We start from the raw sequence: 57034 nt of genomic DNA, 5'->3' as shown, positions 1-57034 counted from the left end.
GAGGGCACATCGAGCATGCTCACGCCCTTCGACGCGACGGCCCTCAAGGTACAGGTCTCGGTCCTCAATGTGAGCTCGACAGGCACCGCAACCGTCGCGTGGTCCTATGGCTACCACACCGCCGCCCTGTCCAAGGGTGCGGCCTCGCCCGTCGCCATTCCCGCGACGATCGCGGAGAGCGGCGTGCAGATGGTCGTGACCGTTGTCGACTACAACCTCACCACCGTCTTCACGTCCTTGCTTTCCAAGGTCACCGGGCTCGAAAGTTACCATCTCGGCAGCACGGCGCTGTCCCGACCGCGCGTCGGAAACGCTGTCGAACTTCTCTAGGGTGCCACATCTGCGCAGGGTCGGCGCTTCGGACTCCGCCATCTGAGGAGCAGCGTCGGTCAGGCCTTCTTTTCCCAGCGGCCCTCGTTGTTTTGCTGCCAATAGGTGAGCTTGTGTCCAGCCACCTTCAACGTCTTCCAGTGACCGCGTGCGCTTTCGAGCTGCGGCTGGTCGTGGCCATCGAAGACGAAGACGACGCGATCGTAGTCCAGTGTTTCCGGCGGCTCGGCACCGTCGACGAGGAAGCGGACGCTCGCGCCGTTCAGATTGTCCGGTCCGGTGGTCAGAAGAACAGGCTGACTCTCAGCCCCTTCCGACGCATCGGTAGCGTGCGGCAGGAAGCTCTCTTCCCGGAAAGTCCACAGATGGGCGTCGAGCGCGTCGCGGCGGCTGGCTTCGGGCGTTTGCACCGCCACCCTCCAGCCCCGCTCGACGCTCTTTTCCAGGAGCGGAGGCAAGGCATCCTCAAGCTTGGATTCCGTCAGATGATAAAAGAGGATCTCGGCCAAAGTCCCTGCCCTGCCTGTCGTCACGCTTCGTAGTTGGTGCGAACCAGCTCATCGAGGAGCCGGACGCCGTAGCCCGATCCCCAGGACTGGTTGATCTCGTCGGCGCGCGAATCCATCGCAGTGCCGGCAATATCGAGATGAGCCCATGGGGTATCCTTGACGAAACGCTTGAGGAACTGTGCAGCGGTGATCGAACCCGCGTGGCGGCCGCTTGAGTTCTTCATGTCGGCGAACTTCGAGTCGATCATCTTGTCGTAGTCCTTGCCCATCGGCATCCGCCACAGGCGTTCGTTGGTGACGAGCCCTGCAGCCAACAGCTTATCGGCCAGCGCATCGTCGTTCGAGAAGAGGCCGGCATGCAGATTGCCGAGTGCCACCAGGATCGCCCCGGTGAGCGTCGCGAGATTGACCATGAAAGCCGGCTTGAAACGGTCGTTGCAGTACCAGAGCGCATCGGCCAGCACGAGGCGGCCTTCGGCGTCGGTGTTGATGACCTCGATCGTTTGGCCGGACATCGAGGTGACGATGTCACCCGGACGCTGGGCATTGCCGTCCGGCATGTTTTCCACCAGACCGATAATGCCCACGACATTGGCCTTCGCCTTGCGGGCTGCGAGCGCATGCATCAGGCCGGTCACGGCGGCCGCTCCGCCCATGTCGCCCTTCATCTCCTCCATGCCGGCGGCCGGCTTGATCGAGATGCCGCCGGTATCGAAGACGACGCCCTTGCCGACGAAGGCGACCGGCTTCTCCTTGGCCTTGCCGCCTTTCCACTGCATGACGACGAGGCGCGGGGGGCGGACCGAGCCCTGGGCGACGCCGAGAAGAGCGCCCATGCCGAGTTTCTTCATGTCCTTTTCGGTGAGAACCTCGACCTCGACGCCAAGAGACTCCAGCTTCTTCGCCGTCGCCGCGAACTCTTCCGGCCCGAGCACGTTTGCCGGCTCGTTGACCAGATTGCGGGCGAGGATAACACCGTCGGCCACCGCCTCGGCATCAGCGAAGGCCTTCTTGGCTGCCGCAGCTTCGGCCGTGACGATCGTGACCTTGACGGCCTTGTCATTTGACTTGGCGTCATCGTCCTCGCCATTTTTCTTGGTCTTATAGATGTCGAACTTGTAGGAGCGCAGCAACAAGCCAAGCGCAAAGTCGGCCGCTGCCTTCGAAGACACGTCGAGGCCGGCGACATCGAGGAAGATCGTCGCCTTTTCCACACCCTTCAACGCGGCGGCAGCCTTGCCGCCCGCCTTCAGCCAGTCGTGGCCGGAGACGGCGGCCGTCTTGCCGAGGCCGATTGCCAGGATGCGGTCAGCTTCCGAGCCGTGCGGAGCAACGATGTCGAGGGTGGACATGGACTTGCCCGTGAAGCCGCCGATCTTCGCCGCCCGGGTAAACACGCCCGCCGGATCAGCTTCGGCAGCACCAGACGGCGCCTCGGCCTCTGCGGTCTTCAGCAGCACAGCGAGGCCGCCGGTGATACGCTGGGACTTGGAAAAGGCGATTTCGATCTTGCTGGACATGGCTACTCCATAGGGCAAAGAAAATACAGGAATGGACCGCGATCATGTCCTTTTCCGACCGGAAGGCAAGGAAAACCACGGCGATCGGCTCGACAATCCCCGCCTCACGCGGCAGTGATCGCGGGCCTCTTGTCAGGTCAAGCGATGTGCGGGTAGTTTCCGGCCGCCCTCAGCCCGGTGGGCCGACGCATTCCACACTTGCAAACGGGAAAGCCCTTGCCGAAGCAGACACACACCACCCTCATCGAGGCGGTCCATCGCGACCGGGATGCCCGGCGGGCGGTGATCCTGGCGCTCGTGCTTCTTTCCGTGTGGCTGCTCCTGCTGGCCGCATTCCATTTCCTGCCTGCGTTGGATGTTGCAATGAGCGCCGCCTTCTTCGAGGCGACGGCTTGCGCAGAAGGAGCGGCGGACGGCATTGTCTGTGGAGACTTTCCCTATCAGCGCGACACTTTGTTCGTGTTCCTGAGGCAGGTGCTCTTCTACATTCCTTCATTTGCGGCAGTGATCGTGATCGTGGCCCTCATCAGGGCGTTGCAGCATCACGGCGCGACCTTCCAGCCGAAGAAGGTGCGCGACCATTCGATCGCACTGCTTACTCTGTTCCTCGGTCCCTACGTGCTCGTCAACCTGCTGCTCAAGAGCTTTTCCGGACGGCCGCGGCCGCACCAGACCGACGTCTTCGGCGGTGAACTGCCCTTCATGCCCGCCGGCTCCTTTGCGGGCGGCTGCGAGAACAACTGCTCCTTCATCTCCGGGGAGGCAGCGGGGGCCGGATGGCTGATCTGCCTCATCCCCCTCCTGCCGGTAAAGATGCGCCCGGTCTTTGGTCCCGCCTTGATCGCGGTATCGCTGGTGACACCGGCGTTCCGCGTCTCCTTCGGCGGTCACTATCTTTCCGATGTCGTGCTCGGCTGGCTTTCATCACCCGCCGTCTTCGCGGTGCTGCTTGCCGTGTTCGAAATAGCGCGCGTCCGAAAAAACACCCTCTGACGATGGTGAAATCCCGTCACGGCCTGTCGCCAAATTGCTTCAAGCGTCGTAGAGAGAGCCTGTCCTTATTCGCGGACATGCGTCGGAAACGCAGTCTTCAGGGAACCGAATGAAGCTTCTCGAACTCTACATCCTGCGGCGTGTCGGCCAGATGTTCCTCACCGCGCTCCTGCCGGTGCTGGCGATCATCTGGACAACGCAGGTGTTGGCACGAATCAACCTGGTGACGGACAGCGGACAATCGGTCGGTTCGTTCATGAAGCTTGCGACCCTCATCCTGCCGACCCTCGTTCCGGCCGTGCTGCCTTTCGCGGTGGTGATCGGCATCACCCAGACGCTGACGGCAATGAACAACGATTCGGAACTGGCCGTGATCGACGCGGCCGGTGCGCCGCGCAGCATCATCAACCGCCCGCTCGTCGTCTTCGCAATCGTGCTCAGCGTGTTCTCTTTTTTGATGGCGAACTTCGCCGAGCCGAAGCTGCGTGTCGGCGCACGCCAGATGATCGCGGCGGCCTATGCCGACCTCCTGTCGACCGTCATCGAGGAGAAGAATTTCCGCAAGATCGAGGACGGACTTTACGTGCAGATCTCGGAGCGCCTTTCGGGCCGCATCCTGCGCGGCCTGTTCGTCGCCGATTCGCGCGATCCGGCCTATTCGCTCATCTACTATGCGCGCGAAGGCGCCGTCGACACGAACGGCACGGCGCTGATCATGAAAGACGGCGAAGTGCACCGGAAGTCACTGACCGGCGAAGTCTCGGTGGTGCGCTTCGATTCCTATTCCTTCGACCTTTCGGACCTGTCCCAGACACGCGGGCAGGCGCGACTCAACGCTATCGACCGCGACCTCTCCTTCCTGCTCAATCCCGACATGAGCGATCCTGACGTCGCGAGAAAGATCGGCGATTATCGCAGCGAACTGCACCGCCGCATGAGCAACTGGATGCTGCCGCTCGTCTTTGCCCTGATTTCGCTCGTTCTGTGCGGCAACGCACGCTCGCATCGCGAGGCGCGTGTACACCCCATGGCAACGGCGCTGACGCTGTCGCTCGGCATCTACTGGATCTCGAACTACACCGTGAAGCTGGTTGAAGGGTCGGCCAATTTCGTGCCGCTGGTCTATGCCGTTCCGATCGTCACCGGCGGATATGCCGCCTACCTGCTCTATCGGGGCAAGTCGTTGCGGATGCCGCGCTGGCTCAATGCAGTTTTCACGCGACTGTGGAATATGGCGACCGCGCCGTTCCTAAACCGCCGATCCTCCACTAAGGGCTCGGCGTGATGATTACGACGCTCGGCCGCTACTTCTTCAGGCGCTATGCACTGACAATGCTCTGGTTTCTGACCGGGGTGGTCGCCATCATCTTCCTCATCGACTTCAGCGAGAACTCCGGCCGGCTGGCCGGGCGCGGATTCTTTTCGGTCTGGGGCCTTCTCTGGCTGACGGCGTTGCGCCTGCCCCTCATCCTGCAGCAGACGATCCCCTTCATCACGCTTTTCGTCGGGATGACGACGCTGATTGCACTCAACCGAAAGTCGGAACTGGTCGTGGCGCGCGCTGCCGGCATATCGGTCTGGCAGTTCATGACGCCCTTCCTGTTCGGCGCCTTGCTGGTCGGACTTGCCACCACCCTGCTGGTCAATCCACTCGCGGCCTGGGGACAGAGGCAGGCCCTGTTCATCGAGGCGAGTTCCCGCGACAGCGACAGCCCGAAATCCGCGAATGCCGTGCCGTGGCTCAGGCAGATCAGCGGCAATACCGACGTGGTGATCGGTGCGCAGACCGTTCTCGAGGACGGAACCTTCCTTGTCGACGCAACCCTCATTCATTTCGACAGCGACGGTCGCATCATTCTGAGACAGGATGCCCAGTCGGCAAAGTTGGAACATGGTTACTGGTTGCTTACCGAAGTTACGGAAACGCGGCCGGGCGAAATACCCACAAGGCTCGCCACAGCCAAAGTCAGTACCAATCTGAAACAGGAATTCGTCCAGGAGCGTCTCGCGCAGCCGGAGACCGTTGCTTTTTATGACCTTTCGGAAAAAATCGCAGTGGCAAAATCCTTCGGCGTATCGACAAAGGCACTCGAAACGCAGTTCCATTCACTGCTCTCGCTACCCTTCCTTCTGGTCGCAATGACGTTGATCGCCGCAACCGTTTCGCTCAAATTCAGCAGGTTCAACCAATCGCGTTCGGCGATTCTGGGTGGAATCCTGTCAGGCTTCGTGCTTTATGTAGTAACCGTGCTTGTTAAGGCATTCGGAAGCAGCGGTGTCGTGCCTCCGTTCGTTGCGGCCTGGGTCCCAGTCGTCGTGGCTTTGGCGGTGGGAGCGACAATTCTGCTTCATCAGGAGGATGGTTAGTGGCGGTAAGTGACCGCAAGAATATCAGAAGGCTAGCAATAGCCCTGCTGACGGGTGCCGCCGTGTGTGCGTTGATGTCTTCCGCCGTGGTCGTCCACGCGCAGGAGGACACTCAGCTGCGTTCCCTCGAGCCGAATCTTCCCGCAGAAACAAAGCTCCTTCTGGCCGCAAACGAACTTGTCTACGACAAGGATTCGCAACGCATCACCGCGACTGGCGCTGTGCAGATTAATTACGGGGGCTACCAGATGGTGGCCCGGCAGGTCGTCTATGACCAGGCAACCGGTCGCGTGACCGCATCGGGCAATATCGAACTGGTCGAGCCGACCGGAAACCGCATCTATGCCGATACGCTCGATGTCACCGACAATTTCGCCGAGGGCTTCGTCAAGACCCTGAGAATCGAGACGAGCGACAACACCCGTCTCGCCGCTGAAAGCGGCGAACGGGTGAACGACACGGACATGATTCTCCACAAGGGCGTCTACACGGCCTGCCTGCCGTGCGCGGACAATCCGGACCGTCCGCCGCTCTGGCAAGTCAAGGCCGAGCGCGTCATCCAGAACGGCAAGAAGCATACGGTCCGCCTCGAGAAAGCGCGATTCGAGCTCTTCGGGCATACGCTCGCCGTGCTGCCGTTCATTGAAGTCCCGGACCATACCGTAAAACGGAAGTCGGGTTTCCTGTTTCCGCAGATGCGGTTCTCGGAGAATCTCGGCTTCGGCCTGACCGTTCCCTACTATTTCGCGATCTCGAACCAGCGTGACGCGACCGTGAAGGCGACCGGCTTCACCAGTCAGGGCGTGCTGCTCGAGGCCGAGATCCGCCAGCGTTTCGAAAAGGGCCAGGCATCGCTGCACTTCGCCGGCATCGACCAGATGAACAGCGACAAGTTCTCGGCAGGCACGAGCGACTCGAATCGCGACCTGCGCGGCATGGTCGGCTCGAAGGGAGCCTTCCAGATCAATCCGCGCTGGTCGTTCGGCTGGGATGTCATGTTCCAGAGCGACAACAATTTCGCGAAGACCTACAAGCTGGAAGGCTTCGGCGAGGACACGCACACCAATCAGGTCTACCTGACCGGCCGCGGCAAGCGTAACTCGTTCGATATGCGCGGTTACTATTTCGACGTCCAGGACGCCGACACCGAAAACACCGCCGAGAAGAAACAGCCGACCGTCATTCCCACGGTCGATTATGCCTATTATGCGCCCGAGCCGATCGCCGGCGGACAGCTGTCTGGCAACATGAACTTCACGTCGCTGGCCCGCTTCAAGTCCGACTTTGTGGATGTCGACACGAATGGCGACGGCGTCACCGACCTCGTCCGCTACCGTGGCCTCGAAGGCGCTTCCACCCGCCTCAGCGGTGAACTCGAATGGAAGAGAACCTTCAGTGTGCCAGGGGGCTTGCAGCTGACGCCGCTCCTTGCTGCGCGCGGCGATGCCTACGGCCTCGACATGGATTCGCCGACCGGCTATGCGGGCGACTATACGTCCGAGTCCTTCGAGACGCGCCACATGATGACGGCCGGGCTTGAAGCCCGCTATCCTATCCTGTTCTCGACGACCAACAGCAGCCATATCGTCGAACCGATCGCGCAGATCTACGCGCGCAATGATGAGCAGCTGGCAGGCATGCTGCCGAACGAAGACGCCCAGAGCTTTGTCTTCGATGCGACAAACCTGTTCGAGCGTGACAAGTTCTCGGGATATGACCGCGTTGAAGGCGGCACCCGCGCCAATGTCGGCATCCGCTACACCGGCAGCTTCGACAACGGCATCGGCCTGCGCGGCATCTTCGGCCAGTCCTACCACATTGCTGGCCTGAACTCCTTCGCGACCAAGGACCTCGTCAATGCCGGCGCGAATTCGGGCCTCGAAACCGATGTCTCGGATTATGTCGCCATGGCCGGCATCGACCTGCCGAACGGCATATCTTTGACGACCAATGCTCGGTTTGACGAAGAATCTTGGGATCTGCAGCGTACGGACGCAAGCATGTCGTATTCCAACGACCGCTTTCAGACCTCGCTCATCTATTCGCAGATCGCCGCCCAGCCCGAATACGGGTTCACCGAAGCCAATGACGAGCTCAGCACGTCAAGCTCGATCAAGGTCAGCGAGTACTGGACTGCCTTCGGCTCGCTTGCCTGGGACCTCGATGAGAGCGCGCTCAACAGCAGAAGCGTCGGTATATCCTATGCCGACGAATGCATGGTCTTCACGTTTGCCTATACAGACGAGTTCGACCCGGAAAACGAGACTGCGAGCGACTGGTCGATCGGGGCTCGCCTGACCTTCCGCACGCTTGGCGACATCAATCTCGGCACGGATCAGCTTTGACGGCCTGAGCCGGGTGGTCGAGGCATCTTCTGCACATGGCTGCGGCGTCATTGTTTCGCCGCAGGAATTGTGCAATGGGTCCGGCACGATATACTTTTACTCGACTATGCGTATGCGGGCGCGTGCCGTTATGCGGCGCTCCGCGGGAAAGGAAGACCGATGGCCATTGCAAACAAGGGAAAGCAGATGGTGCTCGCCTGTGCGATCGCGCTGGCGCTGGTGGCAGGAGACCTGTCGGTCGCCCCAGTGGCTCAGGCCGCAAGCCAGGTTGTCGCCGTCGTGAACAAGACTGCGATCACGAATGGTGATGTCGCACGCCGCACCGCGTTCCTCCGCCTGCAGCGCCGCAAGGGCAACATTGCCAAGATCGCCAAAGAAGAGCTGGTCGACGAAGTCCTGAAGCGCCAGGAGATCGCCCGCGTCGGCATGTCGGTGAGCACCGCCGATGTCGATGCCGCCTTCGCGCGCTTTGCATCCTCCAACAAGATGACGCCGCAGCAGTTGACGGGCATCCTTGGACAGGCCGGTGTCGGCGCCGACCATTTCAAGGCCTATATCGCCGTCTCGATGAGCTGGCCGCGGTTGGTCAACGCCCGCTACGGCTCGAAGGGCAAGCTCTCCAACCAGGAACTCGTCACGCGCCTCCTGGAAAACAAGCAGAAGCCGGTCACGACCGAATACTTCCTCAAGCAGGTCATCTTCGTCGTGCCCGCATCCAAGAAGGGCAGCATCGGCAAGCGCAAGGCGGAAGCTGAACGGTCGCGCGCCGATTTCCCCGGATGCGACGGTGCGATGGAGTTCGCGAAGAACTATCTCGACGTCTCGATCCGCAATCTCGGTCGCGTTCTCGAGCCCGAACTGCCGGCCGATTGGAAGCCGCTGATCGAAAAGGCAAAGAACGGCACGACCGGAACGCGCGTCACCGAGCGTGGCGTCGAATATCTCGCGATCTGCAACGAGCGTGAGGTCTCCGACGACGTCGCGGCAGAGGTTGTCTTCCGCGCCGAGGATCTCGGCAAGGACAAGAAGGAAGACAACCCGAACGCCACGAAGTATCTCGAAGATCTGCGCTCCAAGGCCCAGATCATATACAATTGAGCCGTAACGAATGACATTTTCCGATAACCTTCCGCTTGCACTCAGCCAGGGCGACCCGGCGGGTATCGGGCCAGACATCGCGCTGACCGCCTGGGCAAACCGGGCGGAGCTTCAGCTGCCTCCCTTCGTCTTCGTCGGCGATCCGGCCGTTCTGAAGGTTCGGGCGCGCGAACTCGACCTCGAGGTTCCACTCAAGGAAACCGATGCCGAAGGTGCTGTCTCTGCGTTCGGCTCGGCGATGCCGGTCCTGCCAGTCGCCCTCGGCGTCGACGTTGTTGCAGGGGAACCGCATGTGGCGAACGCCAAGGGCACCATCGCCGCTATCGAGACCGCGGTCGACCTCTGCTTTGCCGGCAAGGCGCGGGCGATGGTCACCAATCCGATCGCCAAGTCGGTGCTTTACGAGGCGGGTTTCGGTTTCCCTGGCCATACGGAGTTTCTCGCCGAGCTCGCGCGACGTCACACCGGCGAAACCTATCGTCCGGTGATGATGCTGGCTGGCCCGAAAGTACGGGCGGTGCCGGTGACGATCCACATCCCCATCAAGGACGTGCCCGCGGCCCTCACCGAAGAGGCGATCATCGCAACCTGCCGAATCATCGCGGGCGATCTCAAGGCACGCTTCGGTCTTGCCCATCCGCGGCTCGCCGTGGCCGGTCTGAACCCGCATGCCGGTGAATCCGGCGCAATCGGTCATGAGGACGAGGATGTCATTCATCCGGCCATCATCAAGCTTCGTGACGAGGGCATCGACGCATTCGGCCCCCTGCCCGCGGACACGATGTTCCATGACGATGCCCGACGCCGCTACGACGTTGCCGTCTGCATGTATCACGACCAGGCCCTCATTCCAGTCAAGGCGCTCGGCTTCGACGATTCCGTCAATGTTACGCTCGGCCTGCCCTTCATCCGCACGTCGCCGGATCACGGCACCGCCTTCGGCATCGCCGGCAAGGGCATCGCCCGTGCGGACAGCCTCGTGGCCGCGCTGAAGCTTGCCGACGAGATCAGCCGGAAAACCGAAGCGAAGTCCTGATGGCCGCGATCGACGGACTGCCGCCGCTACGCGAAGTGATTGCCCGCCACGGGCTCGACGCACGCAAGGCGCTCGGCCAGAACTTCCTGCTCGACCTCAACCTCACCCAGAAGATCGCCCGCACGGCCGGTCCGCTCGAGGGCGTAACCGTGTTCGAGGTCGGCCCGGGCCCAGGCGGCCTCACGCGGGCCATCCTGTCGCTCGGCGCGAAGAAGGTGATTGCCGTCGAACGTGACGCCCGTTGTCTGCCCGCGCTGGCGGAGATCGCCGATCACTATCCCGGGCGGCTCGAGGTGATCGAAGGCGATGCCCTGAAGACCGATTTCGAGGGCATGGCACCGGAAGGTCCCGTCAGGATCATCGCCAACCTGCCCTACAATGTCGGCACGCAGTTGCTGATCAACTGGCTTCTGCCGAAGGCCTGGCCTCCGTTCTGGGAGTCGTTGACTCTGATGTTCCAGAAGGAAGTGGGCCTGCGCATCGTCGCTCGCGAGGATGACGACCACTACGGCCGCCTGGGCGTCCTCTGCGGCTGGCGGACGCAGGCGCAGATGGCCTTCGACGTCCCGCCGCAGGCGTTCACGCCACCGCCGAAGGTGACCTCATCGGTGGTTCACCTGATCCCGCGCGCGGAACCCCTGCCCTGCGATGTCGGCAAACTCGAGCGTGTAACCCTTGCCGCCTTCGGTCAGCGGCGCAAGATGCTTCGGCAAAGCCTCAAGCCGCTCGGTGGCGAGGCACTGCTCGCTAAGGCCGGCATCGATCCGGCACGGCGGGCCGAGACACTCTCCGTCGCCGAATTCGTGGCGTTGGCCAACAATCTCTGATCTTATAACATCATGCCGCGCGCGCCGGCCTCTGGCCGCGCGTGGAGAGGTTGAACAGGCCCACCTGACCATTCAGGCGGTCTGCTTCCGTCGCCAATCCGTGCGTCGATGCATTGGTTTCCTCGACCATCGCCGCATTCTGCTGGGTCACCTGGTCCATCTGATTGATCGCGGCCGTGATTTCCTTGAGAGACGCGGACTGCTCGCGCGCGGCGCGGACGATGGCGGCGACTTCCTCGTTGATCAGCGAGACATGCCCCTCGATGCCCCTCAGTGCATTTCCGGTTTCGCCGACCAGGGTGACACCAGCCTTGACCTCCAGAGCCGAACGCTCGATCAGCTGCTTGATCTCGCGCGCGGCATCCGCCGATCGCTGCGCCAACTCGCGCACTTCCTGCGCCACCACGGCAAAGCCCTTGCCCGCCTCGCCCGCACGCGCGGCTTCCACGCCGGCGTTGAGGGCAAGCAGGTTCGTCTGGAAGGCAATCTGATCGATGACACCGATGATCTGGCTGATCTGCACGGAGGACTGTTCGATCCGGTTGATCGCATCAACGGCATTCACGACGACGTCCTCCGAACGCTTGGCATCGACCGTTGCACGGCCGACCAGCATACCGACTTCCTCCGCGCGCTTCGCGGAGACGGCGAGCGTGTTCGTCACCTCGCCCAATGAGGCCGATGCTTCCTCGAGCGCCGCAGCCTGACGCTCGGTGCGCTGCGCGAGGTTGTCCGCCGCCCGCTGCAGTTCTACCGCGCCGCTGTGGATGGTACCCGTGCTGACCCCGATCGTCGACATTACGGTAAGCAATCTGTCCATCGAGCTGTTGAAGTTGCTTCGCAGGCGATCGAGATCTGCAGAGAAGGGATTCTCTACGCGATAGCCCAGATCCCCCGCCGCGAGCGCATCGAGCCCGACAGCCAGTTGTTCGACCGCAAAGGCGATCTCGGCGGCGCGTTGGGCGCGTTCGCGTTCGGCCTGCTGTTCCAAGGCGTTCCTGGCTTCCAGGGATCGCATTTCCTCCTCATGCTTGCGCGCCGCCTCCTCCTGGGAGTTGGCGATGCAGCGGCGAATGGCCTGCCCCATGGAACCGATCTCGTCCTTGCCCTCCGAGTGGATGAGGTGAACGTCGATCTCGCCGTCGGCGAGCTTCTGGACCGCACCGGTCAGCATGGTCAGGGGCCGCAGAACCGTGAAGGCGATCGAACCGGCGAGCGCGATGGCGAGCAGCAGGGCCCCGGCGCCGATTGCGACGACGACCATCAGGTGGCGCTGTTCCGCGTCGGCGATACCCACCGCCTCGGCGATGATACCGGCAAGCGTCTGATTCTCGGCCTCCTTGAGCTGCTCGATGCGTGCCGTCGCGGCGGAAAACCACTCCTTGGCGTCGAGCGTTGTGAGGTCCTGCGCGGCACCGCCCTCCAGCATCTTGATGCGGAAGTCCTGAAGTCGGGCTGCGTCCGGCGTTTCCAGCGCCCCCTTGAACTGGTTGCGGAGATCTTCCGGCAGGAGCTCAAGATACTGGCCGAGCAGCGCATTCTGAGCACCGTACATTCCCAGGAACGTCATGTAGCGCTGGCGATCAAAACTGCCGGTGAGGAGGAAACCATTGCCCATTCCCCGCTCCTGTCCAGCCACCTCCTTGGCATTCATCAGGAGGTTGTAGGCAACCAGCTTGCTGGTAATCCCCTTGGAGGTCGAGGCGAGGGAGAACTCGCGGGACATGTTCATCAGGTGGCCGATTGTCCCAGTGTAAAAGGTGAAGGCCTCCGCGCCCTTGACCTCCAGCCGGTCGACCCGGCCACGCATATCGTCCAGTCGGGCAATCTCTTCAGCAATTGCGTCAGCATGCCGCGTCATGTCCGGATCGGCCTCCGCCACGATGTCCGCATGCACCTTGGACATCGCCTGCCGGAGAGGATCGGTGATGATGCGTGCCTCGGCAAGCTCCTCGCTGCGCTGAAGTCCCTTCGATCCGATGAAACCGGCGGTCATTCCACGCTCTGCCTGTAGCGCATGCACGAGGTCGCCTATCATCCGCATGTCGTCGCCGACATCCACGAGATGCCTGGCGGACCGGTAATTCTCAAGCGTCGCCCGGACCTGCAGGGCGGAAAGCATAACCATCGCCACGACCGGCACTGCCAATGCAGCAGCCAAACGCCACTTTACCGAAACATCGATCAACCGCACTGCTTATCTCCTTACGGACCGACAACCTGACCGCGAGATTTGAATGCGCTTCGATTTAGTTTTAGTTAAATTACGATACGAGGATAAACAAATAATATCTGATACTTAAAACTACCCCTACATTTCGAGGGGCTTACTTGACCAAAGTCTCGACGAAATCGAAGATGCCGTGACGGCGGTCGCGGCGCAGGCGCTCGGCCTTGACGATAGACTGCACGGCGTCGAAGGCGGACTGCAAGTCATCATTGACGATCACGTAGTCGTATTCGCGCCAGTGGGCGATTTCGGCACGGGAATTGGCGAGCCGCGTCTGGATGACCTCCTCGGTATCCTCGGCGCGCCGGTGCAGGCGCGATTGCAGCTCGGCCATGGTCGGCGGAAGGATGAAAATCGACACGACATCGGCCTTCATCTTCTCCTGCAATTGCTGCGCACCCTGCCAATCGATATCGAAAAGCATGTCGCGGCCCTCGGACATGGCGAGTTCGACAGGCCCACGCGGCGTTCCGTAGAAATTGCCGTGGACCTCGGCCCATTCCAGCAGGGAATCGGAATCCCGCATGCGCTCGAACTCACGTTGCGAGACGAAGTGGTAGTGCACCCCTTCTATCTCGCTCTGGCGGCGCTGGCGCGTGGTGACGCTGACCGACATGCCGATCTGACCGTCATTGGTCATCAGCGTGCGGGAGATGGTCGACTTGCCCGCGCCGGACGGCGACGAGATGACCAGCATCAGCCCACGGCGTGCGATCTCAACCTTGTTTCCCCTGCCCTCAGCCATCAGCTCACTCCAAATTCTGGACCTGTTCGCGGAACTGGTCGATCACCACTTTGAGCTCGATGCCGGCCGAGGTGACGGCGACGGCATTCGATTTCGAACAGATGGTATTCGATTCGCGATTGAATTCCTGCGCAATGAAATCGAGTTTGCGGCCGATCGGGCCACCGAGCGTCAGAAGATCACGCGCGGCGGCGACATGCGCCTTCAGACGATCGATCTCCTCGCGCAGATCGGCCCGTGTTGCGAGCAGCGCGACCTCGGCATGCAGTCGGTCCCGATCAAGCTTGGCCGAACCGTCGAGCAGAACCGCGATCTGGTTCTCGAGCTTGCGGGCGATCTCTTCTGGCTGGCGGGAGGGATCGGCTTCGACCTGCAGCGCCAGTTCCTCGATTCGGGTGATCTGATCCGAAAGCAGGCGGAAGAGCGCATCGCCTTCGATGCGGCGCATGTCGCACAATGCATGCACGGCCGTTTCCAGGCCGGAAACGATATCTGCATCGCGCCGGGCGACCGCCTCGCTGTCGTCGACAGCTTCCTTGAACTCGACGAGGCCGCGGATCGACAGCAGGGCATCGAGACGCAGAGGAGCGGGATCGACGAGATCGCCGCCCAGTTCGTCGCGCAGCTTCAGCACAGCGTCAAGCGCATCGCGGTTCAACACAGCCTCGACGCGGTTCTCGCTCGTCTGGACCGTGAGCGCGACCTGCAGATTGCCGCGGGTGACATATTGGCCGAGCGAGCGCCGGACATCCGCCTCGAAGTGCTCCATGCCCTGCGGCAGACGGATCCGGATGTCGAGGCCCTTGCCGTTGACCGAGCGCAGTTCCCAGGCCCAGCGGTGCCGGCCGCTGGTGCCTTCGCTGCGGGCGAAACCGGTCATGGATTGCAGTGCCATCGCCCTGTCCTCGGTTGGAGACTAGTTCTTTTTCTTCTTGGTCGTGGCCGCATCCGGATCGGCCTCGGGCGCTGCGTCCACTGCCGCACCCGGGTCCTCACCGCGTTCAGCCTCGATCTTGCGCCAACGCTTGACGTTCGCGTTGTGCTCGTCGAGCGTCGCGGCGAAGACATGGCCGCCCGTGCCGTCGGCGACGAAATAGAGATCCTTCGTCTTCCAAGGTTGTGCGACCGCCTCGAGAGCGGCACGGCCCGGATTGGCGATCGGTCCCGGCGGAAGCCCCTTGATCACATAGGTGTTGTAGGGCGTTTCCTTCTTCAGGTCCGACTGGTAGATCGGTCGGTCGGCCGGTTTACCGTCACCGCCGAAGAGACCGTAGACGATGGTCGGGTCGGACTGCAGCCGCATCCCCTTGGTCAGGCGGTTTATGAAGACGGAAGCGACATGCGCGCGTTCGTCGTCCTTGCCGGTTTCCCGTTCGACGATCGAAGCGAGGACGACGAATTCCTCCTTCGTCTTCAGCGGCAGGTCGGGATCGCGCTTCTCCCAGATCTGGTCGACCAGCTTCTGCTGGGCAGCCGCCATCTGACTGACGATCTCCGCGCGCTTCGTGCCGCGCGAATACTTGTAGGTGTCGGGACGCAGGGACCCTTCCACAGGTAACTGGGCCGGCAGTTCGCCTTCGAGAACCGTGTCTTCGGCAAGCTTCTTGAACATCTGCCTGACGGTCAGGCCTTCCGGAAACGAGATCGCATAGAGGATCGACTTGCCCGACTTCAGGAGATCCATGATCTCCTTCATCGTCGCGCCGGCCTTGATCTCGTATTCGCCGGCCTTTAGCGTCTCTCCCTCTTCGAGATAGGTCGAGGTCACGTGACGGAAGATGCGGGCGTCGGCGATAATGCCGTTACGCTCGAGGCCGCTGGCGATTTCGGACAGGCCCGCCCCGTTGCGCACGACGAAATTGGTGTTGGTCGCGAGCGGGCCCGGGTTCTGGTAGACCGACATAACGTAGAAGAAGCCGGCGACTGCCGCGATGCAGACGGCCACCGCCATCGTCATCAGGAAGTTCAGGAAGATCACGAGCTGGCTGCGGGCCTTGCGCGAACGGCGCGGCGGCTGGGGCACCCGTTCGGGACGGAGCGCCTCGGTCGGCGACTTCGGGATGATCGGCCCCTTGGCGGCGCTTTCCGCATCCCGGCCGAAGGAACTCCCGCTGTTCTGGCTGTTGTCGGTCACCGGCAATCCTCTTCAAATCGGTATCGCTGCTGTCTGGTCGAGCAATACGGCAAAAAGCAGGTGAATGCCGCGCTGTGCACGCGGCATCCGCCCAAGCCTGTTCTCTTCGCGGCCGTCAGTCCTGGTAGCGGCGCAGCACCAGGGAGGCGTTGGTGCCGCCAAATCCGAAGGAGTTGGACAGCGCAACGTTGATCTCGCGCTTGCGCGCCTTGTGCGGCACAAGATCGATCGCCGTCTCGACGGAGGGGTTGTCGAGGTTGAGGGTCGGCGGCGCAATGTTGTCCCGAATGGCAAGCGCGGAGAAGATCGCCTCGACGGCACCGGCCGCACCGAGAAGGTGGCCGATTGCGGACTTGGTCGAGGACATGGAGATCTTCGAGGCATGCTCGCCGACCAGGCGTTCGACGGCGCCAAGCTCGATGGTATCAGCCATGGTCGAGGTGCCGTGCGCATTGATGTAGTCGATGTCGCCGGCGGTCAGGCCGGCGCGCTTCAGCGCCATCGTCATGCAACGGAACGCGCCGTCGCCGTCTTCGGACGGCGCGGTAATGTGGAAGGCGTCGCCGGAAAGGCCGTAGCCGACCACTTCCGCGTAGATCTTGGCGCCGCGCGCCTTGGCATGCTCGAGTTCCTCGAGAACGACGATGCCGGCGCCTTCGCCCATGACGAAGCCGTCACGGTCCCTGTCGTAGGGGCGCGAAGCCGCGGTCGGATCGTCATTGCGGGCCGTCGAAAGCGCCTTACAGGCAGCAAAGCCCGCAAGCGAGATACGGCTGATCGGCGATTCCGTGCCGCCGGCGACCATCACGTCGGCGTCGCCGAGCGCGATCAGGCGTGCAGCATCGCCGATCGCATGCGCGCCGGTCGAGCAGGCCGTAACGACCGAATGATTGGGGCCGCGCAGCTTGTGGCGGATCGAAACCTGGCCTGAGGCGAGGTTGATCAGGCGGCCGGGAATGAAGAACGGCGAAAGGCGGCGCGGGCCCTTGTCGCGCAGGATGTGCCCTGCCTCGACGATACCCTCGATGCCACCGATACCGGAGCCGATCAGCACGCCGGTCGCGCACTGGTCGTCATAGGTCTGCGGCTCCCAGCCGGCATCCTTCAACGCCATGTCGGCGGCAGCGATCGCGTAAATGATGAAGAGATCGACCTTGCGTTGCTCCTTGAGCTCCATCCAGTCGTCCGGATTGAAGGCGCCCTCGGCGTCGCCGGTCGGAATACGGCAAGCAATCTTGGCCGGAAGGTCTTCGACCTCGAATTCGGTAACGAGGCGGGCGCCACTTTCGCTGGCGAGAAGTCTCGACCAGGTCAGTTCAGTTCCACACCCCAGCGGAGATACCATGCCGGTACCGGTGATAACGACACGTCTCATCGCCCGTAATCCACCCCACTCTTGCAGCCGATGTCATTTGAAAACAGCAAGGCCCGCAGATCGCGGGCCTTTGCGAGACGGGCGATCGAAACCGCCCTCCCGCTATGCTTGAAATCGATCAGGACTGGGCCTTTTCGATGAACTTGACGGCATCGCCGACGGTCAGGATCGAGTCAGCAGCGTCGTCCGGAATTTCAACGCCGAATTCTTCTTCGAAGGCCATGACCAGTTCGACCGTGTCGAGCGAATCCGCACCAAGATCGTCGATGAAGCTGGCGCCTTCAACAACCTTTTCAGCGTCAACGCCGAGATGATCAACAACAATTTTCTTCACGCGTTCTGCGATATCGCTCATGTCGGTTTCCTCGACCTTCTTAAATTCAGGGCCGTCGTAATGACTTCCCTACCCTGTATTCCGCCGGCCACAAATTTCATGCACCGGCAAACCCGTTCGGCCCCGCCCTTCGCGAACAAACCATGCAATCAAGCGCATAGCTGTCACCTCGAAAGGCGGAACGACTGTTCACAGTCATGGCCCGCTTAACACGGTTTAGCCCCGCCGCAAAGCCAGAAATTCGCCCGCGCCCAGTGGTCAACATGCAATTGAGAAGCCATGGCGCCGCAGGCGAGCAAGGATCAGATCATCGCCATGCCGCCGTTGACGTGCAAGGTCTGTCCGGTCATGTAGCTGGCCTCGTTGGAAGCAAGATAGACGACCGCGGACGCGACTTCCGCGCCGGTGCCCATGCGCTTCATCGGGATCGCCCCCATGATCGCTTCCTTCTGCTTGTCGTTGAGCTTGCCGGTCATGGCGCTCTCGATGAAGCCCGGTGCGACGCAGTTGACCGTCACGTTGCGGCTGGCGATCTCCTGGGCGAGCGACTTCGAGAAGCCGATCATGCCAGCCTTCGAGGCGCAGTAGTTGGCCTGGCCCGGATTGCCGGTGACGCCGACGACGGAGGTGATGTTGATGATGCGGCCGAAACGGCGGCGCATCATCGGATGGGTCAGTTCGCGCGTCAGGCGGAAGACGGCCGTCAGGTTGACTTCGAGCACTGCGTCCCAGTCGGCGTCGCTCATGCGGACGAAGAGACCGTCCTTGGTGATGCCGGCATTGTTGACGAGGATGTCGACGCCTTCGAGTTCGGCCTCGGCCTTCTCGCCGAGTGCCTTGACTTCGTCGCGGTCCGAGAGGTTCGCGGGGAAGATCTTGACGCGTTCGCCGAGTTCGGCGGCGAGCGCCTCGAGCTTCTCGACGCGGGTGCCGTGCAGGCCGACGAGGGCGCCGCGGGCATGAAGCTGGCGGGCGATTTCCTCGCCGATGCCGCCGGTCGCGCCGGTTACAAGGGCCTTGCGGCCGGTCAGGTCAAACATGTTCCTCGTTCCTTGTTCCAGATCATCCAGACGATCAGCCGACGAGCGCGGCAAGTGCCGCATCGATGTCGGCCGCAGCATTGACGGCAATACCGGTGACATTCTTGTCAATGCGACGGGCAAGCCCCGTCAGCACCTTGCCGGAGCCGATTTCATAAAGAGTGGTGACGCCGTTGGCGCCGAACCATTCGACGGTCTCGCGCCAGCGGACCTGTCCGGTCACCTGCTCGACCAGAAGGGCCGCGATCTCGTTCGCGTCGGTGACCGGGGCCGCCCGTACGTTGGCGATCAACGGAACGACCGGGTTCTTCTTCTCGACGGCGGCAAGCGCCTCGCGCATGGCGTCGGCGGCCGGGCCCATCAGGGCCGAATGGAAGGGGGCGGATACCGGAAGCATGATGGCGCGCTTGGCGCCCTTCTCGGTGGCAAGCGCCGCTGCCTTCTCGACGGCAGCCTTGGCGCCCGAGATGACCAGCTGGCCGCCGCCGTTGTCGTTGGCGATCTGGCAGGAGCCGGCAGCCGAAGCCTCGCGGCAGACGGCCTCGACGTCGCCGTGTTCGAGGCCGATGATCGCGGCCATGGCGCCTTCGCCGACCGGAACGGCCGCCTGCATGGCGTTGCCACGGATGCGCAGGAGGCGCGCGGTATCGGCAAGCGAGAACGTACCGGCAGCACAGAGAGCGGAATATTCGCCGAGCGAATGGCCGGCGACATAGGCGACCTTCGACTTCAGGTCGAGCCCGCGGGCTTCAAGCACGCGGATCACGGCCATCGACACGGCCATCAGTGCCGGCTGTGCATTGGCGGTGAGGGTCAGGGTCTCTTCAGGTCCCTCGAACATGGTCGCGGAGAGATTCTGGCCGAGCGCCTCGTCGACTTCGGCGAAGACCGCGCGAGCTTCCGGAAAGGCTTCCGCCAGTTCCTTGCCCATGCCGACGGCCTGACTGCCCTGGCCCGGAAATGTGAATGCAATGCTCATGGGATATTCCTTCTCGGGACGATGTCTTCCCTCGTTTTGCCTTTCCCATTGACGGGTTTTTCCAGTGAGTCAAGACCACGGGCAGCGGCCGGGGACTTTGCCCAACAACAGTTTCCCCGACAGTTTGCTCTTGCGAACGGCCAAATGGCGCCTAAATTCGCCTCGTCATTTCCTTCCCCCAAGACCTTCCATACCGGGACCTTTTCCATGAAGTACAATAAACTGGGCCGTACGGGCATTTCCGTATCCGAAATCTGCCTGGGCACCATGACCTGGGGCTCGCAGAACACCGAAGCGGAAGCCTTCGAGCAGATGGACTATGCGCTCGATAAGGGCGTGAACTTCTTCGACACAGCCGAACTCTACCCGACCACGCCGCTCTCGGCCGACACCTATGCGCTGACGGAAACGATTATCGGCAACTGGTTCGCGAAAACGGGCCGGCGAAAGGACGTCGTGCTCGCCACCAAGGTTGCCGGCTCTGGGCGCCCCTATATCCGCGAGGGCAAACCGATCACGGGCGCCGCCATCCGAGACGCGGTCGATCAGAGCCTCAAGCGCCTGCAGACCGACTATATCGACCTCTATCAGATCCACTGGCCGAACCGCGGGCATTTCCATTTCCGCCAGGCATGGACCTACAATCCCTACAAGCAGGACCGCGAGCGTACGCTTTCGGACATGAACGAGAAGCTTGAGGCCCTCGACGCCTGCGTCAAGGCCGGCAAGATCCGCGCCATCGGTCTCTCAAACGAGACGACCTGGGGCACGCAGCGCTTCATTGCTCTCGCGGAGGCCCGCGGCCTGCCGCGCGTCGCCACCGTCCAGAACGAGTACAACCTGCTCTATAGACACTACGATCTCGACATGGCGGAACTCTCCCATCATGAAGACGTCGGGCTGCTCGCCTACTCTCCCCTCGCGGCAGGCCTCCTGACCGGCAAGTATCTCGACGGCACGAAGCCCGACGGATCACGCGCGTCGATCAACGGCGACCTCGGCGGACGGCTGCAGCCGCTCCAGGAACCGGCCGTGCGGGCCTATGTCGACATGGCCCGAAAGCACGGGCTCGATCCGGCGCAGCTCGCGCTCGCCTTCTGCCTGACCCGACCCTTCGTCGCCTCCGTCATCATCGGCGCGACGACAATGGAGCAGCTGAAGACCGACATCGGCGCGGCCGACGTCACGCTCACCGACGAGATCCTGAAGGAGATCAGCAAGGTGCACCGGGTCTATCCGGCACCGATCTGAGACCGGCCATGGCGGTTCCGACAAGCAAGGTCGAACTTCTGGACGCGATGACGACAGGCTTTGCCAGGCTAGAGGCCGAGCTTGCGTCCATCCGGCCCGAAGACGCGACCTCATCCGATATGGAGGGACATGCGCGCGGAACCGCCATGAGCGTCAACGACCTTCTGGCCTATCTTACCGGATGGGGCCAGTTGGTGCTGAAATGGGTCAGGCTGCGGAACGAGGGCCTGGAGCCGGACTTTCCCGAGACCGGCTTCAAGTGGAACCAGCTCGGCCAGCTTGCCCAGAAATTTTATCGGGACCAGTCCGGCCTCGACTTCCCGACGCGCGTCGAGCGGCTCCGTGCCACGCATGCGCAACTCGTGGCGCTGGTTGCTGGCCTGGACGACGCCGCGCTGTACGGACACGGGTGGTATGAAAAGTGGACGCTCGGGCGGATGATCCAGTTCAATACGGCTTCGCCCTATGCGAATGCGCGGGCGCGGATCCGCAAGTGGAAGAAGACGCGCGCCGAAGCGTGAGCGGCTTTTTGCCGAACAAGCCTTGCCTTCCCGGCGAAAATGCGTATAAGCGCGCTGTTCACAACACCCGGTCTCATGGCTGGTGGCTGAACGGAGGGCCGGTTCCAGCGATGGGACCGCAGGAACCACAGGGGTTCCGGCCTCCCGTGTCTCCGCTCTCGACCGTCTCGATACAACAGCTTTTCTTGCCTTGGGTTTCCCAAACAGGAGCAGTCGTTGAGGCTTAGCGCCGGATCCCGGGTGACGACAACCGCAAGAAAGGCAAAGCTGTCATGGCTCTTTACGAACATGTATTCCTTGCCCGGCAGGATATGTCCGCTCAGCAGGTTGATGCCCTCGTCGAACAGTACAAGGGCGTCATCGAAGCTAACGGCGGCAAGGTCGGGCGCGTAGAAAACTGGGGCCTCAAGTCCCTCACCTACCGCATCAAGAAGAACCGCAAGGCTCACTACGCACTCATGGACATCGAAGCTCCGGGTGCAGCGATCCACGAAATGGAACGCCAGATGCGCATCAACGAAGACGTTCTTCGTTACATGACCATCGCTGTTGAAGCCCACGAAGAAGGCCCGTCTGCCATGATGCAGAAGCGCGACCGCGACGACCGTCCGCGTCGTGACGGCGACGACCGTGGTCCGCGCCGCGACTTCGGCGACCGTGGTCCGCGTCCGGACCGTGGCCCCCGTGAAGGTGGCTTCGAGCGTCGTCCGCGCGAAGACCGCGCGTAATTTCGAGCACAAGGAGAAAACACAATGGCTGATGCATCCTCTGCTCCGGCACGCCGCCCGTTCCATCGTCGTCGCAAGACCTGCCCCTTCTCGGGCGCGAACGCACCGAAGATCGACTACAAGGACGTTCGTCTCCTGCAGCGCTACATTTCCGAGCGCGGCAAGATCGTTCCTTCGCGTATCACCGCAGTTTCCCAGAAGAAGCAGCGCGAACTGGCCCAGGCCATCAAGCGCGCCCGCTTCCTCGGCCTGCTGCCGTACGTCGTCGCCTAATTGACTTCGAAGCCTGCCGGGCAACCGGCGGGCTTCATCCCTTCCGCGTTGGGCGCGGATCGGAACCAGGGCCTGGAAGCGGGCTGCTTCACGCGGAGCATCAACGACTTCAGGTGAAATCCCATGTTGGGGACGGACTTCAGGATTTGAATCCGGCTTTTCCCCTAACTGCTTGAACCAGCAGGACAGCGAACGTGACGCAAGTGAATGGACAATTGCTGTTGATCGGCGTGATCGCCGGTATTACCGCCGCCCTGCTGGTGCTGGGCGCGAACGCACAGCCGTCCTTTTCGTCCTTCCTCTATGCCGCCTCGGCGCTCCCCGTCCTGATCGTCGGCCTCGGCTGGGGCAATGTCGCGGCCATCGCCGCGGTTCTGACTGCCGCCCTTCTCGGCGCCATCGCCGTCTCGCCGCTCTTCGCCGTGGCCATGGCGATCTTCACGCTGTTGCCGGCCGGCTGGCTCAGCCACCTCGCCAATCTGGCGCGGCCCGCAGCCGAAATCGGCGGCCCCGACGACCTGATGGCCTGGTATCCGCTGTCGGACATCCTTTTGCATCTCTGCGCGCTCGTCACCCTCGCGATGATCTTCCTCGGGATCATGATCGGCTACGGTCCGGAACTGATCGGCCAGATGGTCGACCTGCTGGCTGCCTCGGTCAATGATCGCGATCCGCTGATGGCGATGGATCCGGCCAGCATCGAGCAGATCAAGCGCCTGATGCTCCTGACAGCCCCGATCATCCAGGGCGGCATGTGGGTGCTGATGCTGTTTGCCGCCTACTACATCGCCATGCGCGTGGTCAGCACGTCCGGCCGGGCGCTTCGCCCGCGCGAGGACCTGCCCTCCTCGCTGCGCATGAACCGCAACGCGGTCTTCGTCTTTCTCGCCGGCATCGTCGCCTGCTTCGTCGGCGGGACGCCGGCGCTGATCGGCGCGACGCTGTGCGGAACCTTCGGCGCGGGCTTCCTGATGGCGGGCTTTGCCTCGCTGCATCTGAGAACCCGCGGCAAGGACTGGCGCCTGCCGGTTCTGGTTCTGGCCTATCTCTCGGCGCCGATGGTGCTGCCGGCCTTCTTCATCCTCGTCCTCGGACTTGCCGACACCCGGCGGACCGTGGCGCTTACACCGGTCCGCAAGACCACCCCCGACAACCCGAAATCTTGAACTCAATCGAAAGGAACAGAGAAATGGAAGTCATCCTTCTTGAACGCATCTCCAAGCTCGGCCAGATGGGCGAAACCGTAAAGGTTCGCGACGGCTTCGCACGCAACTACCTCCTGCCGCTCGGCAAGGCACTGCGCGCCAACGCTGCCAACAAGGCCCGTTTCGAAGCCGAGCGCGCAACGCTCGAAGCCCGCAACCTCGAGCGTAAGTCGGAAGCCCAGAAGGTTGCCGACGCTCTCGGCGGCAAGAGCTTCGTGGTCGTCCGTTCGGCTGGCGAAACCGGCCAGCTCTACGGTTCGGTCGCAGCCCGTGACGTTGCCGATATCCTCGCTGCCGAAGGCTTCAACGTCGGCCGCAACCAGGTCGAGCTCAACACCCCGATCAAGACCATCGGCCTGCACAGCGTAACGCTGCACCTGCATTCCGAAGTCGAAATCGCCGTCGAACTGAACGTCGCCCGTTCGGCTGAAGAAGCCGAGCGCCAGGCAAAGGGCGAAAGCCTGACCTCCGCTGACGCCATCTACGGCGTCGACGAAGACGCTCTTCGTCCGGAAGACTTCTTCGATCCGGAAGCCGACCGCGACGGCGACGAAGAATAAGCTTCAGCCGCAACGGCATGAAGGAACGCCCGGATCACACGATCCGGGCGTTTTCGTTTTCTGGGCGATGAATAGGGCTTCAGCAACCACAAACGATCGTCAGGCCCCTGGGTCGCTGCCGCCCTTCATCGTTAGGAGGTTTGCGAGAAGCTTCTGCGTCACGGCCAGCGCCATCTCCAGTTCGACGAGTTCCATATCCTTCATCAGCACATTGCGGAAATCGTCGGCGATCGAATGCACCTCAAGCGCGGCGATGCGCCCCTCTCCGGTCATGAAGATCCGACGGACACGGCGGTCGCCCTCGGCCGCACGGCGCTCGATCAGGCCGGTTTCCGCCATGGAATCGAGCAGACGCACCAGCGTCGGCGTCTCGATGTCGAGAAGGCCCGCCAATTCGCTCTGGGTGGCGCCCTCCCTTTCCGCAAGCGCGAACAGCACGCGGGCACGCGGCAGCGTCAATCCCTTCTCGCGAACGACGGAATCGAAATGCGCTCTCAGCTTTCTGCTGAAGGCCGCCATTTCGTACATCAGCAAACGTTGTGTTTCCGAACGCGACATGACATCGACCCACATATATATTCGCTTCATAACCATTATCAGGCTATCGAGTTCCCGTCCAAGACGCCAGCGGGAAGCATCTCCATCCCTGCCGCAAAAAGGGCACGCCTTCACGCCACGGAAACAGGCGGCGTCTGACCGATTCGCCTCGCCGGACCTCCGCAAGGAAAATCGGTGGAAACGACACGTTTGACCGGCAGCCTGTGGATAAGAGGGACAAGCCGGTTGTGGGCCGCAAGCCGGCCGATTGCGGCCGGGTGTTGCGGCGATGTCGTTGACTCTCGGAGAGCCAGAAGACAAACCGGTTTTTTGTTGAACGACCATTCGAAAAGAAGACGGTAGCCGCAATGAACGATGCTGCGCGCAAGATCGCTCCCCTCCAACCGGCCGAGCCCCATTACCGGGAAGCGCCGAACAATATCGAGGCCGAACAGGCCCTGCTGGGCGCCATCCTGGTCAACAACGACGCCTATTACCGCGTCTCCGACTTCCTGAAGCCGGACCACCTCTACGAGCCGCTGCACCGCAAGATCTTCGAGGTTGCCGCGGAAATCATCCGCATGGGCAAGACCGCGAACCCGGTGACCATCAAGACCTTCCTGCCGGCGGAGCAGAAGGTCGGCGACCTGACGGTGGCGCAGTATCTTGCCCGCCTCGCGTCCGAAGCCGTCACCATCATCAACGCGGAAGACTACGGCCGTGCGATCTACGATCTGGCGCTGCGCCGTTCGCTGATCACCATCGGCGAGGACATCGTCAACATCGCCTATGACGCACCGCTCGACATGCCGCCGCAGGCGCAGATCGAGGACACGGAACGCCGTCTATTTGCGCTCGCCGAGAACGGCCGCTACGACGGCGGCTTCCAGTCGTTCAATGATGCCGTGGCGCTGGCGATCGACATGGCGGGCGCCGCCTTCGAGCGCGACGGTCACCTGTCGGGCATCTCCACCGGCATCATGTCGCTCGACGCGAAGATGGGCGGCCTGCAGCGCTCCGACTTGATCGTGCTTGCCGGTCGTCCGGGCATGGGCAAGACCTCGCTCGCCACCAACATCGCCTACAACATCGCCGCGGCCTATGAACCGGAAGTCATGCCGGACGGATCGTTCAAGGCGAAGAACGGCGGCGTGGTCGGCTTCTATTCGCTCGAAATGTCGTCTGAACAGCTCGCCACGCGTATCATCTCCGAGCAGACCGAGGTCTCGTCCTCGAAGATCCGCCGCGGTGACATCACCGAGGCCGATTTCGAAAAGCTCGTCGCCTGCAGCCAGATGATGCAGAAGGTGCCGCTCTTCATCGACCAGACCGGTGGTATCTCGATCGCGCAGCTTTCGGCGCGCGCCCGCCGCCTGAAGCGTCAGCGCGGCCTCGACTGCCTGGTGGTCGACTATATCCAGCTGATGACCGGCCACGGCAAGGCGGGTGACAACCGCGTGCAGGAAATCACCCAGATCACCACCGGCCTCAAGGCGCTCGGCAAGGAACTCAACGTTCCGATCATCGCCCTTTCGCAGCTGTCGCGTGGCGTTGAAAGCCGCGAAGACAAGCGCCCACAGCTCTCCGACCTTCGTGAATCGGGTTCGATCGAGCAGGACGCCGACGTGGTGCTCTTCGTGTTCCGCGAGGAATACTATGTGAAGAACATGGAGCCTCGCGACATTTCCGATCCAAAGTATCCGGAATGGGAAGCGCACATGGAGAAGGTCAAGGGTACGGCCGACGTCATCATCGCCAAGCAGCGTCACGGACCAACGGGTACGGTCAAGCTCGCCTTCCAGTCGGAATTCACCCGCTTCGCCGACCTGGCCGATCCAAGCTTCATCGAGTATCAGGAACCCTGATTGTCATTCACACGAGCGGCAGCTTGAAGCGCGCCTTCGGTTCGCAGGCAGCACCTTCGCGCTCGTAGAAGCGGATTGCATTCTCGTTCCATTGCGGCGTCTGCCATTCCAGACGCCGGCATCCGGCAGCGCTCGCCTCGGCACGGACGCGGTCCAGGAGCCGCTTTCCGAGGCCGCCGCCTCTGGCGGCTTCCTCGACGAACAGACAATCGAGATGGGCGTAGCGCTCGCCCGGCCAGATCGCGTAGTCATAGGTAAAGGCCGCATAGGCGATCAGCCTTCTCTCCGCCTCGACCACGAAAATCGTGACCGGCGCCCGGGCATCGGCAAGGACGGCCCGCAACTGCGACTGCGTGATCGTCGTCTGGGCGCGTTCATGGAGCGCATGCGCCTCGATCAGCGCCATGAGGCCGGGGACATCCACCGGCTCGGCCCTTCGGACCATCGTCATTCCCTGTCTTCCACACAGGCCAAGGCGAAGCCCTCGTCGATCCAGCCGGTGAGACCGCCGGCCATGATCTTCACCGGGCGCTCGAGACGAGCGAGCCGCAGCGCGCCCCGGGCGGCACCGTTGCAGTGCGGACCGGCGCAATAGGTGACGAAGATCGTCTCTTCCGGCCACTCGGACATGCGATGCGCGGTGATTTTCCCATGCGGCAGGTTGATGGCACCGGGCACATGTCCCCTCGCATACATGGCAGGGGAGCGGACATCGAGCAGCACGAAATCGGGGCCCTTCGACAGACTGTCATGTACGTCCCAGCAATCGGTCTCGAAAGTGAACTCGGCGGCAAAATGCTCGCGGGCGAGCGCACTCGGTGCGGGTGCGATGGCGGTGACGGCGGTGGTCCCGGATGAAGGCGCGGCTGCGGGGATGGTGGCTTGGCTGGTCATGGGGAATGTCCTTTCGTGTCGATGCCGAACCATCGTCGCGAGCGGAAATCTTGCCAACTGGCGGAAATGCCAATATTCGTAAATATCATGACAAACCATCCTGCTCCCGGTGCCACCGCTGCCTCACCCCTCAGCGGCCCGAAGGTCGTCGCTCTCGTCTATGACGGGCTTTGCACATTCGAGTTCGGCATCGCGGCCGAGATCTTCGGGCTGTCGCGGCCCGAAATGGGCAGCGGTTGGTATCGCTATGCAAGCGCAGCGATCGAAAGCGGCCCGTTGCGCGCCCATGGGGGACTGACCGTCACCGCCGATGGCGGCATGGATCTGCTGGACGAAGCGGACATTATCGTCGTACCCGGCTGGAAAGGTTACGGCGTCCCGGTTCCCGCCGAGCTTTGCCAGAGCTTGCGGCAGTCCCATGCCCGCCGGGCGCGCCTCGTTTCGCTCTGCTCCGGTGCGTTCGTGCTGGCGGCGACCGGACTGCTCGATGGTGGAACGGCCACCACCCATTGGCGCTACGCCTCGGCGCTGCGCGAACAAAACCCGCACCTCACGGTCGACGAGAACTCGCTCTATCGCTGCCACGACCGGATCTACACCGCCGCCGGCAGTGCAGCCGGCATAGATCTCCTGATCGAAATCGTGCGCGAAGACTTCGGCGCGGCGGCGGCAAACTCCGTCGCCCGTCGACTCGTGATGCCGGCCCATCGGGCGGGCGGCCAGGCCCAGTTCCTCGAGCGCCCCGTCGCACAGCGTACGGGAACCGAGATCGCACCGCTTATCGACGAGATTCGGAAAAATCTCGCAAGCAATTGGTATGTCAGTGAAATGGCCAATCGCATGAACATGAGCGAGCGGACGTTCCTGCGCCGATTTCAAGAAGCGACCGGCACTACGCCTGGTGACTGGCTGATTGCCGAACGGATCGAAGCCGCCAAGGAGCGGCTCTGTGGTCAGACCGTGCCCATGGAAGACATCGCTGCGGCTGTCGGGTTCGGATCGGCCTATACGCTGCGCCATCACTTTCGCCGCAAACTCGGCATCAGTCCGAGCGAATACCGCGCACGTTTCATGGCCGAACAGAAGGTGGCCTGAGCGCCGGCCTAAAGGCCCAGCGATCGCAGGGCGGCGACGGTCACAACGCCGGACGCCGCCGCGGCCAGCATCGGCAGGCGGAGAGCAGCAACCGCCGTCACGGCACAGGCGATGCTTTCGGCCGGACCGGTCGCGAGTGCCGTCGGCGTCACGACGGCGGCCATGACGGCTGGCGGGATCGCATCCAGGATGCGCCGTGTGCGGGTCGACAGGATCGCAAATCTCAACACCGCCAGCCCGGCCAGCCGGGTGAGCATGGTCATGGATGCCATAGCGAGGATCGCGGCAAGGGTCACCAGATCGAGGGTCATTCGCCCGCCTCCTCCCGGCGGCCGCCGATCGCGGCGACCAGCAGGCCACCTGCAGCACCCGCGGCGATATACCAGACGCCGGAAACCAGATGATGGACCGCGAGCGCGCTGAGGGCACTCGCAATCAACACAAACCCGGTCTCCCGTCCCTTCCAGAACCCGGTCAGCAGCACGATGAAGACCGCGGGAAAGGCAAAATCGAGCCCGATCAACGCCGGATCACCGACGAAGCCGCCGAGCACCGCGCCGAGCACGCTTGCAACCACCCAGGCGAGATAAAACGGCACGACGATCCCGGCATACCAGACTGGCGTCAACCGCGCCTCACGGGCGCGGAACTCGGCGATCGCCCAGATCTCGTCCGCCAGAAACAGCATGGAGAGGATCTTCTGCGTGCGGCCGAAGGCAGGCATCTTGCCGGCGATCGAGGTTCCCATCAGCACATGGCGCAGGTTGACCAGCAGGGCGGCGAAGCCGACCGCCGTCCAGCTTGCCGGATGGGTCCAGATGTCCATTGCGACGAACTGGGAGCCTCCGGCAAAGACCAGCGCGCTCATCAAGGTGATCTCCAGCGCCGAAAGCCCCTTCGTCGCGGCGACCGCGCCGAAGACGATGCCGACAGGGACGACGGCGACGATCAGCGGCGCGATGCGCCTCACGCCGGCAACGAAGTCCTGCCTGTACGTTCGTTCCGCCTGCATCAGCATTTTCCACTCCATGGCCGTCGTCGCCGCCTTTTATGGGGAAGGCCGGAGCCGGTCTTGAACGAAAGTGATCAGTTCTTGCGGAACTGGCCCGGCGTGATGCCGACGCGAGCCTTGAAGTGGCGGGTGAAATGCGCCTGGTCGGCGAAGCCGCAGGCGAAGGCGACGTCGGCCGGGCTTCGTCCCAGGCACAGCAGCGCCCTCGCCCGGCGGATGCGGACATCCGTCAGAAAGGCATGCGGCGTGATATGGAATTCCTTGCGGAAGGCCCGGATCAGATGCGCGCGCGACAGGCCCGCGATGGCGGCCAGCTCTTCCAGGCCGACATCCTGGGCGAAGTTCTCCGACAGGTAGTCCCTGGCGCGGCATACCGCGGTGCGCTCCCGCGTTTCGATGGGTGCACGCACCTCGCTGCCATGGCGCATGAAGAGGGCGGCGAGCACGCTATACATGCCCTCTTCCGACTCGAGCGCACCGACATTGTCTTCGAGCGCCCGGTGGGCACGGTGAAAGGCCTGGGCGAGTTCGGCATCCTGCGGCAGTTCACGCGTGAAGGCGGGCGTGCCTCTGCAGGGTTTGCCCGTCACATCCTCGAGCACGTCGCGATAAAGTGCTTCACCCGGATAGATCATCCTGTAACGATAGCCGTCCGGCCCCGGCGCGCCGTCGTGCACGACCTCGGGGTTGATCAGATAGAGGCAGCCCGGCCCGGTCTCTTCGCGCGCTCCGCGAATGCGGGCGATCTGACTGCCGCTCTCGATGGCGCCGATCGAGAAGGTCTCGTGGGCGTGCGGCGCATAGGCATGGGTCTGGAAGGTCGCCGACAGGCATTCCATGCCGCCGAACCGCCCGTCGCGCCAGAAGCGGGTGCTCTCGACCGGTGTCAGCGGCATGTCGTTGGCGGCATCCATCTGCGAAACATTGTGCATTGCGAGATTATAGAGGCCCTTCGCATTCCAGTCTTGAAGAAAAGTGCTAGGGTCGCGCCGAGCCCTTCTTCCCCAAGCCGTGGTCGCGAATCCCAGATGTCTACCGCCTTCGATCTCACCGACGCCTCCGCCGAATTCCTCACAGCACCGCTCCGGTTGACCGTCGATCTCGGCGCGCTTGCCGACAACTGGCGCGACATGGCCCGGCGTTCCGGCAAGGCCAGGACGGCCGCGGTCGTCAAGGCGGATGCCTACGGCCTCGGCATCGAGGACGTCGGACAGACGCTCTATCGCGCCGGAGCGCGCGACTTCTTCGTCGCCGTGCCCTCCGAGGGCGCCACCTTGCGGCCCTATGCCCCGGAAGCGCGGATCTTCGTCCTCTCCGGGATCTGGCCGGGCATGGAAGAGATGTTCTTCGACCACGACCTCGTTCCGGTCATCGCCTCGCAGGAACAGCTCGCCTTCTGGATGTCGACCCTTGCCGAGCGCGGCGACTATCCCTGCGCTCTGCAGGTGGACACGGGCTTCAATCGTCTCGGACTGCCGCTCGAAGACGCGCTGGCGCTGGCCGACGACGTGTCGCGGCCTGCCAGTTTCTCGCCCGTCCTGGTGCTCAGCCACCTCGCCTGCGGCGATGACCCGTCGTCCCCCATGAACAGGCGGCAACTGGAATCATTCCGCAGAGTTAGCTCCGCCTTCGAAGGCATCGATTCAAGCCTCTCGGCATCTGCCGGAACCTTCCTCGGCCGGGAATACCACTTCGACCTGACCCGGCCCGGGATCGCCCTTTACGGGGGCGAAGCGGTCAACGGCATGAAGAACCCGATGCGCCCGGTCGCCACCGCCGAGGCCCGCGTCCTGCAGGTCCGCGAGGCAAGGGCCGACGAAGCCGTGGGCTACGGGGCCGTGTCCCGGCTCACCCGCGACAGCCGGCTTGCGATCGCTTCGGTCGGTTATGCGGACGGCTATCTCCGTTCGCTTTCCGGACGGGGCGTTCCCTTGCGCGACACCGGGATCGCCGGCGGCTACGGCTTCATCGCCGGTCACAGGATCCCGGTGATCGGCCGGATCACCATGGACCTGACGATCTTCGACGTGACCGACCTGCCCCGCAACGCGATCGCAGCTGGCGACTATGTCGAACTGTTCGGCAACAACCTTCCCGTGGACGATGTGGCCCGGGCCGCCGGAACGATCGGCTACGAGCTCCTGACCGGGCTCGGGCTCCGCCACGAACGGCATTATGTCGAAGCGCTCTAGAAGCACTTCGGCCGGCTTGCGCATTCCTGCGTTTTCTCCTAGTTGAGAGATCGATATTCACTTTTTGTTCCGCGACATCCGGAACCGGGAAGGCGTGACGATGGCGAAGGCCAAGACCCAATTCATCTGCCAGAACTGCGGCACCGTGCACACGCGCTGGGCTGGGAAATGCGACGGCTGCGGTGAGTGGAACACCATCGTCGAGGAAGACCCGATGGGCGGGATCGGCTCCGGCCCCGGCAAGGTGCCGAAGAAGGGCCGCCCGGTCACCCTCACCTCCCTGTCGGGAGAGATCGAGGAAGCGCCGCGCATTCCGACCGGCATGGGCGAGCTCGACCGGGCGACCGGCGGCGGCTTCGTGCGCGGCTCGGCGGTCCTGATCGGCGGCGATCCGGGCATCGGCAAGTCGACGCTGCTGATGCAGGCAGCCGCAGCTCTTTCCCGCAAAGGGCACCGCGTCATCTACGTCTCCGGCGAAGAGGCGGTGGCGCAGGTCAGGCTTCGCGCCCAGCGCCTCGACGCGGCCCAGACCGACGTGCTTCTCGCCGCAGAGACGAATGTCGAGGACATTCTCGCCACAATTTCCGAAGGCAAGCGCCCGGACCTTGTCATCATCGATTCGATCCAGACGCTGTGGAGCGATACGGCCGATTCCGCGCCCGGCACCGTGACGCAGGTCAGAACCGGCGTGCAGGCGATGATCCGCTTCGCCAAGCAGACCGGCGCCACCATGGTTCTCGTCGGCCATGTCACGAAGGATGGTCAGATCGCGGGTCCACGCGTCGTCGAGCACATGGTCGATGCCGTGCTCTATTTCGAAGGCGATCGCGGCCATCACTATCGCATTCTCCGCACCGTCAAGAACCGCTTCGGCCCGACCGACGAGATCGGCGTGTTCGAAATGTCCGACCGCGGTCTGCGCGAAGTGGCCAATCCCTCGGAACTCTTTCTCGGCGAACGCAACGAGAAGGCACCAGGGGCCGCCGTCTTCGCCGGCATGGAAGGAACGCGTCCGGTGCTGGTCGAGGTACAGGCGCTCGTCGCGCCCACCACGCTCGGTACACCGCGGCGTGCGGTCGTCGGCTGGGGCTCCTCCCGGCTCGCCATGATCCTCGCCGTCCTCGAGGCGCATTGCGGGGTGAGGCTCGGACAACACGACGTCTACTTGAATATCGCCGGCGGATACCGCATCTCTGAGCCTGCAGCCGACATGGCGATCGCCTCGGCCCTCGTTTCGTCGCTTGCCGGTCTTGCCCTTCCTGCCGATTGCGTCTATTTCGGCGAAGTCAGCCTGTCCGGTGCCGTCCGTCCGGTTGCACACACGGCCCAACGGCTGAAGGAGGCTGAGAAGCTTGGCTTTTCCTCCGCAGTCCTGCCGGCCGCCTCGTCGGAACTGCCGAAAGGCTCGACGGGGAAATGGAATGAAGTCGAAAGCCTGCCCGATCTCGTGGCGCGGATCGCCGGTTCCCGGTTGAAGGCGCGCTCGGAACAGGCCGGCGACTGACCCAGTCCGGCGGACCCGGCCGGCGCAGGGCGGCAGCGGTCGCGGTGACAATCATGCGGGCGATGGCCGGCAAGTCTTGGAGTTGGTATTTATGCCCATTACGATTTTTGACGGTATTGTCATCGGTGTCGTGCTGTTTTCCGCCGTGCTCGCCATGGTGCGCGGGTTTTCGCGCGAAGTGCTTTCGATCGCCAGCTGGGCGGGCGCGGTTGCCGCCGCCTACTATCTCTATCCGATGCTTGTCCCCTACGTGAAGAACTACACGAGCGACGACCGCATCGCCATGGCCGGCTCGGCCGGCGCCATCTTCCTGATCGCGCTGATCGTCATTTCGTTCATCACGAGCCGGATTGCCGACTTCATCATCGACAGCCGGATCGGCGCGCTCGACCGGACGCTCGGCTTCCTGTTCGGCGCCGCTCGCGGTATCCTGCTGCTCGTCGTCGCGGTTGCCTTCTGGAACTGGCTGATCGACGCCAAGCATCGCCCCGATTGGGTCAACCAGGCCAAGTCGAAGCCGTTCCTCGACACGCTGGTGATGAAGCTCGAGGCCGTACTGCCGGAAGACATCGAACCGCAGATCCGCGCCCGCATCCTCGGCAAGGAAGAGCCGGCTGCGGATGCACCGGCCGCCGAAGCGCCGACCGACCAGGCTCCCGCGGAGCAGGCTCCGGCCGAAGACGCCCCGGCCGCCAACAACTGACGGGGCTGCGGCCTTCGGCCGTGCCCACGAACTTCACTAGCGGACGCCGCCGGATCAGGACAGACCGGCGGCTTCCGTGTTAAAGCCGTCCCGGCACATCTGTCCGATCGAGCAAAGGCCTGCTTTCATGTCTCAGTCTGATTTTTCCGGTTTCGAATGGAGTCTCGAAGACGACACGCTCCATGAGGAATGCGGGGTGTTCGGCATTCTGGGTCACTCCGATGCGGCGACGCTGACCGCACTCGGCCTGCATGCCCTCCAGCACCGCGGCCAGGAAGCCGCAGGCATCGTTTCCTTCGACGGACGGCAGTTCCACACCGAAAAGCACATGGGGCTCGTCGGCGACCACTACACCAATCCCGCGACGCTCGCGAAGCTCCCGGGAACCTCGGCGATCGGCCACACCCGCTACTCGACCACCGGCGAAGTGGCGCTGCGCAACGTGCAGCCGCTGTTTGCCGAACTCGAGGAAGGCGGGATCGCCATTGCCCACAACGGCAACTTCACCAACGGGCTCACGCTGCGCCGCCAGATCATCGCGACGGGGGCCATCTGTCAGTCGACCTCGGATACCGAAGTCGTGCTGCACCTCATCGCCCGTTCGCGCCACTCCTCGACCACCGACCGGTTCATCGACGCCATCCGCCAGATGGAAGGCGGCTATGCGATGGTGGCGATGACGCGCACCAAGCTGATCGCCGCCCGCGACCCGATCGGCATCCGCCCGCTGGTGATGGGCGAACTCGACGGCATGCCGATCTTCTGCTCGGAAACCTGCGCACTCGACATCATCGGCGCGAAGTTCGTGCGCGACGTTGAAAACGGCGAAGTCATCATCTGCGAAGTGCAGCCCGACGGCTCGATCAGCATCGAGGCCCGCAAGCCGGCCAAGCCGCAGCCGGAACGGCCCTGCCTGTTCGAATACGTCTATTTCGCCCGGCCGGATTCGGTCGTCAGCGGCCGCAGCGTCTACGTCACCCGCAAGAACATGGGCATCAACCTTGCCAACGAATGCCCCTGCGAGGGCGATGTCGTCGTGCCGGTGCCAGACGGCGGCACGCCGGCGGCACTCGGCTATGCCCAGGCGAGCGGCATCCCGTTCGAATACGGCATCATCCGCAACCACTATGTCGGCCGTACCTTCATCGAACCGACCCAGCAGATCCGTGCCTTCGGCGTAAAGCTCAAGCATTCCGCCAACCGGGCGATGATCGAAGGCAAGCGTGTCGTTCTCGTCGACGATTCGATCGTGCGCGGCACCACCTCGCTGAAGATCGTGCAGATGATCCGCGACGCCGGCGCCAAGGAAGTGCATATCCGCGTCGCCTCGCCGATGATCTTCCACCCCGACTTCTACGGCATCGACACCCCGGACCGCGACAAGCTGCTCGCCAACCAGTATGTCGATGAAAAGGCGATGGCGAAGTATATCGGCGCGGACTCGCTTGCCTTCCTGTCGATCGACGGCCTCTACAAGGCGGTCGGCGGCAAGCCGCGCGACCCGGACGCCCCGCAGTTCACCGACCACTATTTCACCGGCGACTACCCGACCCGCCTTCTCGACAAGGAAGGCGAAAAGGTTGGCCGCAAGGTTTCCATGCTGGCCAACAACGGCTGAGCACCAAGGACGAAGATCATGACAGTTGACCTGAAGGGCCGTATCGCGCTCGTCACCGGCGCATCGCGCGGCATCGGTTTTTTCACCGCACTCGAACTTGCCAAGGCGGGCGCCCATGTGATCGCCTGCGCCCGCACGGTCGGCGGCCTCGAGGAGCTCGATGACGCGATCAAGGCCGTCGGTGGCTCGGCGACGCTCGTTCCATTCGACCTTGCTGACATGAACGCGATCGACGCCCTTGGCGCCTCGATCAACGAGCGCTGGGGCAAGCTCGACATTCTCGTCGCCAATGCCGGCGTGCTCGGCGTGATCTCGCCGATCGGCCATATCGAGGCCAAGGTGTTCGAAAAGGTGATGACGATCAACGTTACCGCCACCTGGCGTCTGATCCGCTCGGTCGAGCCGCTGCTCGTCAAGTCGGACCAGGGCCGCGCGCTGATCCTATCCTCGGCCGCCGCGCACAAGTGCCGTCCCTTCTGGGGCGTCTATTCCGCCTCCAAGGCCGCCGTCGAGGCGCTGGCCCGCACCTGGGCCGGCGAGACCCAGCGCCTGCCGCTACGCGTCGTGTCGATCGATCCGGGCGCGACCCGCACCGCCATGCGCGCCCAGGCCGTGCCGGGCGAGGATCCGAGCACCGTGCCGCATCCTTCCGAAGTCGCCGCGAAGCTCCTGCCGCTCTGCGGGCCGGACCTGACCGAGACCGGCAAGCTCTTCGTCGTGCGCGAGAACAAGATCGTCGACTACCGCATGCCGGAATGAGGCTGCGGGCGGGTGCGTCGCACGCTGTCGTGAAGGCACTGACGGCCAAGGCTGACGGCAACTGAACAGCCCATCGCCGCGGTCCGGCCGTCCCATCGCGGACGCTATTGCGCCGCCTTTGAAAACAAATGGGAAAATGCCGCATCTGACGGGCAGAGCGCATTGAGGTCGACAGGCCCTTCGATCCCGTCCAGCATGCCGTTGTCGGCGAACTGCCAGATCGTCCAGGGCCGGCATGCCTCCCCGACCGGCTCCTCCGCAATGCTACGGAGCCAGAGATGATGGTCCGGGTAGAGCCCCTCGCGACCTTTGAAATACTGTTCGTAGAAGGGTTGCGTGACGTAGAAGATCGGCTTTTCCGGGAAGACGGTCTTCAGCTCGTCCATGAAGGCGTTGATCTCGTCCGCCAACTCCTTCACGGTCGGAACCTTGTCGCAATTGCCGTGGAACTCGATGTCGACGGCGATCGGCAGGGTGCCCGGCTCTCTCGGAACGGTCGCCAGCACATTCTGCGCCTGATCCCGGCCGGGCCGGCAGAAGGTGAAGAAGTGATAGGCACCGCGGACGATGCCGACCTCCGCTGCACGCCGCCAGTTTTCAGCGAACTTGCGATCCCGGAAGTCGCCCCCTTCGGTGGCCTTGATGATGGCGAAGCGCACCTTCGGCTGGGCAGCCAATCGCTGCCAATCGATGTCGCCCTGGTGGTGGCTGACGTCGATACCCTGGATCGGATAGTCTTCGAGAGACGGATGGTTGAAGCGGATCATGCCGCGATCATAGGTGAAAAAGAGAACTGTCGCAGCCGCCAGTAGCCCGATGCCCGCGATGCCGATTTTCGCTGCCCTGCTCACACGGACCTCACTTGAAAGGGGTTCCCCTCTGACACGTCTTTGCGTCATGAAGAGGGCCGCGCGCCTTCGCGAAGCGTCTCTTCCTTCAGTCAGCGCCGACGGCTGCCCCTTGCGCCCCTAGCTATGGCTTTCTTCCCGACGAGCGGCTGGGCGCGCTCCATATTTGCTTCGAGCATGCGTCTCAATGCGACCACCGGATCGATGGTGCGGACGCAGTTCCTGCCGTCTCCCTTGGCGCGATAGAGCGCACCATCGGCGGCCGCCAAAAGCGGATCGAGGCTCGCGGAGACGTCTTCGGTGGTCGCGACCCCGATGCTGACCGTAACCGGAACGTTGCGGTCTGCGACCAAGACCTGAAGCGCCTCGATCCTGCGGCGCAGGGTCTCCGCAATCGCAACCGCTTCGACGCCGACGACACCCGGCATCAGGCAGGCGAATTCCTCGCCGCCGATGCGCGCCAGCAGCCAGTCCTCCTTCATCGATGCATCGAGGGATGCCGCAAAGGCGGTCAGCACCTGGTCTCCCGCCGCATGGCCGCGCGTGTCGTTGATCAGCTTGAAATGGTCGATGTCGAACAGAAGGAGTGCAGCCGAACGCCCCTCGCCCGCCAGCACCGCCTCTGCGCGTTCGACGAAGGAGCGGCGGTTGCGCAGATTGGTGAGCGGGTCCCGCTCGGAGACAAGGCGGCTTTCACGCTCGTCGCGCTCCAGCGCGAGCATCAGGAGCGTGATGATCGACAGGATCATCAGCATGGTCTGGACCAGCGACGCCAGCACGAACCAGGAGGCGAATTGCGACGCGCCGCCATAGGCCGGTCCGAACACCAGCGTCGCGAACAAAACGAAAAACCACACGCCGCCGCGGGCATAGTGCACAAGCGCGGCCAGCCGGCGCGAAGGAAGAGGTTCAAGCTGCCCACCGCGCGCGACCTCGCGTCCACTGAGCACCGAGTAGATCCCAAGGATCAGCGCAAAGGTCACGGTTCGAAACGTGATGGATGTCTGGAAGATCGGCGTCAGGCATTGCCCCCACCAGATCGCGGCGCCTGCCAGGGCCTGCGCATAGTTCGGTCGCCGGCCATCGAAAATGACGATCGCCTGCCAATAGAGCCCGAGCGCTACGGTCGCCGCGCCGAGGCCGAGGCCGGTCGACACCCAGAATGGCATGACGCCGCGCATCGCATGCAGCACCGTTCCGAGAAAGGCGATACCGGCTGCGAAGGTCAGCACGCCAAGCAAACGGCTTTGAGGCCTTTGACGCCAACGATGACCGATCAGGACCGCGGAGATCAGCGTGGACAACGCGTGAATCACCATGATCGTCGGCAGATGCAGCAGCTGGTCCATGACGAGAAGAGGGTCCGCAAAGAATGAGAGTGGTGGAACACTACAGGCGTGCCCGTTGAGAAACCCTTACACGTCGCCGAGCGTCGAGAAGAAACGCCCTCCGGAAAGTGCGCCCTCGAGACCGTCCACCGCCCTCGGTTGAGCCGGCCTTGCACTACGGCAACCGGGCTGCGGACACTCCCAAAATTAGTCGGTGATCCGGTGCCAGTGGCGGATCCGCGCCAGCGCGCAGCAGTTCCTTTTGCCGCGCCGCCGCGATAGTGTCCGCGCACCCCGCCAAAAGGATCCAGCTGACGATGAACGCCCTGAAATACGCTGCCGCCGCCCTTTTCCTGACCGCGAGCCCCGTTTTTGCCGACGATCTGGTCGCTCTCAGCAACACCGCAACCGCCATCACCGGCGACATCAGCTTCGACGATTTTGAAATGGTCTTCTCCAACGGCGAGAAGATCGAATTCGACGAACTGGTCGCAGACCACTTCGTCGTCGACGGCAAGGATGTTCCGGCATCGGTCTACAGCGTGAAGGGCCCCGGCAACCCCGTCCTGCTCAACGGAAACCGTCTTTGTGGCACCTCGCCCGTCACCTATCTTGCAAGCTGGCTCGACGACGACGTCACCATGGTGGCCGTATTCGAGACGCAGGACGTGCCGTCGAGCAATGACGAAATGTGCGCCCTCTACACCTACGTCTACCCCTGATAGACCGGGCCTTCGGGCACGAGGGGCGGCTCAGCCGCCCCCTTGACCAATTCGGGCGGGCGCGCCATAACGGCGCCCATGAAGACGACCATCTGCATTATTTGCGGGATCATTATTCGCTAGCGCCCAGCGCTGGCCCGGCCGTTTTCGTCTCCTGAAAACCCCAGATGACAAACGACCCGGTCCAGCCGGGCGGAATTCGTTCTGGGAGACTGACATGGCCAGCGGCCTCAAGCTTTACAACACGCTCACACGAGAGAAGGTCGACTTCCAGCCGATCGATCCCGACAATGTGCGCATGTATGTCTGCGGCCCGACCGTCTACGATTTCGCCCATATCGGCAATGCCCGGCCCGTCATCGTCTTCGACGTGCTCTACCGCCTTCTGCGTCATGTCTACGGCGCGGAGAAGGTCACCTATGTCCGCAACATCACCGACGTTGACGACAAGATCAATGCCCGGGCGCTGCGCGACTTCGGCGCCCAGATCGCCGACGGCTCGATGACGCTGAACGAAGCGATCCGCGGCGTCACCGGAAAGACGGAAAGCCAGTTCCATCAGGATGTCGCGGCGCTCGGCTGCCTTAAGCCGACGGTCGAGCCGCGGGCGACGGACAATATCGGCCAGATGATCGAGATCATCCAGCGCCTGCTCGACCAGGGCCATGCCTATGTGGCGAGCGGCTCCGAGGGCCACGAGGTGCTGTTTTCGACCGCCTCGATGGCCGACTACGGCATGCTTTCCAAGCGCAAGCTCGAGGACCAGCAGGCCGGCGCCCGCATCGCGGTGGAATCCCACAAGATGAACCCGGCCGACTTCGTGCTGTGGAAGCAGTCGGCCGACACCGAGCCGGGCTGGAAGGCCGAATTCTCCTTCGAGGGCCGCCAGGTCTCGATCTACGGCCGTCCCGGCTGGCACATCGAATGCTCGGCCATGTCGGACCGCTATCTCTGGGAAGAGATCAAGGACCGGCTGTCGCCGAAGGCGAAGGCGCGGCCCCACCAGTTCGACATCCACGGCGGCGGGCTGGATCTCATCTTCCCGCACCATGAAAACGAGATCGCCCAGTCCTGCTGCGCCTTCGACACCGACGTCATGGCCAATGTCTGGATGCACAACGGCTTCCTGCAGGTCGAAGGCCGCAAGATGTCGAAGTCGGAAGGCAATTTCGTCACTATCAACGAGCTCTTGGCGACGGAGAAACTCGGCGGCCGCACCTGGCCGGGCGAAGTGCTGCGTCTTGCAATGCTGATGACGCATTACCGCGAACCGATAGACTTCTCGGTCAAGCGGCTGGAGGAAGCGGAGCGGCTGCTTGCCAAGTGGCCGGTGGCCGAGGCCGGTGACGCCGCACCCGACGCTGCGGTCATCGAGGCGCTCGGCGACGATCTCAACACGGTTGCCGCCATCCAGAGCGTGCATGCACTGGCCCAGGCCGCCAATGCCGATCCGTCGAAGCTCGCAGTGTTTGCGGCCAGCGCCGCCCTTCTCGGTGTGCAGCCGAAGAAGGCGGAACTCAGCGACGATCTCACCGCCGCCGTCGAGGCCCTTGTCGCGATGCGTCTCGAAATGCTGAAGGCAAAGAACTTCGCCGAAGCCGACAAGATCCGTGACGACCTGGCGGCCAAGGGCATCCAGCTCAAGGACGGCAAGGACAAGGAGACCGGAGAACGGGTCACCACCTGGGAGGTCAAGCGATAGGATGTTTGCCGCGTCGCGAAGTATCCCCCTCTGTCTCGCCGGATGGCAAAGCCGGCCTACACGCCTGCCCAGCATGGGAGAAGCATCATGACCATCCCCACCTATACCGGAGGATGCCAGTGCGGCGCGGTGCGCTTCCGGGTGACGGGCGTACTCAAGGACAGCTCCATCTGCCATTGCCGCATGTGCCAGAAGGCGTTCGGCGCCTATTACGCGCCGCTCGTCTCGACCCGCGGGGCACAGCTTGAATGGACGCGCGGCGGGCCGAAAAAGTTCCGGTCGTCGAATTTTGCCTGGCGCGGTTTCTGCGACAACTGCGGGACGCCGCTGACCTATGAGGCGCCGGACGGCGTGGCGGTCGCTGCGGGCGCCTTCGACGACCCGTCGCTACTGCCGCCGACGGTGCAGTTCGGCACCGAGGGCAAGATCGGCTTTGTCGATCACCTGCACGAACTTCCCGGTCATCGAACTGAGGAGGACGCCGCGGAGGCACCCTTCGTGCTCGAGATCGTTTCCTACCAGCATCCCGACCACGACACCGACGGCAGCTGGCCGAAGGAGGACAAGGCATGACGGAAAAGAACCCCAACACCCAGATGCCGAAGTGGCTGCTCTACGGCCTGATCGGCAAGGGCATTCTGGTCGCCGCAATCACCATCGGTGTCGTGGCTTACGTGACCCTGCGCTAGGAGGACTGAGATGGAAGGCATCTTCACAGGCGGCTGCCAATGCGGCGCGGTCCGGTTCCGGGCGGAAAAGCTCGGCCGACCGTCGATCTGCCACTGCCGGATGTGCCAGAAGGCGTTCGGGTCCTTCTTCGGTGCCCTGGTGACCGCCGACCACGCGCATTTGACCTGGACACGGGGCCAGCCTTCGCTTTTTCGCTCGTCGGCCAAGGTCAAGCGCGGCTTCTGCAACAAGTGCGGGACACCGCTCACCTATCATGTCGGCGAGCATATCGAGCTGGCGATCGGCGCCTTCGACCATCCGGAGCTGATCGAGCCGCAGGTGCAGGTCAATCACGACCAGCGGCTGCCGTGGATCGACCACCTGTTCGAAAAACCGTCGGCGACGTCACCCGAGATGGAGGCATTCTTCGCCTCGGTCGTTTCCAATCAGCATCCCGACCATGATACGGCGGTCTGGCCGCCGGAAGAGGATTGATCATGACCACTGAATTGCGCGGATTCTACCCGGAGATCGAACCGTTCGAGACGGGCTTTCTCGATGTCGGCGACGGCCACACCATCTATTGGGAACGCGTCGGCACCAAAGGCGCCAAGCCGGCCGTCTTCCTGCATGGCGGCCCCGGCGGCGGCACGAGCCCGACGCAGCGCCGCCTGTTCGACCCGGCGCTCTACGACGTGATCCTTTTCGACCAGCGCGGTTGCGGCAAGTCCACCCCGCATGCCGGCCTGGACGCCAACACGACCTGGCACCTTGTCGCCGACATCGAGCGGCTGCGTACCCTGATGGGCGTCGACAAGTGGCTGGTCTTCGGCGGTTCGTGGGGCTCGACCCTGGCGCTCGCTTATGCGGAAACCCATCCCGAACATGTTTCCGAACTCGTTCTGCGTGGCATCTACACGCTGACGAAGGCCGAACTCGACTGGTACTACCAGTTCGGCGTGTCCGAGATGTTCCCCGACAAGTGGGAGCGCTTCCAGGCGCCGATCCCGCCGGACGAGCGCCACGATATGATGGCCGCCTATCGCCGCTACCTGACGGGCACGGACAGGAAGAAGCAGCTCGAATGCGCCATCGCCTGGAGCACCTGGGAAGGCGAGACGATCACGTTGCTGCCGAACCCGGACTATTCCGCGCATTTCGGCGAGGACGACTATGCGATCGCGTTTGCCCGTATCGAGAACCATTTCTTCGTCCATGCCGGCTGGCTGGAGGAAGGGCAATTGCTGCGCGACGCGGTGAAGCTCAAGGATATTCCCGGCGTCATCGTCCATGGCCGCTACGACATGCCCTGCCCGGCCAAGTATGCCTGGCAGCTGCACAAGGCCTGGCCGAAGGCCGACTTCCACCTCATCGAGGGGGCAGGACACGCCTATCTGGAGCCCGGCATCCTCGACCAGCTGATCCGCGCGACCGACCGGTACGCCGGCAAGGAATGAGATCTGCCCCTCATCCTCTCCCCGCTCGTGGGGAGAGGATGAGGGGCCCCCAAAGAATAGACGACCGCCTGGGGAGGCAAACACATGACACGCGAAAAGATCTACCTCTTCGACACGACGCTCCGCGACGGACAGCAGACGCCGGGCATCGATTTTTCGGTCGAGGACAAGATTGCGATTGCGGCCATGCTGGACGAGTTCGGCCTCGACTATGTCGAGGGCGGCTATCCGGGGGCGAACCCGACGGACACGGCCTTCTTTGCCAAGAAGCGCACCAGCCGCGCCGCCTTCGTCGCCTTCGGCATGACCAAGCGCGCGGGCGTGTCGGCCTCCAACGATCCGGGACTTTCCCAGCTCCTGCAGGCCGAAAGCGATGCCGTCTGCCTGGTCGCCAAGACCTGGGACTATCATGTGAAGGTCGCGCTCGGCTGCACCAACGAGGAAAATCTGGCATCGATCCGGGAAAGCGTCGAGGCGGTCGCGGCCGCCGGCAAGCTGCCGATGGTCGACTGCGAGCATTTCTTCGACGGCTACAAGGCCAATCCAGCCTATGCCATCGCCTGCGCGAAAACCGCCTACGAGGCCGGCGCGCGGTGGGTGGTGCTCTGCGACACCAATGGCGGCACCCAGCCGCCGGAGATCCGCGACATCGTCCAGGCCGTGATCGGCGCCGGCGTTCCGGGCTCCTCGCTCGGCATCCACGCCCATAACGACACCGGGCAGGCCGTCGCCAATTCGCTGGCCGCCGTGGAAGCCGGCGTGCGCCAGATCCAGGGCACACTCAACGGCATCGGCGAGCGCTGCGGCAATGCCAATCTGGTCACCATCATTCCGACCCTCTGTCTGAAGGAGGCTTATTCGAGCCGTTTCGAGACCTCGATCGACACGGAGAAGCTGGTGGAGCTGACACGGCTGTCGCACGCCTTCGACGAGCTGCTCAACCGGTCGCCAGACCATCAGGCGCCCTATGTCGGCGCGTCGGCCTTCGCCACCAAGGCCGGCATCCATGCCTCGGCGCTGCTCAAGGACCCGAAGACCTACGAACATGTGGTTCCCGACAGCGTCGGCAATTTTCGCAAGGTCATGGTCTCCGACCAGGGCGGCAAGGCCAATTTCATCAATGCGCTGAAACGGCGCGGCATCGAGGTCGACAAGCAGGATCCCCGGCTCGACAAGCTGATCGCCATCGTCAAGGAGCGCGAGGCGACGGGGTACGCCTATGAGGGCGCCGATGCGAGCTTCGAGCTTCTGGCCCGCCGCACGCTGGGTTCGGTTCCCGACTTCTTCGCGATCGACGGCTTCCGCGTCATGGTCGAGCGCCGCTTCGATGCCAACGGACACCTCAAGACGGTTTCGGAGGCGGTGGTGAAGCTCTCCATCGACGGCGTCCGCATCATGTCGGTGGCCGAGGGCGACGGCCCGGTCAACGCCCTTGACCTCGCGCTGCGAAAGGACCTCGGCAAGTATCAGACCGAGATCGACGATCTCGAACTGGTCGACTTCAAGGTGCGTATCCTCAACGGCGGCACGGAAGCCATCACGCGCGTCCTGATCGAGTCGACCGACAATACCGGCGTGCGCTGGTGGACGGTCGGCGTTTCGGAAAACATCATCGACGCGTCGTTCCAGGCGCTGATGGACTCGGTCATCTACAAGCTGATGAAGAACCGGCAGCTGGCGGGCAAGATCGCCGCCGAGTAGGCGGCGATCCTCACTTTCGCCGTCAGATCGCCGGCGGATTGAGCCTGGCGAAGCCCTCCTGGCGATAATAGGGGAAATGGGGATAAGACGCCTCCGTCGCGCTCGCGGCATCGAGCACGCCGATCTGCTCGGCTGTCAGGTTCCAGCCGACCGCACCGAGGTTCTGCCGGAGCTGCTCCTCGTTTCGGGCGCCGATGATGACCGAGGAAACCGTCGGGCGAGACAACAGCCAGTTGAGCGCCACCTGCGGCACGCTCCTGCCTGTCTGTTCGGCCACCTCATCCAGCGCGTCAACCACGCGGTAGAGACGTTCGTCATCGACCGGCGGACCGAAGGCGGCGGTGTCGTGCAGGCGACTCGTTTCCGGAAGCGGTGCGCCACGGCGGATTTTCCCGGTCAGCCTTCCCCAGCCGAGCGGGCTCCAGACCATGGCGCCGATGCCCTGATCGAGGCCGAGTGGCATCAGGTCCCACTCGTAGTCACGGCCAATCAGCGAGTAATAGATCTGGTTTGCCACATATCGCGGCCAGCCGTGTTTTTCCGCGGCGGCCAGCGACTTCATGATCTGCCAGCCGGCGAAGTTCGATACCCCGACGTAACGAACCTTGCCGGCGGCAACGAGACGGTCGAGCGCGGACAGAACCTCCTCGATGGGCGTGGAAGCGTCAAAGGCATGAAGCTGAAGAAGGTCGATGTAGTCCGTACCGAGCCGGCCCAAGGCAGCGTCTACGCCGGTGACGAGGCGTGCGGATGAAGTGCCCCAGTCGGCGGGTCCATCGCCCATCGGCAACCCGGTCTTGGTCGAGATCAGCACCTCGGCGCGCCGACCCTTGATGGCCTGACCGAGTACCTCTTCCGATGCGCCGGCCGAGTAGACGTCCGCCGTGTCGAAGAGATTGACGCCGGCCTCCAGGCAAATGTCCACCAGACGACGGGCCTCCACCGCGCCAGAGTTGCCCCAGGCACCGAAAAGCGGCCCAGAGCCGCCGAAGGTGCCCGCTCCGAAACTGAGTGCCGGCACCCGCAGGCCCGACGCGCCAAGACGACGATATTCCATGACATTATCCTTTCAATTGGTAGGGATTCGAGAGATCAGGCGCTGACCGGCAGCAGCTCGGAGCGCCGCCGATCGCGACGCATGGCAACAAGGGCGAGCGCGACGGCGGCGACCGGGAAAAGCGCCGCCACGATCGGCAGGTGGGCAAGGCCGGGACCGTGCTCGATCGTCAGGCCGCCGACCCAGGCGCCGATCGCGTTGCCGAGATTGAAAGCGGCGATGTTCAGACTGGAGGCGAGTGCCTGCCCCACTCCTTTCGCCTTCTGAAGGATGCGCAGCTGCAGCGGAGCGACGGTGGCAAAACCGGCAGCGCCCAGCAGGCCCACCATGGCGGCCGCAGCGAACCGATAGCCGACAAGGAATTCCATCGCGATCAGAACGGCCCCCAGCCCGCCCAGCGAGAGGATCAGCGCCCGATCAAGATTTCGGTCGGCGAGACGGCCACCCAGCAGATTGCCGACGACCAGACCCGCACCGAAAAGGAGCAGGACCGGCGAGACGGCCACCTCGGCAAACCCGCTGACCTGGGTGAGGATCGGCGCAATGAAGGTGAAGACAACAAATACCGCTGCAAAGCCCAGCACGGTCATGGCAAGACTGGTGATCACCGGTTCGCTCACCAGATCAGAGAACGAAGCAGCCTTCTCGGCATCATCGGCCGACGCGTCCTCCTTCGGAAGGAAGACGGCAAGTACCGCAATCGCCACCAGACCGACGGCGGCAACTGCCCAGAAGGTGATGCGCCAGCCGTATTCCTGGCCAAGCCAGGTGCCGAGCGGAACTCCGGCGATGTTCGCGACCGTCAGGCCCGTGAACATCACCGCGATGGCCGAGGCACGACGGTCTTCCGCAACGAGGCTGGTCGCCACCACGGAACCGACGCCGAAAAAGGTGCCGTGGGCCAGCGCCGTCACCAGTCGGGCGGCCATCAGCGCTTCAAAATTCGGGGCGAGCGCACAGGCCACGTTTCCGATGGTGAAGACGACCATCAAGAGCAGCAGGGTGGTGCGCGACTTCATGCGACCGGCAACGGCGGTGAGGATCGGCGCGCCGACGACGACACCCAGCGCGTAGCCGGAGATCAGAAGGCCGGCGGACGCGATGGAAATGCCAAGATCACGCCCGACCTCGATCAGCAGACCCATGATCACGAATTCGGTGACGCCGATCCCGAAGGCACCGGCAGTAAGGGCATAAAGGGCAAGGGGCATTGGGATCATCCTATCTGTAAGACCTTGTGGTCCCTGAGATAGACAGATCGCACTGAGTGAAATAGTCTGCCTGAAAGAACAACATATGTGAATTGAGATCACAGATGGCGCGACAGGACGTCAATCGATCCGGAGAGATGGAAGTGTTCGTGCAGGTCGTCGAGCGCGGCGGTTTTTCGGCCGCCGCCCGCGCCTGCCGCATGACGCCATCGGCGGTCAGCAAGCTCGTCGCCCGACTTGAAACCCGCATCGGCACGCGGCTGGTCAACCGCTCGACGCGCAAGCTGCTTCTGACGGCCGAGGGCCGCGCCTTCTACGAACGTTCGGTACGCATTCTCGCGGACATGGACGAGGCGGAAAGATCCGCAGCATCGCTGGACGATCCGCGCGGGCTGATCCGGATCAACACCAGTGCGGCCTACGGAACTCATGTGCTCGCACCGATACTCTCGCGCTTTCTCGGGACCTATCCCGGCATATCGGTGGAAATCGTCCAGACCGATCTGGTCGTCGACCTTCTGACCGAGCGTGCAGACATCGCGATCCGCGCCGGGCCGATGGCCAACTCGAGCCTGATCGCCCGCAAACTGGGAGAAACGGCACTGATGATCGTCGCCTCCCCGACCTATCTCGAACGCCATGGCGTGCCTCGGTCGGCGTCAGACCTCGAGCGACATTGTCGTCTGGGTTTTGGCTATGTACGGGCCCTGTCTGACTGGAATGTCGGCGAAGGAGAGGCGATTGTCGCCGTGCCGGCTGTCGGACGGGTGACGGCGAGCGACGGCGAAGCCTTGCGTCAACTGGCGATCGGTGGCACCGGGCTGGCAAGGCTTGCCGCCTTCACCGTGCGCGAGGACATCGCCGCCGGACGGCTGGTGCAGGTTCTCGATGATCCCCGCACTCGCATCAGCGAGACCTTTCATGCGGTTTATGTCGGCCGGGGCGGCCACCTGCCTGCCCGCATCCGTGCGATGCTCGACTTCCTCTCCGAACATGGGCGCGTGACCTGACGGATCGGTCGGTCAGTTCGCATGGCCCGCCGCATGGATCGACAGACCCCAGTCCGGCTCCGAGTACCATTCGTCGTCGGCTGGTGTTCCGCCCCAGCGCAGGCTGCGGACGGCGCGCCAGTTGTCGGCGAAGGCCGCCCTCAGGCGTGCATGGCTCGCCCAATCGGCCAGAACCACGCCCTCGCCCCAGATAAAGGAAACGCTTTCGATGAAGCGGGCTGCATAGCCGTCGGTGTCCCGGCGGACAAGCAGATAGCCTGCCATGGCGGTGTATTCCGGCCCCGGGCGCTTTCCCTCGAAAACAGGCACGCCGAGCGGAAAGAGCAGCCGGCCACCGGGCTTCAGGTGCGTTATCCAGGGAACCGCCGGACGGTCGACGGCGAAGTTAACGTAGATAACGTCCGCGTCCTTCCTCGGCCATTCCAGCCCGTTGCCGCAGACCACATCGACATTGGCGAAGGCGGCGAGGCACAGGCGGGCGCGCTCAGCGAGCGCCGTATCGTATTCGACTGCAATCACATGGCCCCTTGCGCCAACCAGCTCGGAGAGGATCGCGGTAAAGTAGCCGGTTCCGGCACCGAGATGGACGACCGTTTCGCCCGGCGTCGGGTCGAGGGCATGGATACCGAGGGCATGCAACGAGGGGCTTCCGTTGTTGATGCCGCGGGCCGCGTCAAGCGCCACGAGCACATCGTCGTAAAGGCACTCGGCGTCATTCGACAGCGCGTTGCGATAGCCGCCGTGGCTGGCGATCAGCCAGGGCGGCGGGCCGAGGAAATCCTCCCGCCGGATCCGCGAAAATGCCTCAAGCAGGCGGCCGCCGGACGGCACGCCCGCCTTTGCCAGCATGCGTGCCGCAAAGAGGTTTCGCTGCTCACCGATGACACTGGCCTGCATGATCTGCTCCATGCACAAGCCCCCGCGTTCCAGTGTGCCGCTCAGAAGGATCAAAAGCAATCAGGCACTGTTCACGGGAATGCATTTGTCCATTCACACGCATTGAGGTAACCGGGCGGCACAAAACCATAACACTCCGGGTGGAAATACCATGGCTGACCAGACCATTTCTGCTGTGCAGAACGAGGACACCCCGCGCGGCTTTGCCTTTGCCTTCGCCGCCTACTTCATGTGGGGCTTCCTGCCCCTCTACCTCAAGCTCGTCGCCCATATCCCGGCTCTCGAGGTGGTGGCCCATCGTGTCGTCTGGTCCCTGCCTATCTCGGCGGCGATCCTTCTGTTCCTGAAGCGCGGCGACGACGTGGTGAAGGCGCTGCGCACGCCGTCGATGCTCGTGATGGCCTTCGTGACGGCGAGCCTCGTGAGCGTCAACTGGCTCGTCTATGTCTATGCCATCACCTCGGGCCAGGCCCTTCAGGGTGCGCTCGGCTACTACATCAACCCGCTGATTTCGGTGCTGATCGGCGCGATCCTTCTCAAGGAACAGCTGCTGATTCCGCAGAAAATCGCGATCTCGCTCGCGGCGGTCGCGGTCGCCATCCTCACATGGGATGCGGGCGGGCTTCCGTGGATCTCTCTGGCGCTCGCCTTCAGCTGGGGTTTCTATGCCTTCTTCCGCAAGACGCTGCCGGTCGGGCCCAACCAGGGGTTCTTCCTCGAAGTGCTGATCCTGTCGGTTCCGGCTGTGCTTTACATACTCTACACCGAGTTCAACGGCAGCGGCCACTTCTTCCACGGCGCCGGCGCAAGCGACATGGGGCTTCTCGTCTTCAGCGGCTTTGCGACCGCGATCCCGCTGATGGTCTATGCCAACGGGGTGAAGCTGCTGCGCATGTCGACGATCGGGATGATGCAGTATATCGCGCCGACCATGGTCTTCATCACCGCGGTATTCGTCTTCCACGAGCCGTTCGGCCAGACGAAGCTGATCGCCTTCGTCTTCATCTGGGCAGGGCTTGCCGTCTATTCCTGGCCGATGATCCGGAACCGCTTCCAGCGCTGAGTTAACCAGGCAGTTCAGAGCCTGGAAATGACCTCGTCGGCACCGTCGAGGTTGCCGGCGGCTTCAAGCCTGTCGAGGATAGCCGGCACGATGTCGTCGATCTCGGCAATTACCATCGGTTGCACCAGGTGGGCCGTGTGGATGAAACCCTGATCGCGCATGTGCTGCACGAGTTCGAGCATCGGGTCCCAGAAGCCGTTGACGTTGGCGAAAACCATCGGCTTCCCATGCCGGCCGAGCTGGGCCCAGGTCATGATCTCGACGATCTCCTCCAGCGTGCCGATACCACCCGGCAAAGTGACGAAGGCGTCGGCCCGCTCGAACATTGCGTGCTTGCGCTCGTGCATGTCCTTCGTGACGATCAGTTCGCTCAGCTGGCCGAGCGAATGGCGGGTCGCCTCCATGTCCATCAGGAACTCGGGGATGATCCCGGTTACCTGACCGCCGTTGGATAGCACGCCGCTGGCCACCGCACCCATGATACCCTTGGTGCCGCCGCCATAGACCAGACGCATGCCGTTTGCGGCGATGGAACGCCCCAGAGCACGGCCGGCAGCCATGTAGGCGGGGTCGCGTCCGGGCTGTGAGCCGCAGTAAACGCAGACGGATCGAATCGAAGATGTTTTTTCAGTCATGTCCGAAAATGACTATGGGCCGGCGGCAAGGTCAACAAATTTGACGGAATCTTGTTTGCCGCATCCCCGAATACATTGAGAACGCTTGTTAAACCGGCCAGATAGAGCTAGCAATTTTTGAAGAATATGGCGGGTTTTCCGCCCGGAGACCGACTATGATGAAAAACCGCGCCGGTTGGGTGGCCTTGATCGTGCTGGGTGTCGCCACCCTGCTCATGGTATTTTTCGTGTTGCCGCGTATTTCCGCGGACAAGAAGACAGTATCGGATGCCGTCACCACGGCTGCGGACACGGCAAAAGACGCCGCCGCCAAGGCCGAGGCTGCCGTCGAGGAGGCCAAGAAGACGGCCAGCGAAAAGATGGACCGCCTGAAGGCCGATGCCGCCACCGCGCTCTCCGGGATGAAGGCCCTGTTCGCGGACGGCAAGACGCCGGCACCCGAGGCCTTCGCGGCCGCCAAGGCCGTCGCGCAGACGGCAATCTCCGCACTTGCAGCCCTCGACATTCCGGCCGGTCTCGACGCGACTCTCAGCACCGCCATGACCAAGGCGCGTGAAGACGCCGCCAAGGCACTCTCCCTCATCCAGTCCCTGCCGGACGATCCAGCCAAGGCTGCAAGCCTGATTGCGGCCATCGAAAGCGCGTTGACCGGTGCACCGGCTCCCGCCGCCCCGGCAGCGACGGAGGCGGCTCCGGCCGAGGACCCGTCCAAGCCACGCTTCGACGTGCTGCGCGTCGAACCGGACGGCTCCACCGTCATCGCGGGCAATGCCGTCCCGGGCTCGAAGCTCGAAATCGTCGCCGGCGACAAGGTCATTTCTTCGCTCGACGTCGACCCGAGCGGCGACTTCGCCGCCGTGCTCGACCAGCCGCTCGCGCCGGGCGACCACAGCCTTCAGCTGAAGTCCACCGACAAGGACGGCAAGACCGTGATCTCGGATGAAGTGGCAACCATCTCGGTTCCCTCCGATCCCAACGGCAAGCTGCTCGCCATGGTCTCCAAGCCTGGCGAAGCGAGCCGCCTGATCACCCTGCCGGAAAGCGTCAACTCCGGGACCAAGCAGGAACGCGTGGCCGCGTCCGACGCAGCTGGCGCTGCGACGGCGCCGGAAGCGGCAGGAACGACAGCTCCGGCAGGCGAACAGCCCGCCGCGGCTCCGACCAATGCTGAAATCCAGGTGAGCGCCGTCGAAATCGAGGGCGACCGTATCTTCATCGCCGGTAAGGCGCCGGTCGGCAGCAATGTTCGCGGCTTTGCCGACGAAACGCTGGTCGGCAATGCAACGGCCGATGCCAGCGGAAACTTCGTCGTCGAGGGCAAGATCACGCTTTCGGTCGGCGCCCATATGATCCGCGCCGAACTGCTCGATGCAGCCGGCCAGGTCGTTGTCCGCGCTTCGGTGCCGTTCAACCGCCCCGAAGGCGAACAGGTTTCCGTCGTCGCCCAGAACAGCTCCACCGCATCCGGCCAGGGCGGCGCCATGGTTTCGGTCGATCAGGCGACGTTCGAAAAGCTTCGCGGTTCGCTCGGCCAAGCCTTCGCCCTGCTCAAGGGTCTCTACGCCGATGGCAAGAAGCCGGCCCTGGAAGAACTTGCCGCCGCCCGTTCGGCAACCGAAATCGGCCTGTCGTCGATCGCGGACTTCCGCCCGGCTGCAGCCACAGCACCTGCCGTCGGCGACTTCGTGACCTCGACCGCCGCCAAGGCACGCGAGGCGCTTGCCGCGCTTCAGGCCCTGCCGAAGGACATCGACGCCGTCGGCGCAGCGCTGCCGAAGATTGCCGCGCTGATCGACGCCGTGCTTTCGCCTGCCGCCCCGGCCGTTGCGCCGGATGCGGCGGCCCCCTCGGCTGCGGCCCCGGAGGCTGTCCCTGCAACCTCGACCGGCACAGCCGGCACGGAGCCGAAGACCATCGAGCAGGCGCCGCTCAAGGAAAGCGCCAGCAGCGTCATCATCCGCCGCGGCGACACGCTGTGGCAGATCTCCCGTCGCGTCTATGGCCAGGGCGTCCGCTACACGACGATCTACCTCGCCAATGCCAAGGCCATCGCCAATCCCGACAAGATCGAGCCCGGCCAGATCTTCGAAGTGCCGAGCGAAGCGCTGCCGAATGCGGAAGAGCTTCACCGCAAGCGCATGCATGGCGAAAAGCTGAACTGACGGATAACTGTAATGGGGCTAGTCCCCATTGCAATTGAAGGTTCCAGAACCTATCTGGCGATTAGCGGCGGCTCGAACAGGGCCGCCGCTTTTTATGGACCGTGAGCGAAAGTGGGGCGCATCCATGGCGGACAAAAAGAAGACAGTCTCGGCGGACGACAGCAATCCGCTCGGCACCCTCGCCAATCTGTGGCCCTACATGTGGCCAAGCGACCGGCTAGACCTCAAGATGCGCGTGGTCTGGGCGACGGTCTTCCTGGTCCTGTCGAAGTTCATCCTGATCCTGGTCCCCTATTTCTTCAAATGGGCGACGGATGCGTTGAACGGCAAGCTCGACATGGCAGGCCTGCTGCCGGCCTTCCTGCTCGGCGCCGTGGCACTGGTCATCCTCTACAATTTCACCCGCATCGCCCAGGTCGGCCTCAACCAGCTGCGTGACGCGCTCTTTGCCAGCGTCGGCCAGTATGCCGTCCGCCAGCTCGCCTACCGCACCTTCGTGCACATGCATCAGCTGTCGCTGCGCTTCCATCTGGAGCGCAAGACCGGCGGTCTTTCGCGCATCATCGAGCGCGGCACCAAGGGGATCGAGACGATCGTACGCTTCACGATCCTCAACTCCGTGCCGACGCTGATCGAATTCCTGCTGACGGCCGGCATCTTCTGGTGGAGCTACGGCTTTTCCTATCTCGCAGTCACCGCCTTTACGGTCTGGGCCTATATCTGGTTCACCATCCGCGCCAGCGACTGGCGCATCGGCATCCGCCGGGCGATGAACGACAGCGATACCGACGCAAACACCAAGGCGATCGACTCGCTCCTGAACTTCGAAACCGTCAAGTATTTCGGCAACGAGGAGATGGAAGCCCACCGCTTCGACCAGTCCATGGCACGCTACGAGAAATCGGCGACCGAGGTGTGGACCTCGCTCGGCTGGCTGAACTTCGGCCAAGGCGTGATCTTCGGCATCGGCACCGCCGTCGTCATGGTCATGTCGGCACTCGCCGTGCAGCGCGGCGAGCAGACGATCGGCGACTTCGTCTTCGTCAACGCGATGCTGATGCAGCTCTCCTTCCCGCTCAACTTCATCGGCTTCGTCTACCGCGAAATTCGCCAGGGCCTGACCGACATCGAGCAGATGTTCGAGCTGCTGGAAGTCGAGGCGGAGGTTCTCGACAAGCCGGATGCGGTCACGCTCGCAATCGGCCAGGGCGCCATCGCCTTCAAGGACGTCCATTTTTCCTACGACCCGCAGCGTCCGATCCTCAAGGGGATCTCTTTCGAGGTCCCTGCCGGCAAGACGGTTGCAGTGGTCGGTCCGTCGGGGGCCGGCAAGTCGACGATTTCGCGTCTTCTCTACCGTTTCTACGACATCCAGCAGGGTTCGATCACGATCGACGGTCAAGATGTCCGCGACGTGACGCAGAAGAGCTTGCGCTCGGCGATCGGCATGGTGCCGCAGGACACGGTCCTGTTCAACGATACCATTGCCTACAACATCCGTTATGGCCGCCCCGCCGCGAGTGATGCCGAGATCGAACAGGCGGCCGAGGTGGCGCAGATCGGTCGCTTTATCAGCGAGCTGCCCGACGGGTTCCAGACCAAGGTGGGCGAACGGGGGCTCAAGCTCTCCGGCGGTGAAAAGCAGCGCGTGGCGATTGCCCGCACCGTGCTCAAGGCACCGCCGATCCTCATTCTCGACGAGGCGACTTCCGCGCTCGATACGACCACGGAACAGGAAATCCAGGCAGCGCTCGACATCGTGTCGAAGAACCGCACAACGCTGGTCATCGCGCACCGCCTCTCGACCGTGGTCGGCGCCGACGAGATCATCGTTCTCAAGGGCGGGGAGATCAGCGAGCGCGGCACGCATTCCGAACTGCTGGCCAAGGGCGGGCTCTACGCCTCGATGTGGAACCGCCAGCGCGAGGCGACGCAGGCAGAGGAACATCTGCGACAGGTCCGCGAAAGCGACGAACTGGGCGTTGTCGTGCGAAAGGCTCCCGCCACCTGACGAAGGCGGCCGACGACGACATGCGCGGCACGCCGCGCGTTCAGTCGGCGATGCAGACGCGGTTCCGGCCGCTGTCCTTGGCAACGTAGAGCGCGTAGTCGGCGCGCTTCAGGGCATCGTCGAGGTTTTCGGTTCGCGGATCGAAGTCGGCGAGACCGATGCTGATCGTGCCGGCAACGTCGGAGAGCGCAGCCTGGCTGCAATTGCGCTGAACGGCGATGCGCATCCGGTCGACGACGGGTGCCACTTCGACGGCGGTGACATAGGGGAAGAAGGCGTAGAACTCCTCCCCGCCGGCGCGGGCGACAACATTGGCGTCGCCGATCGTCTCCTCCAGCACAGCGGAAATCATGCGCAGGGTGTTATCCCCCTCGGCATGGCCGAGCCGGTCGTTGATCAGCTTGAACTGGTCGACGTCGATGACGGCGACGGAAACGGGCCGCCCAAAGGCCGCTGCCTCGGCGGTCATCGCCTGGGCGAGTTCGAAGAACTTGCGCCGGTTGTAGGCGTTGGTCAGCGGATCGCGTTCGGCGGCTTCGATCAACTGCGCCTCAAGCATCTTGCGTTCGGTAATGTCGAGGATAGCCCCTGCAATCCCGCGTACACTCCCGTCGCCACCCTGCATGGCCGCCTTGTGGAAGACGACGTGCCGGCGCCGGCCGCCGGAATGATGCACTTCGCTTTCGTAAACCTGGGTTCCGCCCCGGACCAGAAGGTCGTCGTCTGCCGCCTGGTAACGGGCCGCGAGCGACTGCGGCGCGACCTCGAAGACGGATCGTCCGACGACGCCGTCGACCGGTCGGCCGATGAAGGCGGCGAACGCCGTGTTGCAGCCGACATAAACACCATCGGCATTCTTGAAGAAGATCGGTGTCGGCAGGTTGTCGATGCAGGCTTGCAGGTAATCGCGTTCGAGCGACAGATACGTGCGGTCGGCCACGGCCGCCCGCGCCCGGTTCAGCGCTCGACGAGCACGCGCCACGCAGGTGGTTACCGCGTCGGACGATGAGACGTCGACCACGTCATCGGCGCCAAACTCGACGACACGCTCGATCCAGGCGGCACTCAGGCGGGACGTGACGATGACCAGATAAACATGCTCGCCAAGCGCCTGGCGCAGTTCACGGACGGTGTTGCCCAGACGATCGGCGGAAACGGGGACGAAACAGACGGCGGGGCGCTTGAAGGCAAGACCGGTGAAATTGACGTGCACACCTGCTTCGGCCAACAGAGACGGGATCGGCTGGGCTTCCCCACCGATCCAGAAGACGTCGTCGTCTTCCCGCACAAGCCTGGGCTTCAGCGCACTCGTTTCGACACCGGACAAAGCTTGATCCATCATGATGGGCGCTGGAGATCATCTCCCGACCCGAGCCCTGCAAAATCGTACCCGGCATTTTTAGGATCAAAGTATTGACGGAAAGTGGACACCGACACAGGTTGACAAGAATATCCCGGGCGGGCGCGTTTTGCCGCGCCTTTCGGCTTTCCGTGTCGCAAGCATTGCCCCCGGCGCGCTTTCGGAGTAGTCACCCACGTCGATCCCTAGCAACGAAACGAGGTTTTCATGGATTTGTTCGAAAGCATCCGTAAGGCTATCGTGCCGGTGCACAAGGAAGGTTATCCCTTCGTCGCCGCCTTCTTCGTGGCGTCGATCATTCTCGGCTGGATCTTCGAGCCGCTGTTCTGGATCGGCATGATCCTGACGCTCTGGTGCGCCTATTTCTTCCGCGATCCGGAACGTGTGACGCCGCAGGACGACGACCTCATCGTCAGCCCGGCCGACGGGCGGGTCTCCGCCATCCAGATGGCCGTGCCGCCGGAAGAACTGCATCTCGGCTCCGAGCCGATGCTGCGTATCTCGATCTTCATGAACGTCTTCAACTGCCATGTGAACCGTTCGCCGGTCCGCGGCCGCATCACCAACATCGTCTATCGCGAAGGACGCTTCCTCAACGCCGAGCTCGACAAGGCCAGCCAGG

The 57034-nt window shown here is 63.3% G+C and carries 55 protein-coding genes (2 of these 55 only partly in view); 32 read left to right on the top strand and 23 right to left on the bottom strand.

Annotated elements, in window-relative coordinates:
- Positions 1–330: the 3' portion of a TadE/TadG family type IV pilus assembly protein gene (locus ACX93L_RS13690; protein WP_459405332.1), read on the top strand. 195 nt of this gene lie to the left of the window's left edge; only the last 330 of its 525 coding nucleotides appear in the window; its start codon lies off the left edge, out of view; its stop codon occupies positions 328–330.
- A 59-nt stretch (positions 331–389) separates the two neighbouring features.
- Here the strand turns inward: ACX93L_RS13690 and ACX93L_RS13685 are convergent, their stop codons facing one another.
- Together ACX93L_RS13685 and ACX93L_RS13680 are read right to left on the bottom strand one after the other, a co-directional pair.
- On the bottom strand, positions 390–839 hold the full coding sequence (locus ACX93L_RS13685) for a DNA polymerase III subunit chi (protein WP_459405331.1): 450 nt from the start codon (positions 837–839) through the stop codon (positions 390–392).
- 20 nt (positions 840–859) lie between these two features.
- The gene (locus ACX93L_RS13680; protein ID WP_459405330.1) at positions 860–2359 is read right to left on the bottom strand and encodes a leucyl aminopeptidase; all 1500 of its coding nucleotides are present in this window, start codon (positions 2357–2359) and stop codon (positions 860–862) included.
- Positions 2360–2575: 216 nt separating this feature from the next.
- On the opposite strand from ACX93L_RS13680, the gene ACX93L_RS13675 reads away from it, so the two are divergent.
- The 7 genes from ACX93L_RS13675 to rsmA all read left to right on the top strand — a co-directional run bounded on the left by ACX93L_RS13675 (position 2576) and on the right by rsmA (position 11025).
- Positions 2576–3352, top strand: coding sequence for a phosphatase PAP2 family protein (locus tag ACX93L_RS13675; protein WP_459405329.1), 777 nt, complete (start codon positions 2576–2578; stop codon positions 3350–3352).
- Between the two features lie 109 nt (positions 3353–3461).
- Positions 3462–4637: an LptF/LptG family permease gene (locus tag ACX93L_RS13670; protein ID WP_459405328.1), complete on the top strand. Its 1176-nt coding sequence runs from the start codon at positions 3462–3464 to the stop codon at positions 4635–4637.
- Positions 4634–5719 carry an LPS export ABC transporter permease LptG gene (gene lptG, locus ACX93L_RS13665; protein ID WP_169589098.1) on the top strand — a complete coding sequence of 362 codons (1086 nt, stop codon included), beginning with the start codon at positions 4634–4636 and terminating at the stop codon, positions 5717–5719. Before ACX93L_RS13670 ends, lptG begins: the two co-directional genes overlap by 4 nt.
- On the top strand, positions 5719–8064 hold the full coding sequence (locus ACX93L_RS13660; RefSeq protein ID WP_459405327.1) for an LPS-assembly protein LptD: 2346 nt from the start codon (positions 5719–5721) through the stop codon (positions 8062–8064). The genes lptG and ACX93L_RS13660 overlap by 1 nt, the downstream gene beginning before the upstream one ends.
- 159 nt (positions 8065–8223) lie before the next feature.
- Positions 8224–9162, top strand: a complete 939-nt coding sequence (locus ACX93L_RS13655) for a SurA N-terminal domain-containing protein (protein ID WP_459405326.1) — start codon at positions 8224–8226, stop codon at positions 9160–9162.
- Positions 9163–9172: 10 nt separating this feature from the next.
- Positions 9173–10198, top strand: coding sequence for a 4-hydroxythreonine-4-phosphate dehydrogenase PdxA (pdxA, locus tag ACX93L_RS13650; protein WP_459405325.1), 1026 nt, complete (start codon positions 9173–9175; stop codon positions 10196–10198).
- The gene (gene rsmA, locus ACX93L_RS13645; RefSeq protein WP_459405324.1) at positions 10198–11025 is read left to right on the top strand and encodes a 16S rRNA (adenine(1518)-N(6)/adenine(1519)-N(6))-dimethyltransferase RsmA; all 828 of its coding nucleotides are present in this window, start codon (positions 10198–10200) and stop codon (positions 11023–11025) included. Before pdxA ends, rsmA begins: the two co-directional genes overlap by 1 nt.
- A gap of 10 nt (positions 11026–11035) precedes the next feature.
- On the opposite strand, the gene ACX93L_RS13640 is transcribed toward rsmA, so the two are convergent.
- The 8 genes from ACX93L_RS13640 to fabD all read right to left on the bottom strand — a co-directional run bounded on the left by ACX93L_RS13640 (position 11036) and on the right by fabD (position 19862).
- Positions 11036–13219 carry a methyl-accepting chemotaxis protein gene (locus ACX93L_RS13640; protein ID WP_459405323.1) on the bottom strand — a complete coding sequence of 728 codons (2184 nt, stop codon included), beginning with the start codon at positions 13217–13219 and terminating at the stop codon, positions 11036–11038.
- 133 nt (positions 13220–13352) lie between these two features.
- Entirely contained in the window at positions 13353–14000 is a 648-nt protein-coding gene (gene gmk / locus ACX93L_RS13635) for a guanylate kinase (protein WP_169589127.1), read from the bottom strand.
- A 4-nt stretch (positions 14001–14004) separates the two neighbouring features.
- Positions 14005–14895 carry a YicC/YloC family endoribonuclease gene (locus ACX93L_RS13630; protein WP_459405322.1) on the bottom strand — a complete coding sequence of 297 codons (891 nt, stop codon included), beginning with the start codon at positions 14893–14895 and terminating at the stop codon, positions 14005–14007.
- Between the two features lie 21 nt (positions 14896–14916).
- A complete protein-coding gene (mltG, locus tag ACX93L_RS13625; protein ID WP_459405321.1) occupies positions 14917–16134 on the bottom strand; it encodes an endolytic transglycosylase MltG in 1218 nt (405 codons plus the stop codon).
- Between the two features lie 115 nt (positions 16135–16249).
- A complete protein-coding gene (fabF, locus tag ACX93L_RS13620) occupies positions 16250–17509 on the bottom strand; it encodes a beta-ketoacyl-ACP synthase II (protein ID WP_459405320.1) in 1260 nt (419 codons plus the stop codon).
- A gap of 118 nt (positions 17510–17627) precedes the next feature.
- Positions 17628–17864 (bottom strand): acyl carrier protein, encoded by a 237-nt coding sequence (locus tag ACX93L_RS13615; protein ID WP_099059947.1) that lies wholly within the window; start codon positions 17862–17864, stop codon positions 17628–17630.
- Positions 17865–18145: 281 nt separating this feature from the next.
- Positions 18146–18883 (bottom strand): 3-oxoacyl-[acyl-carrier-protein] reductase, encoded by a 738-nt coding sequence (gene fabG / locus ACX93L_RS13610; RefSeq protein WP_169589137.1) that lies wholly within the window; start codon positions 18881–18883, stop codon positions 18146–18148.
- A gap of 34 nt (positions 18884–18917) precedes the next feature.
- Positions 18918–19862: an ACP S-malonyltransferase gene (gene fabD, locus ACX93L_RS13605; RefSeq protein ID WP_459405319.1), complete on the bottom strand. Its 945-nt coding sequence runs from the start codon at positions 19860–19862 to the stop codon at positions 18918–18920.
- 207 nt (positions 19863–20069) lie between these two features.
- Between fabD and ACX93L_RS13600 the strand changes: the two genes are divergently transcribed.
- From ACX93L_RS13600 to rplI, 6 genes are all read left to right on the top strand, one after another.
- Positions 20070–21113, top strand: a complete 1044-nt coding sequence (locus ACX93L_RS13600; RefSeq protein ID WP_459405318.1) for an aldo/keto reductase — start codon at positions 20070–20072, stop codon at positions 21111–21113.
- A gap of 8 nt (positions 21114–21121) precedes the next feature.
- Complete coding sequence (locus ACX93L_RS13595) at positions 21122–21634, top strand: ClbS/DfsB family four-helix bundle protein (protein WP_459405317.1); 513 nt, start codon at positions 21122–21124, stop codon at positions 21632–21634.
- Between the two features lie 272 nt (positions 21635–21906).
- Entirely contained in the window at positions 21907–22362 is a 456-nt protein-coding gene (gene rpsF / locus ACX93L_RS13590; protein ID WP_169589144.1) for a 30S ribosomal protein S6, read from the top strand.
- Between the two features lie 24 nt (positions 22363–22386).
- Complete coding sequence (gene rpsR / locus ACX93L_RS13585) at positions 22387–22635, top strand: 30S ribosomal protein S18 (RefSeq protein WP_028736123.1); 249 nt, start codon at positions 22387–22389, stop codon at positions 22633–22635.
- Between the two features lie 194 nt (positions 22636–22829).
- On the top strand, positions 22830–23801 hold the full coding sequence (locus ACX93L_RS13580; protein ID WP_459405316.1) for a DUF2232 domain-containing protein: 972 nt from the start codon (positions 22830–22832) through the stop codon (positions 23799–23801).
- A gap of 23 nt (positions 23802–23824) precedes the next feature.
- Complete coding sequence (rplI, locus tag ACX93L_RS13575) at positions 23825–24400, top strand: 50S ribosomal protein L9 (protein ID WP_459405315.1); 576 nt, start codon at positions 23825–23827, stop codon at positions 24398–24400.
- A gap of 99 nt (positions 24401–24499) precedes the next feature.
- Here rplI and ACX93L_RS13570 read toward each other — a convergent pair whose 3' ends face one another.
- Positions 24500–24988 (bottom strand): MarR family winged helix-turn-helix transcriptional regulator, encoded by a 489-nt coding sequence (locus ACX93L_RS13570; RefSeq protein ID WP_459405314.1) that lies wholly within the window; start codon positions 24986–24988, stop codon positions 24500–24502.
- Between the two features lie 317 nt (positions 24989–25305).
- Between ACX93L_RS13570 and ACX93L_RS13565 the strand changes: the two genes are divergently transcribed.
- Complete coding sequence (locus ACX93L_RS13565) at positions 25306–26802, top strand: replicative DNA helicase (protein WP_459405313.1); 1497 nt, start codon at positions 25306–25308, stop codon at positions 26800–26802.
- Between the two features lie 7 nt (positions 26803–26809).
- On the opposite strand, the gene ACX93L_RS13560 is transcribed toward ACX93L_RS13565, so the two are convergent.
- The gene (locus ACX93L_RS13560) at positions 26810–27253 is read right to left on the bottom strand and encodes a GNAT family N-acetyltransferase (protein ID WP_459405312.1); all 444 of its coding nucleotides are present in this window, start codon (positions 27251–27253) and stop codon (positions 26810–26812) included.
- Positions 27250–27696, bottom strand: coding sequence for a rhodanese-like domain-containing protein (locus tag ACX93L_RS13555; protein WP_459405311.1), 447 nt, complete (start codon positions 27694–27696; stop codon positions 27250–27252). Before ACX93L_RS13555 ends, ACX93L_RS13560 begins: the two co-directional genes overlap by 4 nt.
- An 87-nt stretch (positions 27697–27783) precedes the next feature.
- Here ACX93L_RS13555 and ftrA point away from each other — a divergent pair, with 87 nt between their 5' ends.
- Complete coding sequence (gene ftrA, locus ACX93L_RS13550; RefSeq protein WP_459405310.1) at positions 27784–28791, top strand: transcriptional regulator FtrA; 1008 nt, start codon at positions 27784–27786, stop codon at positions 28789–28791.
- A gap of 8 nt (positions 28792–28799) precedes the next feature.
- Here the strand turns inward: ftrA and ACX93L_RS13545 are convergent, their stop codons facing one another.
- The 3 genes from ACX93L_RS13545 to ACX93L_RS13535 all read right to left on the bottom strand — a co-directional run bounded on the left by ACX93L_RS13545 (position 28800) and on the right by ACX93L_RS13535 (position 30735).
- Entirely contained in the window at positions 28800–29102 is a 303-nt protein-coding gene (locus ACX93L_RS13545; protein WP_459405309.1) for an AzlD family protein, read from the bottom strand.
- The gene (locus ACX93L_RS13540) at positions 29099–29803 is read right to left on the bottom strand and encodes an AzlC family ABC transporter permease (RefSeq protein WP_459405389.1); all 705 of its coding nucleotides are present in this window, start codon (positions 29801–29803) and stop codon (positions 29099–29101) included. The genes ACX93L_RS13545 and ACX93L_RS13540 overlap by 4 nt, the downstream gene beginning before the upstream one ends.
- Before the next feature lie 74 nt (positions 29804–29877).
- A complete protein-coding gene (locus ACX93L_RS13535; RefSeq protein WP_459405308.1) occupies positions 29878–30735 on the bottom strand; it encodes an AraC family ligand binding domain-containing protein in 858 nt (285 codons plus the stop codon).
- 96 nt (positions 30736–30831) lie between these two features.
- On the opposite strand from ACX93L_RS13535, the gene alr reads away from it, so the two are divergent.
- The 5 genes from alr (at position 30832) to ACX93L_RS13510 (ending at position 36579) form a co-directional block, all read left to right on the top strand.
- On the top strand, positions 30832–31995 hold the full coding sequence (gene alr, locus ACX93L_RS13530; RefSeq protein WP_459405307.1) for an alanine racemase: 1164 nt from the start codon (positions 30832–30834) through the stop codon (positions 31993–31995).
- Positions 31996–32095: 100 nt separating this feature from the next.
- Positions 32096–33499 (top strand): DNA repair protein RadA, encoded by a 1404-nt coding sequence (gene radA, locus ACX93L_RS13525; protein ID WP_459405306.1) that lies wholly within the window; start codon positions 32096–32098, stop codon positions 33497–33499.
- Between the two features lie 91 nt (positions 33500–33590).
- The gene (locus tag ACX93L_RS13520) at positions 33591–34202 is read left to right on the top strand and encodes a CvpA family protein (RefSeq protein WP_169589162.1); all 612 of its coding nucleotides are present in this window, start codon (positions 33591–33593) and stop codon (positions 34200–34202) included.
- Between the two features lie 127 nt (positions 34203–34329).
- Positions 34330–35820 carry an amidophosphoribosyltransferase gene (gene purF / locus ACX93L_RS13515; protein WP_459405305.1) on the top strand — a complete coding sequence of 497 codons (1491 nt, stop codon included), beginning with the start codon at positions 34330–34332 and terminating at the stop codon, positions 35818–35820.
- An 18-nt stretch (positions 35821–35838) separates the two neighbouring features.
- A complete protein-coding gene (locus tag ACX93L_RS13510) occupies positions 35839–36579 on the top strand; it encodes an SDR family NAD(P)-dependent oxidoreductase (RefSeq protein WP_459405304.1) in 741 nt (246 codons plus the stop codon).
- A gap of 104 nt (positions 36580–36683) precedes the next feature.
- Here the strand turns inward: ACX93L_RS13510 and ACX93L_RS13505 are convergent, their stop codons facing one another.
- Together ACX93L_RS13505 and ACX93L_RS13500 are read right to left on the bottom strand one after the other, a co-directional pair.
- The gene (locus tag ACX93L_RS13505) at positions 36684–37430 is read right to left on the bottom strand and encodes a glycoside hydrolase family 25 protein (protein WP_459405303.1); all 747 of its coding nucleotides are present in this window, start codon (positions 37428–37430) and stop codon (positions 36684–36686) included.
- Positions 37431–37519: 89 nt separating this feature from the next.
- Entirely contained in the window at positions 37520–38776 is a 1257-nt protein-coding gene (locus tag ACX93L_RS13500) for a GGDEF domain-containing protein (protein ID WP_459405302.1), read from the bottom strand.
- Positions 38777–39072: 296 nt separating this feature from the next.
- Between ACX93L_RS13500 and ACX93L_RS13495 the strand changes: the two genes are divergently transcribed.
- From ACX93L_RS13495 to cimA, 6 genes are all read left to right on the top strand, one after another.
- Positions 39073–39477: a hypothetical protein gene (locus tag ACX93L_RS13495; RefSeq protein ID WP_459405301.1), complete on the top strand. Its 405-nt coding sequence runs from the start codon at positions 39073–39075 to the stop codon at positions 39475–39477.
- Between the two features lie 217 nt (positions 39478–39694).
- Positions 39695–41179 carry a cysteine--tRNA ligase gene (cysS, locus tag ACX93L_RS13490; protein ID WP_459405300.1) on the top strand — a complete coding sequence of 495 codons (1485 nt, stop codon included), beginning with the start codon at positions 39695–39697 and terminating at the stop codon, positions 41177–41179.
- Between the two features lie 93 nt (positions 41180–41272).
- Positions 41273–41752: a GFA family protein gene (locus tag ACX93L_RS13485; protein ID WP_459405388.1), complete on the top strand. Its 480-nt coding sequence runs from the start codon at positions 41273–41275 to the stop codon at positions 41750–41752.
- Between the two features lie 126 nt (positions 41753–41878).
- Positions 41879–42343 carry a GFA family protein gene (locus ACX93L_RS13480; RefSeq protein WP_459405299.1) on the top strand — a complete coding sequence of 155 codons (465 nt, stop codon included), beginning with the start codon at positions 41879–41881 and terminating at the stop codon, positions 42341–42343.
- A 2-nt stretch (positions 42344–42345) separates the two neighbouring features.
- A complete protein-coding gene (gene pip / locus ACX93L_RS13475; RefSeq protein ID WP_459405298.1) occupies positions 42346–43305 on the top strand; it encodes a prolyl aminopeptidase in 960 nt (319 codons plus the stop codon).
- Between the two features lie 84 nt (positions 43306–43389).
- On the top strand, positions 43390–45006 hold the full coding sequence (cimA, locus tag ACX93L_RS13470; RefSeq protein WP_459405297.1) for a citramalate synthase: 1617 nt from the start codon (positions 43390–43392) through the stop codon (positions 45004–45006).
- 22 nt (positions 45007–45028) lie between these two features.
- Here cimA and ACX93L_RS13465 read toward each other — a convergent pair whose 3' ends face one another.
- A complete protein-coding gene (locus tag ACX93L_RS13465) occupies positions 45029–46063 on the bottom strand; it encodes an aldo/keto reductase (RefSeq protein ID WP_459405296.1) in 1035 nt (344 codons plus the stop codon).
- A gap of 35 nt (positions 46064–46098) precedes the next feature.
- Positions 46099–47274: an MFS transporter gene (locus ACX93L_RS13460; RefSeq protein ID WP_459405295.1), complete on the bottom strand. Its 1176-nt coding sequence runs from the start codon at positions 47272–47274 to the stop codon at positions 46099–46101.
- Between the two features lie 104 nt (positions 47275–47378).
- Here ACX93L_RS13460 and ACX93L_RS13455 point away from each other — a divergent pair, with 104 nt between their 5' ends.
- Positions 47379–48284 (top strand): LysR family transcriptional regulator, encoded by a 906-nt coding sequence (locus tag ACX93L_RS13455; protein WP_459405294.1) that lies wholly within the window; start codon positions 47379–47381, stop codon positions 48282–48284.
- Positions 48285–48296: 12 nt separating this feature from the next.
- Here the strand turns inward: ACX93L_RS13455 and ACX93L_RS13450 are convergent, their stop codons facing one another.
- Complete coding sequence (locus tag ACX93L_RS13450) at positions 48297–49181, bottom strand: protein-L-isoaspartate O-methyltransferase family protein (protein ID WP_459405293.1); 885 nt, start codon at positions 49179–49181, stop codon at positions 48297–48299.
- 151 nt (positions 49182–49332) lie between these two features.
- Between ACX93L_RS13450 and rarD the strand changes: the two genes are divergently transcribed.
- Positions 49333–50244 carry an EamA family transporter RarD gene (rarD, locus tag ACX93L_RS13445; protein WP_459405292.1) on the top strand — a complete coding sequence of 304 codons (912 nt, stop codon included), beginning with the start codon at positions 49333–49335 and terminating at the stop codon, positions 50242–50244.
- 14 nt (positions 50245–50258) lie between these two features.
- On the opposite strand, the gene ACX93L_RS13440 is transcribed toward rarD, so the two are convergent.
- A complete protein-coding gene (locus tag ACX93L_RS13440; RefSeq protein WP_459405291.1) occupies positions 50259–50879 on the bottom strand; it encodes an LOG family protein in 621 nt (206 codons plus the stop codon).
- A gap of 155 nt (positions 50880–51034) precedes the next feature.
- Between ACX93L_RS13440 and ACX93L_RS13435 the strand changes: the two genes are divergently transcribed.
- Positions 51035–53041, top strand: a complete 2007-nt coding sequence (locus tag ACX93L_RS13435; protein ID WP_459405290.1) for a LysM peptidoglycan-binding domain-containing protein — start codon at positions 51035–51037, stop codon at positions 53039–53041.
- A 124-nt stretch (positions 53042–53165) separates the two neighbouring features.
- Positions 53166–55052 (top strand): ABCB family ABC transporter ATP-binding protein/permease, encoded by a 1887-nt coding sequence (locus tag ACX93L_RS13430; RefSeq protein ID WP_459405289.1) that lies wholly within the window; start codon positions 53166–53168, stop codon positions 55050–55052.
- A gap of 40 nt (positions 55053–55092) precedes the next feature.
- Here ACX93L_RS13430 and ACX93L_RS13425 read toward each other — a convergent pair whose 3' ends face one another.
- The gene (locus ACX93L_RS13425) at positions 55093–56394 is read right to left on the bottom strand and encodes a GGDEF domain-containing protein (RefSeq protein WP_459405288.1); all 1302 of its coding nucleotides are present in this window, start codon (positions 56392–56394) and stop codon (positions 55093–55095) included.
- Between the two features lie 225 nt (positions 56395–56619).
- Here ACX93L_RS13425 and ACX93L_RS13420 point away from each other — a divergent pair, with 225 nt between their 5' ends.
- On the top strand, positions 56620–57034 hold the 5' portion of the coding sequence (locus ACX93L_RS13420; protein WP_169589197.1) for a phosphatidylserine decarboxylase. It continues 284 nt past the right edge of the window; the window shows 415 of its 699 coding nt (coding positions 1–415); its start codon is at positions 56620–56622; its stop codon lies off the right edge, out of view.

The sequence above is a fragment of the Rhizobium sp. CAU 1783 genome (genome assembly GCF_054551725.1).
The sequence above is the reverse complement of the archived record's forward strand: the minus strand, read 5'-3'. Positions and strand labels throughout refer to the sequence as shown.

Excerpts from the sequence above, each read along its gene's own strand:
- ACX93L_RS13460 (WP_459405295.1), bottom strand. The coding sequence starts at position 47,274 with ATGCCCCTTGCCCTTTATGCCCTTACTGCCGGTGCCTTCGGGATCGGC.
- pdxA (WP_459405325.1), top strand. The coding sequence starts at position 9,173 with ATGACATTTTCCGATAACCTTCCGCTTGCACTCAGCCAGGGCGACCCG.
- ACX93L_RS13495 (WP_459405301.1), top strand. The coding sequence starts at position 39,073 with ATGAACGCCCTGAAATACGCTGCCGCCGCCCTTTTCCTGACCGCGAGC.
- ACX93L_RS13655 (WP_459405326.1), top strand. The coding sequence starts at position 8,224 with ATGGCCATTGCAAACAAGGGAAAGCAGATGGTGCTCGCCTGTGCGATC.
- ACX93L_RS13535 (WP_459405308.1), bottom strand. The coding sequence starts at position 30,735 with ATGCACAATGTTTCGCAGATGGATGCCGCCAACGACATGCCGCTGACA.
- cimA (WP_459405297.1), top strand. The coding sequence starts at position 43,390 with ATGACACGCGAAAAGATCTACCTCTTCGACACGACGCTCCGCGACGGA.
- rplI (WP_459405315.1), top strand. The coding sequence starts at position 23,825 with ATGGAAGTCATCCTTCTTGAACGCATCTCCAAGCTCGGCCAGATGGGC.
- ACX93L_RS13540 (WP_459405389.1), bottom strand. The coding sequence starts at position 29,803 with ATGCAGGCGGAACGAACGTACAGGCAGGACTTCGTTGCCGGCGTGAGG.
- alr (WP_459405307.1), top strand. The coding sequence starts at position 30,832 with ATGTCTACCGCCTTCGATCTCACCGACGCCTCCGCCGAATTCCTCACA.
- gmk (WP_169589127.1), bottom strand. The coding sequence starts at position 14,000 with ATGGCTGAGGGCAGGGGAAACAAGGTTGAGATCGCACGCCGTGGGCTG.
- ftrA (WP_459405310.1), top strand. The coding sequence starts at position 27,784 with ATGACAAACCATCCTGCTCCCGGTGCCACCGCTGCCTCACCCCTCAGC.
- radA (WP_459405306.1), top strand. The coding sequence starts at position 32,096 with ATGGCGAAGGCCAAGACCCAATTCATCTGCCAGAACTGCGGCACCGTG.
- ACX93L_RS13595 (WP_459405317.1), top strand. The coding sequence starts at position 21,122 with ATGGCGGTTCCGACAAGCAAGGTCGAACTTCTGGACGCGATGACGACA.
- rsmA (WP_459405324.1), top strand. The coding sequence starts at position 10,198 with ATGGCCGCGATCGACGGACTGCCGCCGCTACGCGAAGTGATTGCCCGC.
- ACX93L_RS13425 (WP_459405288.1), bottom strand. The coding sequence starts at position 56,394 with ATGATGGATCAAGCTTTGTCCGGTGTCGAAACGAGTGCGCTGAAGCCC.
- ACX93L_RS13430 (WP_459405289.1), top strand. The coding sequence starts at position 53,166 with ATGGCGGACAAAAAGAAGACAGTCTCGGCGGACGACAGCAATCCGCTC.
- ACX93L_RS13630 (WP_459405322.1), bottom strand. The coding sequence starts at position 14,895 with ATGGCACTGCAATCCATGACCGGTTTCGCCCGCAGCGAAGGCACCAGC.
- ACX93L_RS13560 (WP_459405312.1), bottom strand. The coding sequence starts at position 27,253 with ATGACGATGGTCCGAAGGGCCGAGCCGGTGGATGTCCCCGGCCTCATG.
- ACX93L_RS13570 (WP_459405314.1), bottom strand. The coding sequence starts at position 24,988 with ATGAAGCGAATATATATGTGGGTCGATGTCATGTCGCGTTCGGAAACA.
- ACX93L_RS13565 (WP_459405313.1), top strand. The coding sequence starts at position 25,306 with ATGAACGATGCTGCGCGCAAGATCGCTCCCCTCCAACCGGCCGAGCCC.
- ACX93L_RS13545 (WP_459405309.1), bottom strand. The coding sequence starts at position 29,102 with ATGACCCTCGATCTGGTGACCCTTGCCGCGATCCTCGCTATGGCATCC.
- fabD (WP_459405319.1), bottom strand. The coding sequence starts at position 19,862 with ATGAGCATTGCATTCACATTTCCGGGCCAGGGCAGTCAGGCCGTCGGC.
- ACX93L_RS13510 (WP_459405304.1), top strand. The coding sequence starts at position 35,839 with ATGACAGTTGACCTGAAGGGCCGTATCGCGCTCGTCACCGGCGCATCG.
- ACX93L_RS13555 (WP_459405311.1), bottom strand. The coding sequence starts at position 27,696 with ATGACCAGCCAAGCCACCATCCCCGCAGCCGCGCCTTCATCCGGGACC.
- ACX93L_RS13455 (WP_459405294.1), top strand. The coding sequence starts at position 47,379 with ATGGCGCGACAGGACGTCAATCGATCCGGAGAGATGGAAGTGTTCGTG.
- ACX93L_RS13615 (WP_099059947.1), bottom strand. The coding sequence starts at position 17,864 with ATGAGCGATATCGCAGAACGCGTGAAGAAAATTGTTGTTGATCATCTC.
- ACX93L_RS13435 (WP_459405290.1), top strand. The coding sequence starts at position 51,035 with ATGATGAAAAACCGCGCCGGTTGGGTGGCCTTGATCGTGCTGGGTGTC.
- ACX93L_RS13480 (WP_459405299.1), top strand. The coding sequence starts at position 41,879 with ATGGAAGGCATCTTCACAGGCGGCTGCCAATGCGGCGCGGTCCGGTTC.
- rpsR (WP_028736123.1), top strand. The coding sequence starts at position 22,387 with ATGGCTGATGCATCCTCTGCTCCGGCACGCCGCCCGTTCCATCGTCGT.
- ACX93L_RS13670 (WP_459405328.1), top strand. The coding sequence starts at position 3,462 with ATGAAGCTTCTCGAACTCTACATCCTGCGGCGTGTCGGCCAGATGTTC.
- pip (WP_459405298.1), top strand. The coding sequence starts at position 42,346 with ATGACCACTGAATTGCGCGGATTCTACCCGGAGATCGAACCGTTCGAG.
- purF (WP_459405305.1), top strand. The coding sequence starts at position 34,330 with ATGTCTCAGTCTGATTTTTCCGGTTTCGAATGGAGTCTCGAAGACGAC.
- ACX93L_RS13465 (WP_459405296.1), bottom strand. The coding sequence starts at position 46,063 with ATGGAATATCGTCGTCTTGGCGCGTCGGGCCTGCGGGTGCCGGCACTC.
- cysS (WP_459405300.1), top strand. The coding sequence starts at position 39,695 with ATGGCCAGCGGCCTCAAGCTTTACAACACGCTCACACGAGAGAAGGTC.
- ACX93L_RS13440 (WP_459405291.1), bottom strand. The coding sequence starts at position 50,879 with ATGACTGAAAAAACATCTTCGATTCGATCCGTCTGCGTTTACTGCGGC.
- rpsF (WP_169589144.1), top strand. The coding sequence starts at position 21,907 with ATGGCTCTTTACGAACATGTATTCCTTGCCCGGCAGGATATGTCCGCT.
- fabF (WP_459405320.1), bottom strand. The coding sequence starts at position 17,509 with ATGAGACGTGTCGTTATCACCGGTACCGGCATGGTATCTCCGCTGGGG.
- ACX93L_RS13520 (WP_169589162.1), top strand. The coding sequence starts at position 33,591 with ATGCCCATTACGATTTTTGACGGTATTGTCATCGGTGTCGTGCTGTTT.
- ACX93L_RS13450 (WP_459405293.1), bottom strand. The coding sequence starts at position 49,181 with ATGCAGGCCAGTGTCATCGGTGAGCAGCGAAACCTCTTTGCGGCACGC.
- ACX93L_RS13500 (WP_459405302.1), bottom strand. The coding sequence starts at position 38,776 with ATGGACCAGCTGCTGCATCTGCCGACGATCATGGTGATTCACGCGTTG.
- ACX93L_RS13600 (WP_459405318.1), top strand. The coding sequence starts at position 20,070 with ATGAAGTACAATAAACTGGGCCGTACGGGCATTTCCGTATCCGAAATC.
- rarD (WP_459405292.1), top strand. The coding sequence starts at position 49,333 with ATGGCTGACCAGACCATTTCTGCTGTGCAGAACGAGGACACCCCGCGC.
- fabG (WP_169589137.1), bottom strand. The coding sequence starts at position 18,883 with ATGTTTGACCTGACCGGCCGCAAGGCCCTTGTAACCGGCGCGACCGGC.
- ACX93L_RS13680 (WP_459405330.1), bottom strand. The coding sequence starts at position 2,359 with ATGTCCAGCAAGATCGAAATCGCCTTTTCCAAGTCCCAGCGTATCACC.